Source organism: Pseudomonas sp. NFPP12 (assembly GCF_900103205.1).
Classification (GTDB): Bacteria; Pseudomonadota; Gammaproteobacteria; order Pseudomonadales; family Pseudomonadaceae; genus Aquipseudomonas; species Aquipseudomonas protegens.
Window position 1 is genome coordinate 227,429 of the sequence record NZ_FMWW01000006.1, and the last position, 57,671, is coordinate 285,099.

Consider the following 57,671-nt stretch of genomic DNA (forward strand, 5'->3'; position numbering starts at 1 on the left):
CAGCCTCGGCGGCGGACAGAGCGTGAAATCCCAGGGGATCATCCACGGCGGCGCCAAATACGCCCTGCACGGCGCCCTCACTGGCGCCTCCGAGGCCATTGCCGACATGCCACGACGCTGGCGCGAAGCCCTGGCGGGCAACGGCGAGCTGGACCTGTCCGGCGTGCGCCTGCTGTCCGAGGCCCACTACCTCTGGTCCCCCGGCACCCTGGCCGGCAACCTCACCAGCTTCTTCGCCAGCAAGGCGGTACGCGGGCGGGTCGATCAGGTCAAGGGTGAGCAACTGCCCCCGGCCCTGCAGGACAAGCGCTTCAAGGGCAAGGTCTACCGCCTCGCCGAACTGGTAGTGGATGTGCCGAGCCTGATCGAGCGCCTCGCGCACCTGGCAGGAGACAGCCTGCTGGCCGGGCAGAAGATCGAGCCCCTGCTGGAGAACGGCCAACTGCTGGGCCTGCGGGTCGACGGCCGGGAAATCCGCGCGCAACGCATTGTCCTCAGCGCCGGAGCCGGCAATGCCGAGCTGCTGCAAGCGGCCGGCCTGAGCCAGCCCGCCATGCAACGGCGACCATTGCACATGGTGCTGGTCAAGGGCCCGAGCCTGAAACCGCTGTACGCCCACTGCCTGGGCGGCGGGCCAAAACCACGGATCACCGTCACCACTCACCCGGCCGCCGACGGCCAGTGGGTCTGGTACCTGGGGGGCGATATCGCCGAAGCCGAGGGCGTGGCCCGGGAACCGGCAGCGCAGATTGCCGCAGCCCAGAAGGAACTGGCGCAACTGCTGCCCTGGATCGACCTGAGCCAGGCGCAATGGGCCACCCTGCGGGTCGACCGCGCCGAACCGGCACAGTCGGGCCTGGCCCGCCCGGACAACGCCTTCCTCGCCGAGCAGGATCGCCTGCTGGTGGGCTGGCCGACCAAGCTGGCCCTGGCACCGGACTTCGCCGACCGGGTCCTGGCTGCCCTGGAGCGCGACGGCATTCACCCCGCCGCCGCCCAGGCCCTGCCCGAACTGCCCAAGCCGCCCCTGGCGCAACCAGCCTGGGAGCAACTGCTGCCATGAGCCAGCCAACCCTGCACGATCTGCATCGCCCCTTGGGCAGCACCGGCCTGCTGGTGTCGCCCCTGGGTCTGGGCACGGTGAAACTGGGCCGCGACCAGGGCGTGAAATACCCTAACGGCTTCCAGATCCCCGACGACCAGGAGGCCCGCATGCTGCTCAAGCTGACCCGCGACCTGGGCATCAACCTGATCGACACCGCTCCGGCCTACGGCCGCAGCGAAGAGCGCCTGGGCCCGCTACTACGCGGCCAGCGCCAGGAATGGGTGATTGTCAGCAAGGTCGGCGAAGAGTTCGCCGATGGCCTGTCGCGGCACGATTTCAGCGCGGCCCATACCCGGATGTCCGTGGAGCGCAGCCTGCAACGCCTGGAAACCGACTTCATCGACCTGGTGCTGGTGCATTCCGACGGCAACGACCTGGCGATCCTCGAGCAGTGCGAGGTCTACCAGGCCCTGGCGCAGCTCAAGCAGGAGGGCAAGATCCGTGGCTTCGGCTTCTCCGGCAAGACCGTAGACGGCGGCCTGAAGGCCCTGGAGCAAGGCGATTGCGCCATGGTTACCTACAATCTGAACGAACAGGCCGAGCGGGCAGTCATTGACTACGCTACCGCTCACCACAAGGGCATCCTGGTGAAAAAGGCGCTTGCCAGCGGCCACGTTTGCCTGAGCCCGGGCATCGATCCGGTGCGGGCCAGCTTCGAGCTGCTGTTTGACCGGCCCGGTGTCGCCAGTGCTATTGTCGGGACCATCAATCCCTTGCACCTGGCCCATAACGTGTCGACTGTGGCGCAGGTCCTTGGCAAGAACTGATGCCGCCGACGCGGCCGACCCCGACGCAAGAAGGAGCCGAGATGTCGCGACCGCTCATTAGAAAGAACCCCAGCAACTTCAAGACCCTGCCCCTGTTCGTCGAAGCGACTCCCGAAGGCTTGAGCTACCAGAGCGTCGGAATGCCGCTGAACTTCGCCCAGACCCTGCAGCGCCGGCGCGCGGTGACGGTGGCCGACAATCAGCGCTTCGCCCTGGAGCTGGCCAATCTCGGGGTCTCGGTGCGCCTGACCCTGCACTGGCAGAACCGCGACTACTGGGTGCTGGTGCGCCAGCGCCGCCAGGATCGCGGCGATGTAGTGCTCAAGCTGATTTCCGGCTATGTCCCGGCTCACGAGCTCAACCTGCCGCTGCATACCGCGATCCAGGAAATTGCCGAGGAATGCCTGCTGGAAACCCCCGAAGGCTGGCTCGGTGGGCGCTTCAACGACACCTGGCTGCCCGCGCCCTATGCCGACGCCCTGCACTATCGCGAGGCCCTGCCCTTTCGCCTGACCCCGCTGTCCGGGGCGGCGCTGCCGGTACGCTGTGGCAACCTGCAGTTGCTGGAACGTCCCCGGGCCTATGTGCACCTGCCCACCGCCTCGCTGCAGTTGATCTACGACCTGCGCCTGGACGTGCCGAGGGAAGCCAAGTCCCTGAGCCTGTTCCACGTCGACGAGCGCCTGGAGGGCGACCAACTGGTGGCACGGCTGGACCGCAAGCGCCCGGACCTGTACCTGATGCCCCTGGACAACGGCGAGCCCTGCGCCGAGCTCTACACCCTGAAGAAAGACCAGTTGCATCCGGCCAGCACCCGCGGCCTGTACCTGGCGGAAAGCTTCGCCCAGCAGGAAGGCTGGGTGGTGAGTGACGAGCGGATTCGCTGGAAGGACTGGCTCAGGCAGCGGGGCCTGGAGCCACCGCAAAAGGCGTCGAAGCTATCACGGCTAACCGGCCGGGCCCGGCAGATCCTGCGCAAGATCGTCCCCGGCAAGGCCCGGCGCCAGGGCTGAGGCCAAAAAAAGGCGCCTGCAACAGGCGCCTTTTTTGCGGACCGCAAGGCCGTTACTCGGCCTTGTCGGTCTTGCGGATCTTCTCGACGATAGCCGTGGTCGAGCTGTTTTCCACCAGCCCCAGCACCTTAACGGTGCCGCCATAGGCACCGACTATATCGGCACCTACAACCTGGTCGATGGAATAGTCACCGCCCTTCACCAGCACGTCCGGCCGAACCTGGGACAGGAGGTTTTCCGGGGTGCCTTCGGGGAAACTGATTACCCAGTCCACCGCCCCCAGCCCCGCCAGCACCGCCATGCGCCGGTCGACACTGTTGATCGGACGGCCAGGGCCCTTGAGGCGACTGACCGAAGCGTCATCGTTGATCGCCACGATCAACCGGTCGCCCTGGGCTCGCGCCTGCTCCAGGTAGGTCACGTGCCCGGCATGCAGGATGTCAAAGCAGCCGTTGGTGAAGACGATCTTCTCGTTGTGGGCTCGGGCATCATCGATGGCCAGCAGCAACTGGTCGAGGCTCAGCACCCCGCGCTCGGAGCCTTCCTCGCGCTGGATCGCCCGGCGCAGTTCGGGAGCACTGATGGCGGCGGTACCCAGCTTGCCAACCACGATGCCGGCCGCCAGATTGGCCAGGCCCACTGCATGAGGCAGCTCTTCGCCAGCAGCAATGGCGGCCGCCAGGGTGGAGATCACCGTATCCCCGGCACCGGTAACGTCGAACACTTCCCGGGCCCGGGCTGGCAAGTGCATGGCCGGGTGGTCGGGGCGCAACAGGGTCATGCCATGTTCGCCACGGGTCACCAGCAACGCCCCCAGCTCCAGGTCATGCATCAACTGCGCGCCCTTGCTCACCAGGTCGTGCTCATCGGCGCAACCGCCGACGATGGTCTCGAACTCGCTGAGGTTCGGCGTGATCAGGCTGGCGCCGCGGTAGATGGAGAAATCCTTGCCCTTGGGGTCCGCCAGTACCGGAATGCCCCGGGCCCGCGCAGCGGCGATCAGCACTTGGTGATTGCGCAGCGCGCCCTTGCCGTAGTCGGACAACACCAGCACCTTGATCCCGTCGAGCAGGGCATCAACCTCGGCCGCCAGGGCCAGGGCGTCGGTGGCGAAAGGTTCTTCGAAATCGATACGCAACAACTGCTGGTGACGGCTCATGACCCGCAGCTTGACGATGGTCGGCTGGTGCTTGATGCGCTGGAACAACGCACGCACGCCCGCGCCTTGCAGGCTGTTGGCCAGGCTGTCGGCGGCTTCATCGTCGCCGGTCACGCCCACCAGGGAGGCCGGCGCGCCGAGGGCAGCGATGTTCAGGGCAACGTTGGCGGCACCGCCGGGGCGATCCTCGATTTGCTCGACCTTGACCACCGGCACTGGCGCCTCAGGGGAAATCCGTGAGGTACCACCATGCCAGTAACGGTCGAGCATGACATCGCCGACCACCAAGACGGGGGCTTGATCGAATCGCGGCATGGACAACTTCATGGAGCATCCCACATACAAAATGAACAGGGGCGCGATATTAACACAGGGTTGGCGCCGCCTAGTTCTATGCCTTGAATGGGGCCGACGAAGAATTCTTGCCGCTTATTTACGGGGCAGCAGTTGCAGCAGGCGGCGGATCGCCTCCGGCAGTGCCACGGTCGCCGTGTCGATCTCGCAATCGGCCTGCAACGGCGCTTCATAAGGGCTGTCGAGCCCGGTGAAGTCCTTGATCCGCCCCTCCAGCGCAGCCTGGTACAACCCTTTGGGGTCACGCCGGGCACAGGTGTCAAAAGGTGTACTGACGTACACCTCGATGAATTCCCCCGGGCCGAACAGCGCGCGGGCGGCATCGCGCTCGGCGCGAAACGGCGAGATTGCCGACACTATGACCAGCAGGCCGGCGTCCACCATCAGCCGTGCCACCTCGGCCATGCGGCGGATATTCTCCTTGCGCGCCTCGGCCCCCATACCCAGGTCACTGCACAGGCCACTGCGAACGTTGTCGCCGTCGAGGACGAAGGTGTGCATACCCAACTCGTTGAGCCGCAGCTCCAACAGATTGGCCAGGGTCGACTTGCCGGCCCCCGACAATCCGGTCAGCCAAAGACAGCAGGGTTGCTGCTGCTTGAGGGCGGCCCGGGCCTCGGTGGACAACGACAGGCTGTAGGGACGGATTTGCGGGCATTCCAGCGGTACACAGGCAAGCTTATTCATAACCGAGCATCTCGTAGTCGCGTTGATAGACCCGGCGCACCAGGCGCCGGGTGCGTACCGAACAGATATCCCTGACGGGGGTGCTATGGCGCTGCTGGGTGCTGTTGACATGGGGCAATCGGGTCTGGACCTGCAACTGCTCGCACAGCAGTTGGAAATCCCGCTGCAGGTGCTCCTGATAGCCGACGAAATCCAGGGCCAGGCGGCCCAGGGAGTCGGTGAGAAAATCGCTCTGGGCAGCAAAGTGCATCTGCTTGTGGATGGTTTCCGGATGCAGCCAGCGGCCGACAAAGTCATCGAAGTCGCGGTAATGCCCTACCAGCGCCTGGGCTGCCTGGTCCCGTCGGCCGAGGCGATTGCCCCGCAGGAAAGCGTAGGCCGAGTAGGCGCGCTCCAGGGGATCGCGCACGAAGGCAAACTTGAAGCTGCTGGAAAAGGCCTGGGGAAACTGCTGCTCGTACCAGTACAACGGCAGGTGCCCGGGCATCCAACCGTCGAACAATGCCGAACAGATGCTGCTGCCCGCGCACTTGGGGACATGAATGAACAGGCAGGAGTGCCGGGAGAAGGCATCAGGAAAGCGCACATTGGCCGACATGGACTTGTTCACCACTTGGCGATCCACCACCGACAGGCGCCCAAGCAGGAAATTGCGCTGGGTCTTGGGTAATAACTTCCACACAAAGCGTTGCAACATTCTGCTACCCACGCGAGAGGGATGGCCCCCTCGATCTGTTCAAAGATTCAGGCGGGAACCATAACAAGCGGGAAACGCAGAATTATTTAGGCTTGGTCAAGACTGTAAGGAAGCGGCTACAAATGATGCCAAGGTGCCTTGCACACCAAGGCCCCGAGGAGCGAGCCAGCTCGCTCCCCGGAACAGGTCAGGCGATTCCGCTGGGCGCGGGCTCTTCCAGGCCCATGGCATGCAGCCGCGAGTAGTAGCCGTTCTGTGCGAGCAGCTGGGTATGGCTGCCGCGCTCGACAATCCGCCCCTGGTCCATGACCAGGATCAGGTCGGCTTTCTCGATGGTCGACAGGCGGTGGGCAATCACCAGGGTGGTGCGGCCCTTCATGACCTTGTCCAGTGCGGCCTGGATGTGCCGCTCGGATTCGGTGTCCAGGGCCGAAGTGGCCTCGTCTAGAATCAGCAGCGGGGCGTTCTTCAGCAAGGCCCGGGCAATCGCCAGGCGCTGGCGCTGGCCACCTGAAAGCAGTACGCCGTTCTCCCCTACCTGGGTATCCAGGCCTTCGGGCAACTGGGCAATGAAGTCCATGGCATAGGCATCGGCGGCGGCCTTCTCGATGTCCTCACGCGGCGCACCGGCCAGGTCACCGTAGGCAATGTTGTTGGCCACGGTGTCACTGAACAGCGTGACGTGCTGGGTAACCTGAGCAATATGCCGACGCAGGTTCAGCAGGCGGAAGTCTTCGACCTCGGTGCCATCCAGAAGAATCTGGCCCTTGTCGTGGTGATAGAACCGCGGAATCAGGTTGGCCAGGGTCGACTTGCCACTGCCGGAACGCCCCACCAGCGCCACCATTTTCCCGGGCTCGATACTGAAGCTGATGTCATCGAGCACCTGCCGTTCGGTTCCCGGGTAGGTGAAACTCAGGTTGCGCACCTCCAGGTGCCCATTGATGCTGGCGCGCTCGACGGTGCCGCGATCGACCTCAGGCTCGACGTCCAGCTGCTCGAAGATGCTCTCCGCACCCGCCACGCCTTTCTGGATCGTTGAGCTGACTTCGGACAGCTGGCGGATCGGCTTGGGCAGCAGACCGGCCATGGTGATATAGGCCACCATTTCACCGGCAGAAGCATCACCGCGCAGATACAGAACCAGGAACATCAGCACCGCCATGGCGCTGTAGATCACCAGTTGCAACAGTGGGGTGTAGATGGCGCCGGTACGGGTCATGCGCAGTTGCTTGTCGGTGTTGCCCTGGCTGGCAGCAAGAAAACGCTGCTGCTCATAGGTCTCGCCGCCAAAGCTGCGAACCACGCGATAGCCCTGGATGGTTTCCGAGGCAACGTGGGTCACATCACCCATGGCCACTTGGATCTTCTTGCTCTGCTTGCGGAATTTCTTGCTGGCGGTGCGGACCATGACCGCGATCAGCGGCAGGATGGCGATCATCACCAGGGTCAGGCGCCAGTTCATCCACAACAGCGAGCCGAACAGGAAAATCACGGTCATGCCTTCGCGGATCACCACCTTGATCGCGTCCGTCGCCGCCCCCGTGACCATGGTCACGTTGAAGGTGATACGCGAGATCAGGTGCCCGGAGTTGTGCTTGTCGAAGTAACGGTTGGGCAGGGTCAACAGGTTGTTGAACAGTTGCACCCGCAAATCGTGCACCAGCCCCAGGGATACCTTGGCCAGGAAGTAGTTGCCCAGGTAGGAGCCCAGGCCTTGCCAGGCAGCGATCAGCACGATCAGCAGCGGCACAGCTTGAAGCAACTGCATGTCGCGCAGATAAGGCACACCGGGAAACAGCACCGCCTGAGGGTTGGACAGGCCGTCGACGAAATACTTGAGGATGTAGCCGAGCATGGGCTGAGTCGAAGCGAAGATCAGAAACCCGACGATGCTGATGAGAAACAGACCAATATAGGGCCGCACATAGCCGAGCAGACGGAAGTAGATTTTCAAGCTCGAGGGGCTTGCGTCAGGACTGGAGTCGGTCATATCACGCGAATGTCGTCAAAAAGGAGGCTGACTTTAGCACAGCTTGTTCGCGGTACTGGCACTCCCATAGGCCCGAGTTTGTTCAGCTGACCAACGACACCGCCAGCCATTAGTCGTTATGATTGCCAGCTTAACTTCCGGGATGAACGTTCAAGCATGCAACCCAATGCCCTTCACAATACGGCCAATCGAGTATTCGATTTCATTTGCCTGTGGATTCTGCCGATCGGTTATCTACTGCTTCTCTGTGCGATGTTCTTCCTTCCGGGGCGCAGTGGATTGCACAAGCTGTACTACGGACTGTTCAGCATCCCGACGCTGATCGCGCTGTGTACTCGCCCCAGCGAACTGAAAAGCCTTCTGCGCGAACCTGTCTTCATCGCCATGCTGTTGTTCTGCACCTGGGCCATTGTCAGCCTAGCCTGGAGCCCTCCGGTGGACAGCGTGCTGGGGGAAATCAAGACCCCTCTGCACACCCTGATGCTGTTCGCCGGCTGCATGCTACTGGTTCGCTACCGCGGGGAGGTGCTACAGCCTCTGGTCTTCTGCGCTGCGATCGTTGCTCTCATCGCCTCGATCTTCAACCTGTACGTCTTCGCTCGATACCACACCCCCGAACTGCGAATGGTCGGCGCGGGCGCCTTTGACAACCCGCTGCTGAGCTCCCATGTCTTTGGGTTCTTCTGTGTCTACTGGCTGTGCCTGAGCATGAACTGCCGTCGTTACCAGATGCTCTGGCTGAGCGTTCCGGCACTGGTCGTCATGGTCGCCGCGCTGATCGCCACGGGCTCCAGAACGCCTCTGGTGGCATTGACCCTGGCGGCACTGTGGCTGAGCTTCATTAGTTGGAACCGTCGTTCGCTGATGCTGCTGGGCGGCATGCTGGCAGGCGGTATAGCCGTCGTTGCGCTGTTCTCGCAGATGCTTCTGGAACGGGGCAGCTCGTCGCGTTTCGATCTCTGGCGCCTAGCCCTGGAACAGATTGCCAACCACCCATGGATCGGCCACGGCTATAACGCCAGTCTATCCCTGGACCCCGGCATCGGCTTCCTGCTGCAAGAGCCCCATAACTTCGCCCTGGGCGTGCTCTACTATGTGGGCATCGTCGGCCTGCTGCCGTGGCTGTTCATGCAGGCCTGGGCCCTGTTCAAAAGCTGGCAACTGCGGGCCGAACCACTACTGATCCTGGCCTCGACCTGGCTGATGTTCGGCATTGGCGCAGGCCTGACCGAAGGCGGCGGGATTCTATCTCGCCCCAAAGAGCACTGGTTCCTGCTGTGGATTCCCCTGGCCCTGATCGCTGCACTGTGTATCAACCAACGTGCACGACGCTCACCCAGCCACCCGGTGGAGTCGCTCACCCAGACCGACGCCGACAATCTGATGGCCAATGCCCGGGTTATCGAGGCCGACGGCCTGGGTCCCAAGGTCCTGTGTCTTGACGACGGCAGCTTCCTCAAGCTGTTTCGCCCTCGCCGCTGGTACACCTCCGGCGGGTTCAATCCCTACTCCACGCGGTTTGCCACCAATAGCGAGCAACTGCGCGATCTGGGCATCACCACCCCGCAAATTCTCGGACTGTATCGTCTTGCCGACGGCAGCAACGCAGTGCGCTACCAACCGCTGCCCGGCCAGACTCTGCGCCAGAGTCTGCAATCGGCAAGCTCTGGCGACGAGCGTGCCAAGTTGATCAAGCGCTTTGGCGCCTTCATGGCCAACCTGCATGAGCAAGGGGTCTATTTCCGCTCACTGCACCTGGCCAATGTGCTGGTACTGGAAGATGGCGAGTTCGGGCTGATCGATCTTGCAGACCTGCGGATCTATCCCTCCTCACTGAGAAAGTCGCTGCGCCAGCGCAATGTGCGCCATATGCAGCGCTATGCCGAGGATTGTGGCTGGCTGTTCCTGGAGCATCTGGACGCGCTGCAGGCCGGTTACGCCCTGGACACCTCGATGCCCCTGGCCACCGGACTGCTGAAGCCGCTACCGGCGAATGACCTGCACCAGGTGGCTCGCTGATCCCTGCGCACGCACCTGTTCCATGACAGCTACACAAGGCTGCCTGGAACAGGTTCGGAAGGGATTAAACAGCGAGCGGTCAGGCTGAGCGCTGCCGGGCGTAGGCCAGGAAGCCGTCGATATCATCGCAGCAGAGCTTGTCGGCCAACCCGTGCAACTCAGCCTCCGGCCAGTCCCACCAGGCACTCTGCAAGAGTTGCTGGCGCTGCTCCTCAGGAAAGCGCCAGCGCAGGAAACGCGCCGGGTTGCCACCGACGACCGCATAAGGCTCGACGTCCTTGGTGACCAGCGCTCCCGCCGCGACAATCGCACCATGGCCAATGGTCACACCGGATAACAGCGTGCTGTTGGAACACAGCCACACATCACTGCCCACCCGGACATCGCCATTGGTCCCAGCGTAGCCACTGATGTGCGCGGCCTGAGGCAGCATGGCCGGGAAGGGATAAGTGGTGACCCAATCCGCTCGGTGGTGGCCACCGAGGAATATCTGCACCCCTTCGGCAATCGAGCAGTACGCCCCGATGCTCAGGGTCGAGCCCTCCTGCCAGTCATGCACCTCGGGCAAGCCATAGCTGCCACGCCCGATGCTGTAACCTGGATATCTCTGCTGAAAACGCACCACGCCGCGCTCGATTTTCGGCAGCTTGCGGATCGCACGCTTGGCGCGCTTCTCCAGAAAACGTTGAATCCAGCCCATGCTCCGGCGTCTCTTCAGTCTTTTTCCAGTGGAGAAAAATAAAGGCGGCCCAATCCACGCCAGGTTTTCTTGTTCCAGGCCTTGAACGGGATCTGTGCCAGCAACTCGCGCGCCAGCTTGCGATCCCGATTGGAAACCTTGAGGAACATCGAACTGAGGAACTTGTAGCGCACCTCGTCATACAGCGGGTGGTCGCTGAACAGGGCGTAGGAACGCAGGATGTTGTCGATCATGAACCGGTGGTTCTTGTAGGAGTTGGTGGCGTGCTTGCGATACCGCGCCATCAACACGTTCAAGCCATCGATGAAATAGCCGGCCCGGGTGATCTTCAACTCGATCAGCAGGTCTTCAAGGCGGATATTCGGATCGAAACCGCCGACCTTTTCCAGGGCCTCACGACGAATCATCAGGGTCGGAGCTGGCGGATAGGGCTTGCGCTCAAGGAACATGTCGTCGAAGTCCAGGCGTCGGAACGGCACGTCACGGCGCTGGCGCTTCTCGGGAAACAGGTTGCCGTCGCTGTCGATCAGCTCGATATTGCCCGCGCAGATCCCCACCTCAGGCTTGCCATCCATGTAGGCCACCTGAGTCGCAATGCGCTCGGGCAGCATGATGTCGTCGGAGCCGAAGGGCACGATCAGGCTGCCCCTGGACCGTGCAATGGCACCATTGAGAGTGTTGGTCAGGCCCTGATTCTGCTGGACCCGGAAGTCGAAGCCATGCTGCTCCTGCAGGCGCCGGATACGCTCGACGCTGTCATCGCTGGAACCGTCATCCACCACCAGCAGCTCGATGTTCGAATAGGTCTGATTAAGCACACTGAGAATGCTTTGCTCAATGTAGGGCGCGTGGTTGTAGGAGGCGATGATCACCGTCACCACAGGTTGCTGGTCTGTCATTACTGCCTCTTGCCCGCTTGACTCAAGCCGGAGTCGATCAATTGCCGGTACTCCTCGCGGAACACCTCGATATCGTGTTCTTTCTGCAGATAGGCATAGGCTTGCTGGCCCTTGGCGGCCAGATCCTCGTCGGACAGCCCCAGATAGGCATCCAGTGCGGCTACCAGCGCCGGTACATTGGCCGGCTCCACGGCCAGTCCGCCAGCCCCCTCGATCAGGGGCAGCATGGCCGGCACGTTCGAGGCGATCACCGGCAACTGCCCGCTCATGCCTTCAAGCAAGGCCAGGCCCAGCCCCTCGGCCAGCGACGGCATGGTCCAGATATCGAAGGCCCGCACGTATTGCAGGGCGTTCTCCTTGAACCCCAGCAGGTGAGCACGGCCCTGCAGCCCCAGGCGCTCGATTTCAGCGCGCAGATTGGCTTCCTCACGACCGGCACCAATGATTGCCAACTGAGTTTGCGGGTACTTGTCCTTGAGTTGAGCAAAAGCCTGCAACAAATAGGTATGACCCTTGACCGGCACCAGGCGGCCCAAGGCACCAATCAGACGCACATCGGGGGCCAGCCCCAGCAACTCTCGGGAGCGCTCGCGGGAATGCTGCAAGGCCTCTGCCTGTTCGATATCGATGGCGTTGGTGATAGCCCAGGTGTTCTGGTCGGTGAAACCGCATTGGCAATCGAGCAGGTACTCCTTGACGGCCGGGGACACACCGACAAAGCGCCAATGCCGATCGATCAGACGCTGGGTCTGGCGGCGCCGGTAAAGCCGGTCGTACTCACCGAAACCGTGGGAAATTCCGATGCACAACGGCACCTTCAACCAGCGATTGAGGGCCAGCATCATGTTTACCGGCTTGAAGCGGTTGCAGATCACCACATCGAACTGTTCCTTGCGGCAGAACTGATACAGCCGCCACATGGCCCGCAGGCGCATGCCCTTGAGGGATTGGTCGGAAAACTCGAAGTACACCGAATGCGCGGCGCGACTCACCGGATCGTTCGGCCCGGGGCGGCCCCGCAGGAACGCTGCGGTGACTTCGTAACGCTCGGCCGGCAAGGCCTTGACGATCTGCTCGGCGAGGTCGGCGAAGTCGTGGGATTTGACGTTGTAGTCCGGCTGCAACTGCAGGACCTTGAAGCGCTGGTTCATAACTATCCCCGGTGAAAACCTGTGGCATCGATGATCCAGGACGGCTCATTGGCCAGGGCTTGGAGCGACTGCGCATCCTGCTCCGGCAACTGCGACCACTCATTGCGCTTCCAGCACACAAAGTGGAAATACGGGAAACTGCGGTCGCCGTCGCGGTCATTGGTCAGACGCCCATCCTTCCAGTACCAGCGCGTCGGAAAATCACGGCTGCCGTCATGCCACTTGATGACTCCACCCGGCGTGCTGAAGGCCTCGGTGAACTCACTGCGGCGGCGCCATGGATTGAACTTGCCCACCAGCTTGAACAGCGGCTCCGGAAAATTCTTGCGCCAGAGGAAAATCCGACTGAAGGCTCCCTCATCCAGTGCATGGTGCTGCAGGTCGGTAAAGCGCTTCTGCCAATCCTTGATCTGCCTGAACAATTCACGCTTACGGGCGGTATTGCGTATCAGGCACAAGTGCCCGGCGACACGCCGTTCATGGGTGGAGAACAGGTCATACCCCGCCAGGCGGTCCGGAGTGAAATAAGCCCGCAGATCACCGTAGACCAGGTCGATATCGCCGAAGGCCCAGAAGTCGTAGCCCTCCAGACGATCAATATGGATGTACCCCATTGCCGGCCTGATATCACAGAGCTTGTAGGCCGCATTGGGCGCAAAGTCGATCTCCAGGCGCCGGGATACCAAAGCGCAGTACTCCGCAAAGCTCATGCTTTCAAGCTTGACGTTCGGCGGCAGATTGTCCGGGGTCCCGCAGTCGCTGAAAAAGAGCCAGTCGATATCCGGATTCCGGCGGCAGCTTTCGAGAAAAAACGGCATCCAGAATGGCCAACGCCCGAAGTAGGGCATGAGAAACAAGATTCGCGGGCGAGGATTGATCACAAAGGACTCACTGTCGGATTGGGGCTACAAAACGCCCCCATGGTTATGTCGGTTTATCGCTGTTGCAATAGCCAGAACAGCTCATGGCGTCTGACCGCCTTGCGAAAGAACTCATTCTCCCCCAGTGCCGAAGGCACCCTGCTGGCCATAAGCCATTGTATCGACCTGCGCAGGCGTCGCTTGAACGGCATTTTCGGTTGCAGGTCATGCATCATGCCCAAGGCCATGGCCTTGTCATACTGCTCGCCCTGGGACAGTGACAAGCACCAGGGACGCAACACCGCCGTCGACTCGAACACCGGCGGCAACGCAATGCCTGCGCCCGAGTCCCCCATGGGCCAGCGGTCGTTGTCATGCAGGTGATTGGCGTAGCCGAGGATGGTGGCCGGCTGCCAGGCCAGCCCTTCCAGGGCTTGCATGACCGCCTCGCGAGCACAGATGTGGTCGGGATGAGGGTCGAGCGTCGGGTGCGGCAGCACTATCACTTCAGGGCGCGCCTTGAGCAGCAGCTCGCGCAGGTCGGCCAGGAGATTGTTCCAGGTCGGCAACCCGTCCTGGTCGGCGGGCAGCGGGAATGGATTGAACTGGCGGAACAAGCGGATATCGCTCAGTTGCGCCTCGCGAGAGGCCACCGGCTGTTCAGGGGCTGCCTGCATGGCAGGCAGCTGCAGGCAGAAATAGCCCAGCTGCACGCAATGGGATTCAGGCACCCCGGCCCAGCGCGGCACAGTAATACTGTCCCAGGCCCGCAAGCGCCCCTTGATCCGCGCCGCGTCTGCCGGGTTCATGCCCATGGCCTGGTAATGCTCAGCCTCGATTTCGCCTGCGGTGAGGGTCACGATCCAGGCCTCGTCGGCCTGGCTGTACAGACCGAAGGCTGCCAACTCGGCATCGTCGGCATGGGGAGCGATCACCATCACCCGCTGGCGCCGGTAGTCGGGATCCCGCCAGAACATCAGTTGCGGCTGGATGCGCAGCCGACAGAAGCGCCCGCGCAACCTCAGCTCGCCACTGACCAGGGAACTGGCCAGGCCGCTGAGGTTGAGGTAGCGCAGTCCGTTGACCCCGCGCTCGAACACCTGACGATCGGCAAGCGGACCGCCAGACACCTCAACAGCCGGGTCGAGAAAACGTCCCAGCCACGAGCTCTTGACGTGCACGCCCAGAACCAGGGTTTCATCCCCGGCCAGCGCCAGCGGCGCCTCCAGCAACAGGCGCCCCGCTTCAAGGCGCACAGCGGCCTGCTGGGCATCGCTGCCGAAGTCGTAGCAGTAATCATCCTTGGGCGAATAGAACAGATGATCGGCAAACCAGGCTTCATGGGCCAGCCAGGCTAATACCGCCAGCAATACCGGCGCCCACCAGGCCACCAGGATGCCGACCACCAATAGCAGCACCAGCCCGATCAACAGAGCAATTCGTTTATTGCGCCGGTGGCGCTTGAGCAGTTGTTGCTTGCGACTCATGGGCTGACTCACACCTGGAAAACCGGCACAGGGTTGCACCAACGGTCCTTGTATTCACGGTCGGCACGACCAAAGGAGAAGCGCAGCGGCTTGTTCAGGGCACGGGCCTGTTCCCAGGCACTCTGGGTGTTGAGAAAACTCAACACACTGCCGGGGCTGAACTCACGGGTCTCGGGGTCTACCCCACCGTTCACGTACTCGACGCTGATCCACTCCGGCGCTTCGACCCGGTAAATCAGTTGCACGGCAATCGGCGCGTCGTTGAGGAAGATCACCGAACCGATCAGCAGCTCGCGCAGGCGCTCCAGCACCTCGGCCATACGCTCGGCACCAGTGGCGGCAAAGCCCCAGCGGCGCTGGAACAGGTCGCAGTAGATCGCCGCCAGCTCGGGGCTGCTGAAATCACTGACCGGGCGTACAACTCCGCCCGCCTCTTCCAGCAGGCGCAGCTCACGACGCTGGTTGTAACGAAACTTCTTCGACAGCTCTTCCGGCGTCCTGGCCATGGCCAGCTGTTCAGCCTGGGGCTTGAGGCCGGTCAGGCGCCCCTCGTTCAATGCGGACAGGTAACGCCCACGATGGCGCAACACCGCCTGTGCATCGGCAGCGGCGGGCAGGATCAGCTCGGCATTGCCGATATCGAACAGGCCCTTCTTGCCGGCCCGCTTGAGCACGTCCTTGGACAGCGCCAGGTCGCGCCCCCAGGTGGCAATGGCCGCCTGCAATTGGCCGTTGCGCTCCCAGGCCAGGTAGCGCACCGGGATCTGCGCCAGGTCCGCCAACTGCTCCACCACCAGGGGATGGGTTGCCACACTGCCACCGAACCGCTGCCAGGCATCGGCGTAGGTCGATGCGTCAATGACTGACCAGCCACGTTCGCGCCAGCCTTGAAATCGATTGAGCATCAGCCCCTCGCGGTCAGATCGGTGACTTGCGGCAAACGCCAGAATACGTCGCGTACAGCACGGTCGGAGAAGCGCTCGCGCAGGCGGTCGAGCATCAGCTCGGCACAGACCCGGCGCTGGTGATCGTCCATCGCGGCCAGATGCTGAAGCCCCTGGGCCATATGTTCAACGTCGCCCAGGGGGAACAGGATGCCCACCCCCTCGACCACTTCCCGGGCACCGCCACAGGCGGTGGCCAGCAGCGGCACGCCGGCGGCCATGGCCTCCAGCAGGACCATGCCAAAAGGCTCGTGGTCGGAGCTCAAGGCAAACACATCGAAGGCGCGGAAATAGCGTCGGGCCTGAGGCACCTGTCCGAGGAACAGCACGCGATCGGCAATCCCCAGCTCGCGGGCCAGGGACTTCAGGTCTTTTTCCAGACGCCCGGTTCCGAGAATCGCCAGTTGGCTGTGCAGCGGCAATTGCGGCAAGGCCGCGGCAAAGCCGCGCAGCAAGGTGGCCTGGTCCTTGTCCGGATGCAGGCGCCCGACGTTGCCGACAATCCAGGCATCGGCGGACAGGCCCAGCTCGCTGCGCGCCTGGGCAGCGTTCAATTGCTCGGCCTGCAGTGCCTCAAGGTCGATACGGTTGTACAGGGTCTGAATGCGCTGCGCCGGCCATTTCGGCAGGCAGGCACGCATGTCGTCACGCACCGCATCGGACACCCCGAGCAGGCTCAGGCGCTTACGGAACAGTTGGGCAAAGAGCTTGCGGCTGCCGCGCTTGTAATCGGAAAACGCATGATGGACACCGATCACCGGCAAGCCGGTGCCCAGCAAGGCGATATAGATCGGCTTGAAGCGGTGAGCGATGCAGAAGCTGAAATTGCGTGACGCGGCGATCTTGCGCAGGTCGCGGATGGCGCCCAGCTTCAGGCCGCGGATGGCCTTGGAGCTGTATTCCATGAACAGCACTTCATCAGACGCGCAGCCCGCGGCGACATCGGCATCGGCGGCCCCGGTGAGAAACACCGTGGTCACTCGATAGCCGCTGCCCGCGAACAGGTTGGCGTATTGCCGGGCACAGTCCAGGAACGGCCCGTCATAGCCGTGGCAGAACTGCAGCACATGGCGTTCAGCCGAGCGTGTCATAAGGGTCCACGCCGTCTTTGACCACCAGAATGTCTTCCATGATCAGGTACTGCAGGTCGGACCCGTAGAACATGTTCAGGGCATCGGTGGGCGAACAGATCATCGGTTCGCCACGGCGGTTCAACGAGGTATTCAGCGACACGCCGTTGCCGGTCAGTACTTCCAGGGCCTTCATCATGTCGTAGTAGCGCGGGTTGTATTCGCGCTTGAGCACCTGGGCCCGGGACGTGCCGTCCTCGTGGACCACTTCCGGTACCCGGGTCTTCCACTCTTCAGCCACTTCGAAGGTGAAGGTCATGAACGGCGCCGGGTGATCGACCTTGATCATCTGCGGGCCGACGGTGTCGAGCATCGACGGGCAGAAAGGCCTCCAGCGCTCGCGGAACTTGATCTGTTCGTTGATCCGGTCGGCCACGCCAGTGGCGCTCGGGCAACCAATGATCGAACGGCCGCCCAGGGCACGCGGACCGAACTCCATGCGGCCCTGGAACCAGGCCACCGGGTTGCCATCCACCATGATCTTGGCGATACGCTCCGGGGTGTTGTCGATCTGCCGCCAGGCTGGTTTGTTCGGGTGGCGGGCACAGGCCGCGATCACGTCTTCGTTGCTGTAGGACGGGCCGAGATAGACATGCTCCATCTTCTCTACCGGCACCCCACGGGCATGGGAAACGTAAGCTGCGGCACCAACGGCGGTACCGGCGTCGCCGGAAGCCGGCTGCACGAACAGCTCCTTGACCTCGGGACGGGCAATGATCTTCTGGTTCAGCTTGACGTTCAGCGCACAGCCGCCGGCGAAGGCCAGCTTGCCGGTTTCCTTGAGGATGTCGCCCAGGTAATGGTCGATCATCTGCAGGGCCAGCTTCTCGAACAGTGCCTGCATGCTCGCCGCGTAGTGGATGTACGGCTCGTCGGCGATGTCGCCTTCGCGCTTGGGACCCAGCCACTCGATGAGTTTTGGCGAGAAGTAGAAACCCTTGCCCTTCTCTTTGTAGCGACGCAGGCCGATGACGTTGGCGTAATCGGTGTTGATCACCAGCTCGCCATTTTCAAAACTGGCCAGGCGCGAGAAATCGTATTTGCTGGCATCGCCGTACGGCGCCATGCCCATGACCTTGAACTCGCCGTCGAGCATCTCGAAGCCGAGGAACTCGGTGATCGCGCCATAGAGGCCGCCCAGGGAGTCCGGGTCGAAGAATTCCTTGATCTTGTGGATCTTGCCGTTTTCGCCGTAGCCGAAGAAGGTGGTGGCGTACTCACCCTTGCCGTCGATCCCGAGGATCGCGGTCTTCTCCGTAAAGCCCGAGCAGTGGTAGGCACTGGAGGCGTGGGCCAGGTGATGCTCCACCGGCTCGATCTTGACCTTTTTCGGGTCGAAGCCCAGTTGTTCCAGGCACCAGACGATCTTCTTGCGGTAGCGCTTGTAACGACGGTTGCCCATCAGGATCGCGTCCAGGGCGCGGTCCGGGGCGTACCAGTAGCGCTTGGCGTAGTGCCAGCGAGCCTTGCCGAACAGGCTGATCGGGGCAAACGGAATCGCGACTACGTCAACGTCGGAAGGCTTGATCCCGGCCTGCTCCAGGCAGAATTTCGCCGACTCGTAGGGCATGCGGTTCTTTGCATGTTTGTCGCGCACGAAACGCTCTTCTTCAGCGGCGGCAATCAGCTTGCCGTCGATATACAGGGCCGCTGAAGGATCATGGCTAAGGGCGCCGGACAGGCCAAGAATCGTCAATGCCACAGGGGTCTAGCCTCGTTTAGTCTGCATGCGGGCGCGATGCGCCTTGAAAATGAAGTGTGCTCGCAAGGGGCGAGAAACAACGAAAGGGCGGGATTATAACGTAAAAGCAGGTGCAAGCCTCTAGCGGCGAGCGCCAAGCCTGGGTTGGCACCCACCGTGCGCCGTGGCCGCGGCGCAGGCAGCGGCCATGGGTCGCAGGTCAGGCCTCGGCGCCCTGGGCCGTCTTGGGCAGGCGCTGGTCAATCACTTGATACAAATTGCTGTCTTGCGGCCAATTGCGCATGAATCGTGCGCGATCACGGGCATAAGCCGGGGCAAAGCTGCTCAGGCTGGAGTGCTGGCACATGGAGTCGAGGTCTATCAGCGCCCAACGCCCCTCTTGCCAGAACAGGTTGTGGCCCTTGAAGTCACCATGGCTGATGCGCTCCTTGATCAGCTCGGCAAACAGCTGGTCCAGCGCCAGCAATTCCGGCTCCGGGGCTTGCCCGCTGTCCACGAAGGGTGCAAAGCGCTCGATGATGTCCGGCCCTGGCAGATGCTCGGTCACCAGGTAGGCGCTGCGCCGCAGCCACAGGAAACGCCGCTCCAGCAAGGCCAGAGGCTTGGGCGTGGCGATGCCCAGGAACGCCAGGCGATTGCCTTCGCGCCAGGAATGCCAGGCCCGGCTCGGGCGCCAGAAGCGCTTGAGCCAGTGAGCAAAGCCCTTGATGTTGTAGCGCTTGATCACCAGCGGCCGGCCCGCAACCTCGACCCGCCCCACACTGGCCGCGCCACCGGTCTTGTACAGATGGCCCTGATCCAGCAGGGCGTCGGCCTGCTCCAGCACCGGCAGCATCGCCGCCTCTTCCTCACGGCGGATCGCGCGCAAGGCGAACGGGCCGCGCTGCACGCTGAACAGCGTGCATTCGCGGCCGACCTTGTTGAGAAAGTCCCGCAGGCGCCAGCCCCGGACCTTGTTCACCTGCTTCTGCAGGGCTTCCAGGGGCAAGGCATGCTCGGCGTTGCTCAACAGGTAGTGCACCAGCAACTCTTCGGTGAACGGCTCCAGGCTCTTGGGCAACTGGGCGAAGAATACCCCGAGGTTCTCCAGGACCTTCTGCCGGGACAGGGGCTTGCCCGCCTCTTCGACACAAATCCCCGCCCCATCGATCAAATACAGCCGGCCATCATGGCGCAGCAGATTGTCCAGGTGCAGGTCCGATTGCCATAGGCCCTTGGCGTGCAACTGGCCGATAGCCCCGAGGGCCTCGGCCAGTACCTCAGCCTGCTCGTCGGCCAGCACCGGCAAAGCTTCCACCTGCTTCCAGGCGTCGCCCAGGCTTTGTGCGCCCTGCAGTAACTCGAACAGCAGCCAGCCGCCCTCGCCTTCCTGCAAACCGTCCGCCAGCAGCAAGGGCGTCGTCAGCCCTTGTTCTGCCAGCAGGCGCACACCCTGCAATTCTCGCTGGAAATGCCGAGCGGCCTTGGAGCCCACCAGCAGCTTGGCCAGCACCGGACGCCCGCGCCACACCCCGGCCCCCACGTAACGCTGCCCCGGCAGCACCCGCAGCAGGCTCAGCAACTGCAATTGTGCCGGGCCCGCGGCGTCCGCCAATTCAAGGCTCAAGGGCAGCGTCGGGCTGCGCCCGCTGTTCTTCAGTTCGGACAGGCGCATCAGCGTGCCCCCTTGTGGCTGCGCCGAGCACTGAGCCGCGCCACCCAGTCATCCACCAGGGAGCTGTCCTGAGGCTGGCCCACATAGGCCGCCAGCAGGCTGCGTACCTCATCGCCGCTCCACACCGAAGCCCGGCGCAGCAATGGTTCCAGATCCTTGACCCGATCACGCTGGCCAAACAGCAGGGGCCGGGTCTTTTCCAGGTCGATCAACTGCGCCTGATACCCATCGCCCGCGGCCCGCAGGAAAATATGCTTGGGATAGAAACAGCCATGCACCTGGCGCAAGCCGTGCAGCTGCCGGGCCAGTTGCCCGCAAGCCTGGAGCACCGCCTGCCGCTGATGCTCGCTGAGCCGGTCCCACTGCAACAGCAGCGCATCCAGGTCATCCCAGCCATCCAGGGCCCGGGTCACCAGGATCGCCCGGGACTCGCCATCGACCTTGCGCATACCGAAGAACACCGCTTGCAAGGCCGGAATGCCCAACTGCTGGTAGCGGCGGATATTGCGAAATTCACGGGCGAAACTCGGCTCGCCAAAGGGCCGGTGCAGGGTCCGGGTCAGGTAGTTGGTCTGGCGCTTGAGGTAGAACCCCTGCCCTTCCACATCCAGGCGAAACACACTGCTGCTGCCGCCACGACCGGTATTGGGTTCATCCACCGCTTCCAATTGGGTGGCCCACAGCTGGTCGAAAGTGCCGAGGCCATTGCGCTCCAGCAGCGCACGCTCCTCGGACGCCAGAAAATCAGTCATTCACGCCCCTCGAAAAATCTCACCACGTGGCGAATACGCTCCTTGTCGGCGGCACTCAAGTGATCACGCTGACGGTATTGCAGGTAGAAACGCAGGCGCTGGGTGGCCGACAGATGGTATTTGGCTACCTTATCCAGACAGGCCAGGTCCTTGGTGATCCGGTACTTGAGCCAGAAGCCACGCCAGAAATCACCGTTCGGACAGTCGATCAGGTACAACCGGTCCTGGTCGTCGACCAGCAGGTTGCGCCACTTCAGATCGTTGTGGGTAAAGCGGTGGTCATGCATGACCCGGGTACAGGCCGCCAACTGGCGGCTGACGCCATCCACCCAACGACGGTCCTTCAGACGCAGGTCGTTGCGTTCGGCCAGCACCGAGAGATCCTCGGTACGCGGCAGCTCCCGGGTGATCATCGCCCCCCGGGAATAGGCCAGGCAGCGACGCTCCAGGCCCCAGGCCACCACATCGGCGGTGGGAATGCCCCATTTGGCGAAGCGCTTGAGGTTCTGCCACTCGAACTTGACCCGGGGCTTGCCCAGGTAGCGCCGCAGATTCTTGCCGGCGCCGGTATAGCGCTTGACGTAATAGTTGACGCCACCACGCTCGACGCGGATGACCTCGGACAACGGATCCCGGGTCAGGTGCTCGCCCTGCAGGGCAAACACCGCTTCCAGACTGCCGAAATCCTCCGCCAACGCCTGATAGGCCGGGTCCAGGTTCCAGCTCGCCATCAGAGTGCATCTCCGTACCGTTGCTTGCGGGCGTAGAGCTTTTCCGCCTTGCCTTCGAGCCAGGCCAGCAGTGCGCCCTCCTCGGCCAGAATCTGCCGCAACGGCTGCTGGAAGTAGCCCTTGAGAAAGCGCAGCTTGTCGCGGCGCGTCAGGCCGATATCCAGGGCCGAGAAATACAGCGCCGCCAGATCCTTGTTGCGCCAGCGCTGAGTGATCTTCGGCCGGGTCTGGGCCCGGTGCAGGTCGATCACCGAGAGCTTGAGCCCTTCGGGAGTGACAGGCCGATCGGTGTGCAGCAGGAAGTGGCAGATATAGCAGTCGCGGTGGTTGACCCCGGCGCGATGCATCATGCCGGTCATGCGCGCTACTTCGGCGATCAGCGCGCGCTTGAGCGCAGGCGCCGGCGGCTGCTTGACCCAGTCGATGCTGAAATCTTCGAGGCTGACGGTCGGCGCCAGTTCCTCGGTGACGATGAACGAATGCTGGTCTGCCGGATTGGCCCCACGCTCGCCGTAGGCCACGGCGGTCATGGTGGGCACGCCCACCTGATGCAGGCGCTCCAGGGCCCGCCATTCCTGGCCGGCGCCGAGCACCGGCAGTTTGGCGGTAACCAGGTTCTTGACGATCTCGCCCCAGCCGATCCCACGATGGATCTTCACGAAATAGCCGCGGCCGTCGACTTCCGTACGCAAGGTACGGCGCGCCTCCAGCTCACGGTAGACCTGGCCCTTCAGGCCCTCGACGGCGTCGAACGCATCGCGTCCGGCCCAGAGGCTCTTGAAGGGTTCGGCAAGCATCAACTTCATCGGTGTTGCTCCGCCAGAATCACATCCGCAGCGTGCTGCGGCATGCTGTAAAGGTCGGCCGTCTCGGCGAACGCCAGGCCATTTCGGCTCCAGGTCGCGCGTGCAGCATCGTCGGTCAACATGGTGGTGAGGTATTGATTGAGCTGCGCCTGTTCCAGCGGCTCATCCAGCACCAGGCCGCTCTGGGCCTCGGCAATGTAATGGGCATAACCGCAGACCGCGCTGACCAGCACCGGCAGGCCGGCCACCAGGGCCTCCAGCAATACGGTGCCGGTGTTTTCGTTGTAGGCCGGGTGAATCAGCAGGTCGGCGCCCAGCAGGAACCGCGGGATATCGCTGCGGCCCTTCATGAACTGCACCTGGTCGCTCAACCCCAGCGCAGCACTTTGCACCTGGAATACCTTGGGGTCGTCCTGGCCGATTACAAACAGCCGGGTGCGTTTTTTCAGCGCCGAGGGCAATGCCGCCAGGGCCTTGAGGCTGCGGTCCACACCCTTGGTCTTGAACCCGGAACCGATCTGCACCAGCAGCAGGTCGTCATCCTTGAGCTTGAATTCGCGACGAAAATCCGCCCGGATCTCGGCGGCGTTGGCCGGTGCCCGGCGGTCCTGGGCGATCCCCGGCGGCAGCAGGTGGAAGCGCTCCAGCGGGGTGTCGTAGTGCTTGATGAACAGCGGCTGCTGGACCTCGGAGATCATCAGGATCTCGGTCCTGGCGTCCTTGGCGAACACCGCGCGCTCGTACTCGGCAAAGTGCCGGTAACGGCCCCAGCGCCGGTACAGGGAGTGCCGCAGGTTCTGTGCCTTGTCCTCGAAACAGCCGTCGGCGGCGTAGTACACATCCAGCCCCGGCATCTTGTTGAAACCCACCAGCCGGTCCACCGGGCGCTTGGCCAGGTCGGCCTCCATCCAGGCGCTGAGCTTTTCATTGCGACGATGGTTGAACAGCGCCTTGACCGGCGCCACCAGCACTTCGAAACCGGGAGGGACATCGCCTTCCCAGATCAGGGTGTAGACACGGATCTGATGCCCGCGCCGCTGGCACTCCAGGGCGATGCGCATGAAATCGCGCTGCAGGCCGCCGAAGGGGAAATACTTATAAAGGACAAAAGCCAATTGCATCAGCGCGGCTCCTCAGCCAGTAACAGGGTGCTCAGTCGGCTGGCGACACGCTCGGGATTCAGGCGAGTGAAGCACAGCGGCCACTCGCGCTTGAGGTCATAACGCTGCTGGTCCACAGCGGTGGGCTGATAGGTGCATTTCTTCTGCAGGCACGGCGCGCACGGGAAGTTGCTGCCCAGGTGGATCTGCACCCGGCCATAGGCGCCGGTCAGCCCCGGGTTGGTCGGCCCGAACAGTGAGATGGTCGGTACATCCAGTGCCGCGGCGAGGTGGCCCAGCCCGGTGTCCACGGCCACGCAGGCCTGGGCATCGGCCAGGACCTTGGCGACCCCGGCCAGGTTCAGCTTCGGCAGCACCGTGGCGTTTTTCAGGCCGCTGGCGATGCGCTCGGCTCGAGCCTTTTCCGCGGGGTTGCCCCAGGGCAGCTTGACCTCGACGCCAAGCATGCCCATGCGTTCGGTCAACTCGCGCCAGTAGGCCTCGGGCCAGTGCTTGGTGTCCCAGGTGGTGCCATGCAGGAACAGCACGAAGGGCTTCTTGCGCGGCAACTCCACGAGTTTTTCGACGTTCAGGCCATAGTCGCCCAGGCCCTGGGGCAGGTCGTAGCCCAGGGCCACGGCGAACAGTTGGCGCACGCGCTCCACCGCGTGCTGCCCACGGGCCACCGCCAGGCGCCGGGAATAGAAGCGTGAAGCCAGAGGCTCGCGGGCCGAGTTCTTGTCCAGCCCAGCCACCGGGGCACGCACGTAACGGGTCAGCCAGGCACTCTTGAGCAGGCCCTGGGCATCGATCACCAGGTCGTACTTGGTCGAGCGCACGCTCTGCTTGAAGCGCCGCCACTCGCCACTCTTGATGGTCTGCCAGATGTTCTTGCGCCAGCGACGGATCGCCACCGGTATCACCTTGCCTACCGCCGGATGCCAGGTGGGAATTTCGGCAAAGCCCTCTTCCACCACCCAGTCGAACTTGATCCCGGGGATGGCTCGCGCGGCATCGGTAAGGGCCGGCAATGCATGGATCACATCACCCAGGGAGGATGTCTTGATCAACAGTACCCGCAACTTATTGAACCTCGACCGGGGAGCCCTGCAAGCGCTGCAGGGCTTCGTTCACCGGCTGCGGCAACAACTGGCGCAGACAGTTGTAATGGCCGAAGCGGCAGGTGCGGTCAAAGCACGGGCTGCATTCGATCCCCAGCCGTACTACCTCGACCCGATCGGCCAGGGGCGGGGTGAAGCCCGGCGAAGTGGAGCCGTACACCGCCACCAGCGGGCGATTGAGCGCCGCAGCCACGTGCATCAACCCGGAATCGTTGGACACCACCGAATCGGCGCAGGACAGCAGATCGATGGCCTCGGCCAGGGACGTTTCGCCACTGAGGTTGCTCGACTCCTCGCGCAGGCCAGGAATCAGCCGCCCGCGAATCTCTTCGCCCACAGCATGGTCATTCTTCGAGCCGAACAGCCAGACCTGCCAGCCTTCGCGGATCTTCGCCTCGGCGACCTGGGCGTAGTGCTCGGACGGCCAGCGCTTGGCTTCGCCGAACTCCGCCCCCGGGCACAGTGCCAGCACCGGGCGGTCCAGGCTCAGGCCGAACTTGGCCAGGGCCGCTTCCCGGCTTTGCGGATCGATCTGCAGGCTCGGGCGCGGATAAGGCTTGGGCAGCTCGGCCCCCGGCTCATAGGCCAGGGCCATGAAACGCTCGATCATCAGCGGGTAGCGCTCCTTGTCGAGCTTGCGCACGTCATTGAGCAGGCCGTAGCGGAACTCGCCGCGCCAGCCGGTGCGCTTGGGAATGCCAGCAAAAAACGGCACCAGCGCCGACTTCAGCGAGTTTGGCAGCAGGATCGCCTGATCGTACTGGCCAGCCAGGGACTTGCCGATCCGCCGGCGGGTCGCCAGTTCCAGGGCGCCATGGCCCAGGGGAAAGCTCAGGGCCCGACGCACCTGGGGCATGCGTTCGAGGATCGGCCGGCTCCACTCGGGGGCCAGCACGTCGATCTCGCATTGTGGATGACGCTGTTTCAGGCACTCGAAGAGTGTCTGCGCCATCACCATGTCACCGACCCAACTGGGCCCAACGATCAGAATATTCATGTGGTTTCCATAAACGAACCGGGGAGGCATACGCCTCCCCGCCTCGAGAATCCAGCACCGCGGCCTTCACCGCCGGTTCAGTTTGGGCGAGCCGGCAAGGCCCGCCGAATACATGGTTGGCCTTCTCAGGCCGCTTAGCTTAGCCCCAGCTCACGCCAAATTCGTAACACTTCCCGTCGTTCGGTCACAAATTGATCACCGGTAATGATTCCGGCCTCATTCTGCAATGCCTGCCGGTGAGCCGCGGAACGGTAGGCCTTGTAGACCTCGCGCAGCAGGCTGGCATCGCTCGCGGGCATCAGCCCGACTTGCTCCAGACCTTCCAGGATGCGGATGTTATCGGTATAGCGCAGCAGTGACGGGTGCTCTTCGGACCACGCCAGGGCCGCGTATTGCACCATAAATTCGATATCGACGATACCTCCGGCGTCCTGCTTGAGGTCGAACGGCGCCGTGGCTTCGAAGGCATTGGCTGCGGTTCCGGCGGCGGTCAGGCGGCTGCCCAGGTTGTCGCGCATCTTGGCCCGCATCTCGCTGACTTCCTGGCGCAGCTTGGGCAGGTCGCGTTTTTTCCCCAGCACCGCGGCCCTGACCTTTTCAAAGGCCTGGCCCACATCCTGGCTGCCCACCAGCACCCGCGCCCGCACCAGCGCCTGGTGCTCCCAGGTCCAGGCCTCGTTTTCCTGATAGCGGGCAAAGGCCCCCAGGGAACTCACCAGCAACCCAGACGCGCCGGAAGGCCGCAGGCGCATATCCACTTCATAGAGCTGGCCGGAGTTAGTCTGGGTGGTCAGCAGGTGAATGATACGCTGCCCCAGCCGGGTGAAGAACTGCGCACCGTCTATGGGTTTGGGCCCGTCGGTTTCCGCCTGGGGGTCGCCATCATGGATGAACACCAGGTCCAGGTCGGAACCGTGGCCCAGCTCGATGCCGCCGACCTTGCCGTAACCGACAATGATGAAGCCCGGGTCGCACAAGGTGCCGTCGGTACGCAGCGGCGCACCGTGCTTGGACACCGTCTGGCGCCAGGCCAGGGCCAGCACCTGCTCCAGGATCGCTTCGGCGAGCCAGGTCAGGTAATCGCTGACTTTCATTAAAGGCAGGCTGCCGGCGATCTCCGAGGCGGCCACTCGCAGGCGGTGGGCCAGCTTGAAGTGGCGCAGGGCTTCCATCTGCTGCTCCAGGTCATCCTCGGGAATGCGCGTCAGGCGCTCGCGCAACTCGGCAGCCAGTTCCGGCGCCAGGGGCGGCTTGAACAGGCGCCCCTCGTTGAGCAGTTCATCCAGCAGCAGGGGGAAGCGGGTGATCTGCTCGGCGATCCACGGGCTGGCGGCGCACAAGGTCAGCAGACGACGTAGAGCCCCCGGGTTCTCGGTGAGCAGCACCAGATAGGCCGAACGCCGCGCCACGGCTTCCACCAGCGGCAGCACTCGCTCCAGCACCAGGTCCGGATTGGCGTGCTCCACCGCCTGGGCCAGCAACCGCGGAATAAAGGCATCCAGACGTTCGCGCCCCAGGCGCTGCATGGCACGTAGCTGCGGGCTGCCCCGCAGACCGGCCAGGGCACGCAGGGCCTTGGGCGCATCGACGAAGCCGCCCTCCTGCAACTGGCGGCAGGCGGCCTCCTCGTCCTGGGCTTCCTCCCACAGCGGCAGCCATTCGCCACCCACCACCACTTCGCTTTCGGCGCCTTCATCCTCATCCGGGTCGGCGATGACCTGGCGGAAGTGCCAATCTACCCGGCCGCGCCAGTGCATCAACTGTTCGTGAAAGGCGTTCCAGTCGGCAAAGCCCAGCATGAAGGCGATCCGCGCCTGATCCTGGGGATTGTCCGGAAGCATCTGCGTCTGGCGATCGGCGATGGCCTGGATCGCGTGCTCGGTATAGCGCAGGAACTCATAGCCTTCGCGCAGCTCGCTGATCACGGCAGGCGGCAGGTAGCCCTGCCCTTCCAGAGTGCCCAGCACCTTTAATAGAGGACGCTGCTGCAGGCTCAGGTCGCGTCCGCCATGGATCAGCTGGAAAGCCTGGGCGATGAACTCGACCTCGCGGATCCCCCCCGAGCCCAGCTTGATATTGTCGGCCATGCCCTTGCGCCGGACTTCCTGCTGGATCAGCTGCTTCATGGTGCGCAGCGCCTCGATGGCGGAAAAGTCCAGGTAACGGCGATAGACGAAAGGCCGCAGCATGTCCAGCAACTGCGCACCGGCGGCCTGATCCCCTGCCACCACCCGGGCCTTGATCATGGCGTAGCGTTCCCAGTCGCGCCCCTGATCCTGGTAGTACTGCTCCAGCGCATTGAAGCTCAACACCAGGGCACCGGCAGAACCATAGGGCCGCAGGCGCATGTCGACGCGGAACACGAACCCGTCGACGGTCATCGGGTCCAGGGCCTTGATCAGGCGCTGCCCGAGGCGAATGAAGAATTCCTGATTATCCAGGGGCCGCTTGACGCCGACGGTCTCGCCGCCTTCGGGGTAGGCGAAGATCAGGTCGATGTCCGACGACAGGTTGAGTTCCACCGCCCCCAGCTTGCCCATGCCGAGGATCACCATCTGCTGCGGCTCGCCGCTGCGCCCGCCGGTGGGCACGCCGAACTGCTGGGTGTGACGCAGATACAACCATTGATAGGCCTGGTCGATGCAGGCGTCGGCCAGATCGGAAAGGTCGCGGCAGGTCTGCACCAGATCCGCCTGGCGGGTCAGGTCGCGCCAGATGATCCGCACCTGCTGACGGGTGCGCTGGCGCCGCAGCACGCGCCCCAATTGATCCTCGCTCTCGGCCGCCTGCACCGCGGCGGCGATTTGCGCGCACAACTCCCCAGGCGCGAATGGGCGGTCCAGCTCGCCGCTGCGCACCAGCTCCAGCAACATCAAAGGGTCACGCAGGCTCTGTTCAATGACAAAGTCGCTGGCGGCGCCCACCCGGGCGAACTCTGCCCAGCGTTCGGCGCTCCAGTCGGCCAACCCGGGATCGCCTTCCAGGGCCGCGACGGCGCCACGCAACGACTGCTCTGCGCGGCTGACCAATGGCAAGAGAATCGCGGGGACGGGGGCAAGCGCGGGCAGGCTCATGGGCTATCCTTGATCGGCGTGGAAAATGCGGGCGGGGACGGATGTCGCGGGCAGGTCGCCTGATGGACTGTCGAACAAAAGTTAGAAATAGCTGAAAATAGGTTTTTTTTAGCAGCCAGCATTAATTTATTACCTATTCCCGTTAGTCATCGACCAACAGTAACGATTATTCTCACAACGCAGCAGGAGGCCACAAGCCGCTCTTCTGTAGTTTTACTACTCGTATATACATTCGAAAGGCTGAAATGGCCGACGATTTGTAGTAAAACTACACGCCGCTGGATCAACCTCCGGCAATCCAAGAATTTATAATCGTCTGCCCAAAAGGCCAGTCGCAAACTCAGGCAACCGATTCTGGAAGCCTTTCCGCCCTGGAGCAAGCCATGCAAGACCTCGATCCCGTCGAAACCCAGGAATGGCTGGACGCCCTGGAATCGGTTCTCGACAAAGAAGGCGAAGACCGTGCTCACTATCTGATGACCCGTATGGGCGAACTCGCGACCCGCAGCGGCTCGCAACTGCCCTACGCCATCACCACGCCGTACCGCAACACGATTCCCGTCACCCACGAAGCACGCATGCCTGGCGACCTGTTCATGGAACGCCGCATTCGCTCGCTGGTACGTTGGAACGCGTTGGCCATGGTCATGCGTACGAACCTGAAAGATTCTGACCTGGGCGGTCACATCTCCAGCTTCGCCTCCAGCGCCACCTTGTATGACATCGGCTTCAACTACTTCTTCCAGGCCCCGACCGACGAACACGGCGGCGACCTGATCTACTTCCAGGGTCACGCATCGCCAGGCGTCTACGCTCGTGCGTTCATGGAAGGCCGCATCACCGAAGACCAGATGAACAACTTCCGCCAGGAAGTCGATGGCAACGGCCTGTCGTCCTACCCGCACCCTTGGCTGATGCCTGACTTCTGGCAGTTCCCGACCGTTTCCATGGGTCTGGGCCCGATCCAGGCGATCTACCAGGCGCGCTTCATGAAGTACCTGGAAGCCCGTGGCTTCATCCCTGCCGGCAAACAGAAAGTCTGGTGCTTCATGGGCGACGGCGAGTGCGACGAGCCGGAATCCCTGGGCGCGATCTCCCTGGCCGGCCGCGAGAAGCTGGACAACCTGATCTTCGTCATCAACTGCAACCTGCAGCGCCTCGACGGCCCGGTTCGCGGCAACGGCAAGATCATCCAGGAACTCGAAGGCGTGTTCCGTGGCGCCCAGTGGAACGTCAACAAGGTGGTCTGGGGCCGTTTCTGGGACCCACTGCTGGCCAAGGACGTCGACGGCATCCTGCAGCGCCGCATGGACGAAGTCATCGACGGCGAGTACCAGAACTACAAGGCCAAGGACGGCGCGTTCGTCCGCGAGCACTTCTTCAACACCCCTGAACTCAAGGCGATGGTTGCCGATCTGTCCGACGACGAGATCTGGAAACTCAACCGTGGCGGCCATGACCCGTACAAGGTCTATGCGGCCTACCACGAGGCGGTCAACCACAAAGAGCAGCCGACCGTCATCCTGGCCAAGACCATCAAGGGTTATGGCACCGGCGCCGGCGAAGCGAAGAACACCGCGCACAACACCAAGAAAGTCGACGTCGACAGCCTGAAGCTGTTCCGCGACCGTTTCGACATTCCGGTGAAAGACGACGACATCGAGAACCTGCCGTTCTTCAAACCAGAAGAAGGCAGCGCCGAAGCCCGCTACCTGAGCGAGCGTCGTGCCGCACTGGGCGGTTTCGTGCCGCAGCGTCGCGCCAAGAGCTTCAGCGTCCCGACTCCGCCACTGGATACCCTCAAGGCCATCCTCGACGGCTCGGGCGACCGTGAAATCTCCACCACCATGGCCTTCGTGCGGATCCTCGCGCAGCTGGTCAAGGACAAGGAAATCGGCCAGCGCATCGTGCCGATCATCCCGGACGAAGCCCGTACCTTCGGTATGGAAGGCATGTTCCGCCAGTTGGGCATCTACTCCTCCGTCGGCCAGCTCTACGAGCCAGTCGATAAAGACCAGGTGATGTTCTACCGCGAAGACAAGAAGGGCCAGATCCTCGAAGAAGGCATCAACGAAGCGGGCGCCATGAGTTCCTTCATCGCTGCCGGTACTTCGTACTCCAGCCACAACCAGCCAATGCTGCCGTTCTACATCTTCTATTCGATGTTCGGCTTCCAGCGTATCGGCGACCTGGCCTGGGCTGCCGGCGACAGCCGTACCCGCGGCTTCCTGATCGGCGGTACTGCCGGGCGCACCACCCTCAACGGGGAAGGCCTGCAGCACGAAGACGGTCACAGCCACATGCTGGCCGGGACCATCCCGAACTGCCGCACCTTTGATCCGACCTACGGCTACGAGCTGGCGGTGATCATCCAGGACGGCATGAAGAAGATGACCGAAGAGCAACAGGACGTCTTCTACTACATCACCGTGATGAACGAGTCCTACCAGCAGCCAGCCATGCCGGCCGGTGTCGAGGAAGGCATCATCAAGGGCATGTACCTGCTGGAAGAAGACACCCGCGAGGCCGCGCACCACGTGCAACTGATGGGCTCCGGCACCATCCTGCGCGAAGTTCGCGAAGCCGCGAAGATCCTGCGTGACGAGTTCAACGTCGCTGCCGACGTCTGGAGCGTGACCAGCTTCAACGAACTGCGCCGCGACGGCCTGGCCGTGGAACGCAGCAACCGCCTGCACCCTGGCCAGAAGCCGAAGCTGAGCTACGTAGAAGAGTGCCTGAACGGCCGCAAGGGTCCGGTCATCGCCTCCACCGACTACATGAAGCTGTTCGCCGAACAGATCCGCCAGTGGGTCCCATCCAAGGAGTTCAAAGTCCTGGGCACCGACGGTTTCGGCCGCAGCGACAGCCGCAAGAAACTGCGTCACTTCTTCGAAGTAGACCGTCATTTCGTGGTGTTGGCAGCCCTGGAAGCCTTGGCTGACCGTGGTGACATCGAACCTAAGGTCGTGGCTGAAGCCATCACCAAGTTCGGTATCAACCCGGAAAAACGCAACCCACTGGACTGCTGAGGAGACTTTCTGTGAGCGAACTCATTCGCGTACCTGACATCGGCAGCGGTGAAGGTGAAGTAATCGAACTGTTTGTGAAGGTCGGCGACCGTATCGAAGCCGACCAGAGCATCCTGACCCTGGAATCGGACAAGGCCAGCATGGAAGTGCCGGCCCCGAAAGCCGGCGTCATCAAGAGCCTCAAGGTGAAGCTGGGCGACCGTCTGAAAGAAGGCGACGAACTGCTCGAGCTGGAAGTCGAGGGCGCCGCTGCTGCGGCCCCGGCGGCTGCTCCTGCGGCAAAAGCTGAAGCCAAACCGGCGGCTGCTCCTGCCGCAGCGCCAGCCCCAGCCGCAGCCCCTGCTGCCGCTTCGGTTCAGCAAGTGCACGTGCCGGACATCGGTTCGTCGGGCAAGGCCCAGATCATCGAGATCCAGGTCAAGGTCGGCGACAAGGTCGAGGCTGATCAATCGCTGATCACCCTGGAATCCGACAAGGCAAGCATGGAAATCCCGTCGCCTGCCGCTGGCGTGGTCAAGGCCATCAGCGTCAAGCTCAACGACGAAGTCGGCACCGGCGACCTGATCCTGGACCTGGAAGTGGCGGGTGCTGCGGCTCCTGCTGCCGCTCCGGCCCAGGCTGCTGCTCCGGCCGCTGCCGCTGCGCCTGCTCCTGCAGCAGCCCCGGCTGCTCCAGTGGCTGACAGTGTTCAGGACATCCACGTTCCGGACATCGGTTCGGCCGGCAAGGCCAAGATCATCGAAGTGCTGGTCAAGGCTGGCGACAGCGTTGAAGCCGACCAGTCGCTGATTACCCTGGAATCCGACAAGGCGAGCATGGAAATTCCATCGCCTGCCGCTGGCGTGGTGGAAAGCGTTTCCATCAAGCTGGACGACGAAGTCGGCACCGGCGATCTGATCCTCAAGCTGAAAGTCAAAGGCGCAGCGCCTGCTGCTGCCCCGGCTCCGGCTGCGGCGCCAAGCGCTCCGGCTCCAGCCGCCGCTGCTGCCCCGGCTGCCGCTGCACCTGCTGCCGCCCCGGCCGCCGCACCTGCCAAGCCAGGCGCGAAAGTTCACGCCGGCCCGGCTGTGCGTCAACTGGCCCGTGAATTCGGCGTCGAGCTGAGCGCTGTCGGCGCCAGCGGCCCGCACGGTCGCATCCTGAAAGAAGACGTGCAGGTCTACGTCAAGGCCATGATGCAGAAGGCCAAGGAAGCGCCAGCTGCTGGCGGTGCAACCGGTGGCGCGGGCATCCCGCCGATTCCGGTCGTGGACTTCAGCCGCTTCGGCGAAATCGAAGAAGTGCCGATGACCCGCCTGATGCAGGCCGGCGCCGCCAACCTGCACCGCAGCTGGCTGAACGTGCCACACGTGACTCAATTCGACTCGGCCGACATCACCGAGCTGGAAGCTTTCCGCGTTGCACAGAAGGCCGTGGCCGAGAAGGCCGGCGTCAAGCTGACCATCCTGCCGCTGCTGCTCAAGTCCTGTGCCCACCTGCTCAAGGAACTGCCGGACTTCAACAGCTCCCTGGCGCCAAGCGGCAAGGCGATCATCCGCAAGAAGTACGTGAACATCGGCTTCGCCGTGGACACTCCGGATGGCCTGCTGGTACCGGTGATCAAGAACGTCGACCAGAAGAGCCTGCTGCAACTGGCGGCCGAGGCGGCTTCCCTGGCGGAAAAAGCCCGCACCAAGAAGCTCTCCGCGGACGAGATGCAAGGCGCCTGCTTCACCATCTCCAGCCTCGGGCACATTGGCGGCACCGGTTTCACGCCGATCGTCAACGCGCCGGAAGTGGCGATCCTCGGTGTTTCCAAGGCCACCATCCAGCCAGTCTGGGACGGCAAGGCCTTCCAGCCGAAACTGATGCTGCCACTGTCCCTGTCCTACGATCACCGTGTGATCAACGGCGCGGCCGCCGCACGCTTCACCAAGCGCCTGAGCGACCTGCTGGCGGACATTCGCACCATTCTGCTGTAACCCGCGTACCGGCCCTCCTGTCATGGGCGGGCCGGTAGCGCACGCTTTCCGAGCGCCACGCTCGTACCTCAACCCCGTCAATTTGGCGGGGCTTTTTTTGCCAGAAAAACGTCGCCAATTGCCCGTCAGTGCACGACGCCAAACAGCAAAAAAGTTACTTTGCAGAAATCCTTCTGCCTGCCGATACAGGTTTATAGCACTTAGCCTTCATCTTACTTGTCAGTCGATGCGCCATGATGCAACCTTGCCGCAGGCAACAGTAAAGAGGGCGTGAGCCCGGCGCGATCAGCAATTTCGAAGCGAGTTTCCCCATGAAAAGCCAACCCGATGCCGCCAGCCGTATGGCGGCCGAGGTAGTGACGCAGTTGCCTGTGCCCTCGCGGCTCGGCATGTTGCGTTTCGAACGGCTGAATGAAGCGAGCTGGGCGCTGCTGTTTCTCGATCCCAATTGCGAACGCCAGTTCGGCCTGCCCGCCGTCGAACTCTGCGCCCTGGTCGGCTCGCCCTATGCCAGCCTGATGGAGCCCGAAGCCCGCTATCAGTTGCACGACACCATCCAGCAGCAACTGAGCAACAGCTCCCATTACCTGATCCGCTATACCCTGCACACCGCCCAGGGGCCCTTGAGCATCCTCGAGCTGGGCGAAGCCTACAAACAGCACAACCGGCACCTGCTGCGCGGCTACCTGTTGGTGGTCGAAGGGCTGTTCAGCGATGCTTCGGCGCTGCCGGCACTGGATCTGGAAACCCAGAACACCCGCCTGCAGATCGCCCTGGAACTCAACCAGCGGGCCCAGCAGGAGCAATTGCAGCACCTGGAACGGGTGCGTGCGCAGCAGGATTTGATCCTGCTCCTGACCCGCCAGCGCTACAGCACCGGCAATTCGTTGAAGGAAGCTGCCGAACTGATTACCCGCAGCGCCTGCGACATCTACCAGATCGACTGCGCCAGCATCTGGAACCTGGAAGACCAGCAACTGGTGCCGATTGCCGCCTATCACCGCGGCCCCCAGGAATACCGCATGCCGGAGTCCATCGACGCCAGCAGCTTTCCCGACTACCTGGAAGCCCTGCACAGCTGCCGCGCCATCGACGCGCAGAACGCCATGCGCGACCCGCGAACCCGGGAGATGGCCGAGAGCCTGCGCCCGCGGGACGTCAACGCCATGCTCGACGCCAGCATCCGCATCGACGGCCAGGTGGTCGGCGTGCTGTGCCTGGAACAGACCGGCATGACCCGGGCCTGGCAGTCCGACGAGATCGCCTTCGCCGGCGAACTGGCAGACCAGTTCGCCCAGGTCATCAACAATCACAACCGGCGGGCCGCCACCAGCGCCCTGCACCTGTTCCAGCGCGCCGTGGAGCAGAGCGCCAACGCCTTCCTGCTGGTCAATTGCGACGGCGTGGTGGAGTACGTCAACCCCAGCTTCACGGCGATCACCCAATACAGCACCGAAGAGGTCCATGGCCACCGCCTGTCCGAACTGCCGGCCCTGGAAAACCTCAGCGAGCTGCTGTTCGACGCTCCGTCCAGCCTGGCCAAGAGCAACAGCTGGCAGGGCGAGTTCAAGAGCCGGCGCAAGAACCTGGAGCCTTACTGGGGCCAACTGTCGATCTCCAAGGTGTATGGCGACAACCGCGAGCTGACCCACTACATCGGTATCTACGAAGACATCACCCAGACCAAGCTCGCCCAGCAGCGCATCGAGCGCCTGGCCTACACCGACAACCTGACCAACCTGGGCAACCGCCCCGCCTTCATCCGCAACCTCGATGAACGCTTTGCCCGAGACAGCGATACCCCGATCAGCCTGCTGCTGGTGGACATCGACAATTTCAAGCGGATCAACGACAGCCTCGGCCACCAGACCGGCGACAAACTGCTGATCAGCCTGGCCCGGCGCCTGCGCAACAGCCTGAGCCCCAGCGGCAGCCTGGCGCGCTTCGCCAGCAACGAATTCGCCGTGCTGCTGGACAACACCGACCTGGAAACCGGGCAACAGATCGCCAGCCAGTTGCTGATGACCCTGGACAAGCCGATGTTCGTCGACAACCAGTTGATCAGCGTCACCGGCTCCGTGGGCCTGGCCAGCGCGCCGCTGCACGGCCGTGACCCGCAGACCCTGATGCGCAACGCCGGCCTGGCCCTGCACAAGGCCAAGGCCAACGGCAAGCACCAGGTGCAGGTGTTCACCGAGGCGCTGAACGCCGAGGCCAGCTACAAACTGTTCGTCGAGAACAACCTGCGCCGCGCCCTGACCCAGAACGAGCTGGACGTGTTCTACCAGCCCAAGCTGTGCCTGCGCAGCGGCCGCCTGCTGGGCATGGAGGCGCTGCTGCGCTGGAACCATCCGGAAAAGGGCATGATCCGCCCCGACCAGTTCATCAGCGTGGCGGAAGAAACCGGCCTGATCATCCCCATCGGCAAGTGGATCGCCCGCCAGGCCTGCCGCATGAGCAAGCAACTGACCGCCGCCGGCATGGGCAACCTGCACGTGGCCATCAACCTGTCGCCCAAGCAGTTTTCCGACCCGGACCTGGTGGCCTCCATCGCCAGCATCCTCAAGGAAGAACAGCTGCCCTCCTCGCTGCTGGAGCTTGAGCTAACAGAGGGCCTGCTGCTGGAAGCCACCGACGACACCCACCAGCAGCTCGAACAACTGAAAAAACTCGGCCTGACCCTGGCCATGGACGACTTCGGCACCGGCTATTCGTCCCTGAGTTACCTGAAGAAATTCCCCATCGATATCATCAAGATCGATCGCAGCTTCATCCACGAGATCCCCGACAACCAGGACGACATGGAAATCACCTCCGCGGTGATCGCCATGGCCCACAACCTGAAGATCAAGGTGGTCGCCGAAGGCATCGAGACCGCCGAGCAACTGGCCTTCCTGCGCCGCCACCGCTGCGACGTGGGCCAGGGCTACCTGTTCGACCGGCCGATTCCCGGCTCCGAGCTGATTGCCAAGCTCAAGCGTTATCCTCGTGGCCCAATTGCCTGACAGCGCTGTAACACTCGGGCAAACTGCGTGTCTATCGACTGACTGACTCCCCAACCTGACTGGAGGACTGCAACATGGTCTTGCGCTCGGAAATCCTGGTGAACAAAAACGTGCTTCCAACCAAAGAACAAGCTCTGCCTGGCCGTGAAACCCCCATGGCCCTACCAGCCGAACACTACGTCAACGGCAACCCGCTGCTGGGCCCGTTTCCGGGCAATGTGGATTTCGCCATCTTCGGCCTGGGCTGTTTCTGGGGTGCCGAACGGCGCTTCTGGCAGCGCGAAGGCGTGTTCAGCACGTGCGTGGGTTATGCCGGCGGCTTCACCCCGAACCCGACCTACGAAGAAGTCTGCTCGGGCCTGACCGGGCATACCGAAGTGGTGCTGGTGGTGTACGAGCCGGAAAAGGTCAGCTACAAGGAATTGCTGGCGATGTTCTGGGAACTGCACAACCCGACCCAGGGCATGCGCCAGGGCAATGACATCGGCACCCAGTACCGCTCGGTGATCTACGCCACCAATCCGACCCAGCTGGAGCAGGCGCTGCACAGCAGGGACGTGTTCCAGGCGGAGCTGACCAAGGCCGGCCTGGGCACCATCACCACGGAAATCGAAGAAGCGCCGACCGTGTACTTCGCCGAGGCTTACCACCAGCAGTACCTGGCGAAGAACCCTGAAGGCTATTGCGGGATCGGCGGCACCGGCGTGACCTGCCCGATCTGAGTCCTTGCGCCGGCCAGCCGGCTCCTGCAACCTTCCGCAGGAGCTGGCTGGCCAGCGACCCTTTACTCTGCGATCAACCAGTCCATCTGCCAGCCGCCCTGGGTCTGGCCGAGCTTCTTCGACAACCAGGGCAGCAACTCGCGCAATTCCTCTTCCAGGCCCCAAGGCGGGTTGGCGATCGCCAGGCCCGAGCCGTTGAGGCTGTTGGGCGTGTCCAGCGGATGCACCAGCAACTCCACCCGCAGCAGCTTCGGCGCACCGGTACCGGCCAGGTCCTGATAGAAACGTCGCAGGGCGCGCTGGTCCTTGACCGGGTACCAGATGGCCGCCACGGTCTGGCGCATGCGGCCAATGGCTTCCTTCAGCGATGCCGCACAGCGCTGCATCTCGTCCAGTTGCTCGAAAGGCGGGTCGATGAGCATCACCGCGCGTTTTTCTGCCACCGGCAGCAGGGCCCGCGCCACGTGCCAGCCCTCGCCCAGGTGCACCGCTACCCGCCGGTCACCCTTCATGTTGTCCTTGAGCAGCAGGCCGTCTTCCGGGTGTTTCTCGTTGAGCAGCACCCGATCCTGGGAACGGGTCAGGCGCCGAGCCAGTTCCGGCGAGCCCGGGTAGTAACGCAACTCGCCATCGGGGTTCATCTTGCGCAGCACCTGCATGTAATCGGCGGTCAGCGCCGGCAGGTCCTCATCGCCCCACAGGCGGGCGATGCCTTCCAGGTACTCGCCGGTGCGCGTGGCCTGGTCGCCCTTGAGGTCATACAGGCCGATACCGGCGTGGCTGTCGAGGTAGGCGAACGGCTGCTCCTTGCGCGACATCAGGGCGATGAGGCGGGTCAGGGTCAGGTGTTTGAAGACGTCGGCGTGATTGCCGGCGTGGAAGGCGTGACGATAGTTCATGGTTGCTCCTGCGCAGGGGGGCAAGTTTACCCTGTGCGCAGGCTGTCGTCAGTTCAGAGCGGAGCCGTACCCGGCGCAGGCGACGACGGGCACGGCCAGGGTTTCAGACAAACTCGTGGCTGACTTGCGACCACAGGCTGACCCGCCGCCCGGACGTTTCGAACACCTCGATCTCGCGCTTGATCCCGCCACTGTCCTTCCAGCCCGGCAGGTCGAGCACGATCAGCTCCTCCATCATCGCCATGTACAGCGCATCCACCGGCGCCCAGAGCTTGCCGATGGCGGCATTGTCCTTGCCCGCCAGGCACAGGTTGATCGGGTGGGACATGCTCACCTGGCTGAACACCGCATGGCCGGCCTCCAGTATCTGCGCCGCGACCTGGTTGCATTGGAGAAAACGCTCGTTGACGACGGCCGGCTCGGAATGGCTGTAGGGGCAGGCCAGGAAAATCTTGCGCATCGTTACCTCGATTTCAGGGATAGGTGATGCGGGCCGTCAGGCCCGCGCAGGTTGCAGGGCAAAGGCTGCCGCCTGTTCCTGCTCTTGCAGCTCATAGCGCTGGGCGGCCGGCACCGAGATGCGGATGGCGATCGCCACCGCCAGCAGGCCGCCGAACAGTTTGCCGAGCAGAATCGGCAGGATCAGGCTTGGCTGGAAGTTCGCAGTGAACGCCAGGTGGTCGCCGATCAGTGCCTGGGCGCAGACCCCCAGGGCCACGCACAGCACCTTGTCGCGGGCGGTCATGTGCTTGAACAGGTGGAAGGTGGCGATGATGTTGGCAAACACCATGATGAACCCCGCGGCACCGGTGCTGGACAGGTTCAGATGGCGTCCCAGCAGTTCCATGGGCTTCTTGCAGTAGCGCTGGAACAGGTAGCAGATGGGGAAGGTACCGGCGAGCATGATGCCGATGTAGCCGGCGATCTCGATCGCCCGGAACAGCTCCTTTTCGTCGGCGAACATCGGGTCGAAGCCCCAGCCGCCGAAGTTGATGCTGAAGAACTTGGTGAAGTGCTCGACGATGCTCAGGGCCAGGATCAGCTTGATCGCCGCGTCCATGATCTTGCCGAACACCAGGAAGCCCCTGACCATCATCTGCGGCCGGTAGCGCAACCCCGCCGCCAGCAGGAAGCAGAACACGAACAGCGGCGCCAGCAGCTTGAGCATGTCGACGAAGCCCAGGGACAGGTAGTACAGCGCCTCGGAGTTGGTGGAAACGATGTCCCGCACCGGCAAGTGGGTAGCGGTGATGATCAGCAGCGACATCAGCACCGCGAACGGAATGCTGATCAGCCCGGCCATGGCACCCAGGGCCAGGTACTTGTGGTCCTTGCGCTCGAGCATGGTCAGGCCCACCGGGATCAGGTAGACGATGGTCGCCCCGGAGGTGTAGCCCACCAGCATTGCGGTGATCCACAGGTCACGGTTGGCGGTCAGGGCGTTGGCCAACTGGTAGCCGCCCATGTCCACGGCAATGATCGACAGCGCCGCAATGGAGACATCCGAACCCAGGGCGTTGAAGAACGGCCCCAGGGCGTGGGAAATGCCCTGGGACAGGTAGGGAATCGCCACCATGATCCCGGCCTGGGCCAGGAACACCGGGCCGATGGAGTGGATGCCGTTGACGAACTCCTTACCCAGCCCGCTCTCGGGCTTGATGATGGATGACAGGGCGCCGATCACGGCGCCGAGCATGATCAGGTAAATGACGTAGTTTCCAAATTCAGCCATGTGGGTTCATCTCTCTGAGCGTCATTTATAGGTTTCCCCCGCCGGGGAAGTTCTTGTCGAGGCCAGCTCTGGTCACTCATCGCCAAGGAGAACGATGAACCAGGTGATGAAACACAGGGCACATCCCGTGCCACAATGTGTATTAGTTGTGGTTTTTACTTTAAAACAACCATATTTCGGTCAATGCACCTTCGCAACATTGGCCCGACCTGCCGTGGCTCCTTTGCCAACCCCATGACTGCAGGCCATTGTGAAACGTGCAAGTAAATGCTTAACTTTTCCATCGAATTTGACCGAATCAGCACATTCCTGAACCAGGAGTGTGCGTAAGTAACAAAAAATGCCCATTTGTGTGGCGAAGTACCACTAAACGGAAAACACCATGCGCCCCAACGAACGACGACAGCACATTCTCGAACTCCTGCGGCAACGGGAGCGGATTTCTGTGGAAGAGCTGGCGCGCATCACTGCCACATCCCAGGAAACCATCCGCCGCGACCTCAGCGACCTGGCGGAAAGCGGCCTGGTCACCAAGTTCCACGGTGGCGCGGCCCTGCCCCCTACCGGCGAGCACGAAAACACCTTCCAGACCCGCATGAACGAACACGCCCAGGAGAAGCGCGCCATCGGCCGCTACGCCGCCGGCCTGTTCTGCGCGGGCGACAGCATCTTCATCGATACCGGCACCACCACCCTGTTCTTCGCCCGGGAACTGGCGCAGCACACCCGCCTGACGGTGATCACCAACTCCCTGCCGATTGCCGGCTGCATTGGCGAGTCGGGCAATCGGGTGTTCATGATCGGTGGTGAATATCGCCCCGACTCGACACAGAACGTCGGCACCCTGGCCCTGGAACAGATCACCCGTTTCAACGCCGAGCACGCGGTGATCACCATTGGCGCACTGAATGAAGACGGCGCCATGGACTTCTCCATCGAAGAAGCCGAAGTGGCCCGCGCCATGATTGCCCAGGCCCGCCAGCTGACGGTGATCGCCGATTCCTCGAAGCTGGAACGCCGCGGCCTGTTCAAGGTGTTCCCGCTGGAGCGCATAGACCGCCTGGTGATCGACCGCCAGCCCGGCCCGGAGCTGCTGGCGGCCCTGGAGAAAGCGGGCGTGGAGGTGCATCTGGTGCCACAACCCTGAACCAGGGCCGTTGCCACAGCTGATGGCCACCCCCCAAAAAACCACAACCAAATGACCGATATATGACCGAATAGAAAACAAAAACAACAATCATGGCCCGCATTATGCTTTGATTCCTGCACAGATCCTTGGGTGTTACCGCAGGAAACAGGCATTTATATGACCGAACTTTATCCGAACAATGTGACTTTCGATGTGGCCATCGTCGGTGGCGGGGTCGTCGGTTGCGCCATGGCCCGGCGCTTCGCCCTCGAAGGCGCACGGGTGGTGCTGCTGGAAAAGGGCAGCGACATTCTCTCCGGCGCCAGCAAGGCCAACAGCGCCATCCTGCACACCGGCTTCGACGCCCCCAGTGGCAGCCTGGAACTGCAGTGCATGCAGGCCGGCTACCAGGAATACCTGGAAATCCACTCGGCCATGAACCTGCCACTGCTCAAGAGTGGCGCGCTGGTGGTGGCCTGGAACGCCGAGGACCAGGCCAGGCTGCCGGGGATCCTCGCCCAGGCCCAGGCCAATGGGGTAGACAACGTTCGCCTGCTGGAACGCAGCGAAATCCTCGCCCTGGAGCCGCACCTGGCCAATCACGCCGTGGGCGCGGTACTGGTCCCCGACGAGCACCTGATCGACCCCTGGTCCGCACCCCTGGGTTACCTGCAGCAGGCCATGGCCCATGGCGCCCGCGTACAGTTGCAATGCGAGGTGCAGCAAGGCCAGTTCGATGGCGACGCCTGGACCCTGCACACCAACCGGGGCACCCTGCGCAGCGCCCAGGTGATCAACTGCGCCGGGCTGTTCGGCGACACCCTGGAACACAACCTGCTGGGCCACAGCGAATTTCGCATCATGCCGCGCAAGGGCCAGTTCGTGGTCTTCGACAAGGCCGCGGCCACACTGCTGGAGCGCATCGTCCTGCCGGTACCCAACGAGCGCACCAAGGGCATAGTCCTGACCCGCACGGTGTACGGCAACCTGCTGGTGGGCCCCACCGCCGAAGAGCAGGAGGACCGCGTGCATGCAGGGCTCGACGGCCCGACCCTGCAAAGCCTGATCGATGCCGCCGTGGAGCGGATTCCCGCCCTCGCCGGGATGCCGGTCACCGCCACCTACGCCGGGCTGCGCCCCGCCAGCGAAAAGAAGGAGTACCGGATCCAGGCCGACCACGCCCGGCACTGGATCACCGTCGGCGGCATCCGCTCCACCGGGCTCACCGCCGCCCTGGGTATTGCCCGGCATGTCTACGGCCTGTACAGCCAGCGCCGCCAGCACCAGCCGGTGCGCGAACCGGTCTGGCCACAGATGCCCAATCTGGCGGAGCACTTGCCCCGCGACTGGCAGCGCCCCGGCTATGGCGAAATCGTCTGCCATTGCGAACTGGTGACCCGGCGCGAAATAGAAAGCGCCCTGCACAGCCCCCTGCCCCCTGGCGACCTGGGCGGGCTCAAGCGCCGCACCCGCGCCTGCATGGGCCGCTGCCAGGGTTTCTATTGCTCGGCCCAGGTCGCCGAACTCAGCGCCAGCCAACTGGCCGTCCCTCTTGCCACAGGTCGTTGCCATGAACAGCACTGAACTTCTTCAGGCCGAAGCGGCCATTATCGGCAGCGGCCCGGCGGGCCTGGCCGCGGCTATCGAACTGCGGCGCCAGGGTATCGGCCCGGTGATTGTCATCGAACGTGAAAGCGAAGCCGGCGGCATTCCCCGGCACTGTGCCCACCCGCCCTTCGGCATGCGCGAGTACCAGCGCCTTCTCAGCGGCCCGGCCTATGCCCGGCGCAATGTCGAAGCCGCGCTGAAAGCCGGCGTGATCCTGCTGCCGCGACACACGGTGGTCAGCCTGGAGCCCGGCGGCCTGTTGCGCCTGGCCACTCCAGACGGGCCACGGCAGATCCAGGCACAGAAGGTGCTGATCGCCACCGGCGCCCGGGAAACCCCGCGCTCGGCACGCCTGCTGTCCGGCGACCGCCCGGTGGGGGTGATCAACACCGGGGCCTTGCAGAACTTCCTCTATGTGCAGCACCTCAAGCCTTTCGAGCGGCCGCTGATCATCGGCACCGAACTGGTCAGCCTGTCTGCCGTGCTCAGTTGCCGACGCGCCGGTATCCGTCCGGTGGCGGTGCTGGAAGCCAATGAACGAGCCACCGCCCGCTGGCCGCTGTCGGTGTTCCCAAGGTTGCTGGGCATCCCCATGCACTTTGGCGCCGAGCTGCTGGCGATCAATGGGTGTGGCCGGGTGGAGTCGGCCCGGGTGCGCCTGGCCGACGGCCAGGTTCGCGACATTTCCTGCGACGGCGTGCTGCTCACCGGCCAGTTCACCCCGGAGTCGAGCCTGGTGCGCCTGAGCCACCTGCAACTGGACAATGGCAGCGGGGGGCCGAAGATCGACCAGTACGGCCGCTGTTCGGACCCGGCCTACTTTGCCGCCGGCAACCTGCTGCGGCCGATCGAGACGGCCGGCTGGTCCTACCGCGAAGGGCGGCGCATCGGCAGCCTGATGGCCCTGGCCCTGAGCGGCCAGCTACCCGATGCCAATGACGCCCTGACCCTGAAGTACGCCGCCCCGATCAAGCTCGGCGTGCCGGGCCGCCTGGTGCGCGGCGAGCTGGCGGGCCTGGCGCACATCCAGTTGCGGGTCAGCCAGGCGGTCAGTGGCACCCTGCGGGTCCGCGCCCAGGGCTTGGAGCTCTGGAGCCGACCGGTCTCGGCACTGCCGGAACGGCGCCTGCTGATCCCCATCAAGGACCTGCACCTGCCGGAACATTTCGACCAACTGGACATCTGCATCGACCAGGCCGTCCCACAACAAGAGAAATGACCATGCGAATAGCCGCACTTGACCAGGGCACCACCAGCACCCGCGTACTGGTCGTGGACATGCAAGGCCGTGCCGATATCCAACTGGCACTGCGCCACCAGCAGCATCACCCGCGCCCGGGCTGGGTCGAACACGACCCGCTGGAGCTGCTGGCCAACCTGCAACGCTGCCTGGAAGCCACCGGCCGGGTCGACGCCATCGGCCTGGCCAACCAGGGTGAAAGCTGCCTGGCCTGGGACGCCGTCAGCGGCGCGCCGCTGTCGCCGGTGATCGTCTGGCAGGACAACCGCAGCGCCGCGCGCATCGAAGAACTGCGCGCCAGCGGCGCCGAAGCCCTGACCCTGGAACGGGCCGGGCTGCCCCTGGATGCCTACTTCTCCGCCAGCAAGCTGGCCTGGATCGTCGACAACCTGCCGGCGGCACAGGCCGCCCTGAGTGCCGGCCGCCTGCGCCTGGGCACCACCGATGCCTACTTTCTCGATCGCCTGACCGGGGTCTACGCCACTGACATCACCACCGCCTCGCGCACCTCGCTGATGAATCTCGCCACCGGCCAGTGGGACCCGCAGTTGTGCCAGCTGTTCGGCGTGCCCATGCAGGCCCTGCCGGAAATCCGCGCCACGGTCGGCGACTTCGGACGCATCGGCCAGACCCCCATCAGCGCCTCGGTGGTCGACCAGCAAGCCTCGCTGTACGGTCACGGCTGCCGGGAGCCGGGGGACGCCAAGATCACCTTCGGCACCGGCGCCTTCGCCCTGACAGTCACAGGCGAACAGATCATTCGCGCCCCGGAGAAAGGCCTGCTGGCCACCGTCGCCTGGCAGGCCGACGGCAAACCGGTGTATGCCATGGACGGTGGCGTGTACGACGCCAGCGCCGCAGTGGAATGGGCCGGGCGCCTGGGCCTGTTCAGCGATTTCTCGGAACTGGCAGCCTTCGATCAGCCACCGGCGATTTCCCGCGAGCTGGCGTTTGTCCCGGCCTTGTCCGGGCTTGCCTGCCCGCACTGGGACCGCAGTGCCGGGGCGGTGTGGATCGGCATGAACGCCGCCACCACTCGCCAGGACCTGTGCCAGGCGGTACTGGAAGGCGTGGCCCTGCGAAGCGCCGAAGTGATCACGGCGATGGACGATCACCTCAACGTCACCGACCAGTTGTCGATTGACGGCGGCCTGGCCCGCAGCCCGTATTTCGCCCAGTTCCTGGCCGATATCCTGCAACGCACCATCGTCACCCAGCGCTTCGACGAACTCACCGCCCTGGGCTGCGCCGCCCTCGCCGCCCGCGGCCTGGGGCTGGAGTTGCCAGAGCTGGACAACACCCGCACCGACTACCGGCCGCGTATCGATCGGGCCACGGCAGACGCCTGGCGCTGCACCTTCAGCGCCGCGGTCAAGCGCTCCCAGGGCTGGTCCCAGCCGCACTGAAACAGCCCGCCGGCCATGGATGGCCGGCCCTTTCCTGCCGCACCTCGGGGCCCTTGCCCATCCGCCGCGCCTATTGGACACTGACGCGCCCGCTCGCGGCCAAGCGGCGGGCACATCAAGCGGTTGCTGGCGACTCAGACACACGGGACCACTGACTGCTGCGCGGGCACACGACCTGCCTGGCTGTGCTCATTAATGGATTAGCCAGGGTCTGTTACCGCTTGGTAACAGACCCTTAGTCGAGGATTTATGAAAGACGCAACGATTGCGCTGCACCATGGATTCAAGTCGGACCCGACCACCAAGGCCGTGGCCGTGCCCATCTACCAGAACGTCGCCTTCGAGTTCGACAACGCCCAGCACGGCGCTGATCTGTTCAACCTCGATGTGCCCGGCAACATCTACACCCGCATCATGAACCCCACCAACGATGTGCTGGAACAGCGCATGGCCGCCCTGGAAGGCGGGATCGCCGGGCTGGCGGTGGCCGCCGGCAGTGCCGCCATCCACTACGCGATCCAGACCCTGACCCAGGCTGGGGACAATATCGTCTCCACGCCCCAGCTGTACGGTGGCACCTACACCCTGTTCGCCCACCTGCTGCCAAGCTTCGGGGTCGAAGTACGCTTCGCCCGGGACGACTCGGCCGAGGCCATTGCCGAGCTGATCGACGACAAGACCAAGCTGGTGTACTGCGAGAGCATCGGCAACCCCGCGGGCAACATCGTCGATATCGAGGGCCTGGCCCAGGCCGCCCACGCCCGTAACGTGCCACTGATGGTGGACAACACCGTGGCCACGCCGATCCTGTGCAAGCCGATCCAGTTCGGCGCCGACATCGTGGTGCACTCGGTGACCAAGTACGTCGGTGGCCATGGCAACTCCCTGGGCGGGGTGATCGTCGACAGCGGCAACTTCCCCTGGGCCGACCACCCGCAGAAGTTCGCCAGCCTCAACACCCCGGAGCCGGCCTACCACGGCGTGGTCTACACCGAGAAGTTCGGCCCCGCCGCCTTTATCGCCCGGGCCCGCACCGTGCCGCTGCGCAACACCGGCGCAGCATTGGCGCCGATGAACGCCTTCCTGTTGCTGCAAGGCCTGGAAACCCTGGCCCTGCGCATGGAGCGCCACACCGACAACGCCCTCAAGGTGGCGCAGTTTCTCAAGGCCCACCCGCTGGTGGCCTGGGTCAGCTACGCCGGCCTGCCCGACCACCCGCACCATGAACTGGCGCGCAAGTACATGCAGGGCAAGCCATCGGCGATCCTCTCCTTCGGCCTCAAGGGCGGCTATGCCGCGGGCGTGCGCTTCTACGATGCGCTGCAGATCTTCAAGCGCCTGGTGAACATCGGCGACGCCAAGTCCCTGGCTTGCCACCCGGCGTCCACCACCCACAGGCAGATGAACGAAGAAGAGCAGGCCAAGGCCGGTGTCAAGCCGGAGATGATCCGTCTCTCTGTGGGCATCGAGGCCATCGAAGACCTGCTCGAAGACCTGGACCAGGCACTGCAACAAGCCTGACCCCCGGCCCTGGCGTTCTGCGCCAGGGCCATTGCCTAGCGCGTTGGCACCCACGCCACTCCCCTCTCCAGCCTCCAGGACCCTTAATCACCCGCAAAGGAACCCGACATGATTGTGCGTTACGTCAAGATCACCATGACCCTGGCAGTGGCGGCCTTCGCCCTGCTGGTGGCCTACAACAACATCAGCGACTACGGTTCCAACTTCGCCTTTGTCCAGCACGTGCTGAGCATGGACAGCGTCTTCCCCGGCAACAGCGCCACCGACCGCGCCCTGACCTTGCCGCTGCTGTGGAATGCCGGTTACTGGCTGATCATCGCCGGTGAAGCCCTGACCGGCATGCTGCTGGCATTCGGCGCCCTGCGCCTGTGGCTGGCCCGGCACGGCGTGGCCAGCTACTTCAACCGCACCAAACGCTGGGCCATCGCCGGTTTCTGCCTGGGCTTCTGCGTCTGGTTCTTCGGCTTCATGGTGGTTGGCGGCGAGTGGTTCATGATGTGGCAGTCCAAGGCCTGGAACGGCCAGGACGCGGCGTTCAAGTTCTACATGGCGATCCTTGGCGTACTGATATTCCTCAACCAGCCCGACACCGAGCTGCACTGACCCTGTAGCCGCTGCCGAGCCATGACGAGGCTGCGCAAAAGCCCGCAGGGCCTTGCGGTCCCTCCGAGCGCCCCTCGTTAGCAGCCTGCGGCAGCGGCTACGGGACGCGAAAAAAAACGGCCCGCTGCGGTGACGCAGCGGGCCGTTCTTCAGCGCCCTGGGGAATCAGGGCAGGATTTGCGCACTCAGTGGTTGAGCTTGAAATCCTTCTCGGCCGCTTCGAAGCGCTGGACCATGCCGGCGCTCGGCGTGCCCATCTTGCTCACCAGCAGGATCGCCAGGCTGGCGAAGATGAAGCCCGGGATGATTTCGTACAGGCCCAGCAGAGCGAAATGCTTCCACAGGATCACGGTGACGGCACCGACGATGATGCCGGCCAGCGCGCCGTCACGGGTCATGCCTTTCCAGATCACCGAAATCAGTACCACGGGGCCGAAGGCCGCGCCGAACCCGGCCCAGGCATAGCTCACCAGGCCCAGCACGCGGTTTTCCGGGTTGGCGGCCATGGCAATGGCGATCAGCGCCACCACCAGCACCATGGCGCGGCCGACCCACACCAGTTCCAACTGGGAAGCGTGCTTGCGCAAGAAGGCTTTGTAGAAGTCTTCAGTCAGGGCACTGGAGCACACCAGCAGCTGGCAGCTCAGGGTACTCATGACTGCCGCCAGGATGGCCGACAGCAGCACACCCGCGATCCATGGGTTGAACAGCAGCTTGGCCAGTTCGATGAACACCCGCTCAGGGTTTTCGGTCACAGGGCCGGCCACCTCAGGGTGCGCCGAGAAATAGGCGATACCGAAGAAGCCCACCGCCACGGTGCCGCCCAGGCACAGGATCATCCAGGTCATGGAGATGCGACGGGCCTTGGCAATCGACTTCACCGAATCGGCGGCCATGAAGCGCGCCAGGATATGCGGCTGGCCGAAGTAGCCCAGGCCCCAGCCCATCAGCGAGATCACGCCGATGAAGGTGGTGTTCTTGAGCATGTCGAAGTTGGTCGGGTCCTTGGCTTCGATGGCCAGGAAGGTGGTGTCCACGCCACCGGTCGCCAGCAGAACGATGATCGGCGTCAGGATCAGAGCGAAGATCATCAGCGTGGCCTGGACGGTATCGGTCCAGCTCACTGCCAGGAAACCACCAACGAAGGTGTAGGCAATGGTTGCCGCCGCACCGGCCCACAGCGCTGTCTCGTAGGGCATGCCGAAAGTGCTTTCGAACAGGCGGGCACCGGCGACGATGCCGGAGGCGCAATAGATGGTGAAGAACACCAGGATCACCACCGCAGAGATGATCCGCAGCAGGCCGCTCTTGTCTTCAAAGCGGCTGGAGAAGTAGTCCGGCAGGGTCAGTGCGTCGCCGTTGTGTTCGGTCTGCACCCGCAGGCGGCCGGCCACGAACAGCCAGTTGAGGTAGGCACCGACGATCAGGCCGATGGCGATCCAGCTTTCCGAAAGACCGGACATGTAGATGGCGCCCGGCAGGCCCATCAGCAGCCAGCCACTCATGTCGGAAGCACCGGCGGAAAGCGCGGTGACCACGCTGCCGAGGCTGCGGCCGCCAAGAATGTAGTCGGAAAGGTTGTTGGTGGAGCGATAGGCCATGAAGCCGATCAGCACCATTGCCGCGATGTAGATCACGAAGGTGATCAAGGTTGGATTGCTTGCACTCATTGAGTTACGCCCTGGCTTTGTTTTTATGGTGCGGCGGCCACTGCCACCCGCCGCCAAACGATGACGCTTGGGAGACGATCAGGCGGGCCGCGCATTTATGACTGATGTTTCCCCAGGAAAGCCATCAGCCGATGAACCAGTCCTGCAGGACGGTTGCACCTTGGCCGCGAATCCTATGCAACAAGACGAACAAGGTGCAACCAATTTGCGCCGAATCAGTTGCACCTTGTCTAAAAACTGGTCGCTGACGACGCTTTTGCTCCTTTTTGGAGCAAAAAATGGCGTTTTCAGAAGTAAAGGCACCAGTAGGAGGCAAGCTACTCCGTGCAGGAATTTTATTCCTGACAAGCTGCTTCTTTTTCCAGCTAAAAATGGGTTGCACCCGGTTGCACCTATTGCAGTGCGCGGATAATCTTGCCGCCAGCTGATGCCACACGTGCGTGGCAAACATGAGGATAAAAATATGGCTACCACCACCCTCGGGGTCAAACTCGACGACCCTACCCGCGAGCGCCTCAAGGCCGCCGCGGCCTCGATCGATCGTACGCCGCACTGGCTGATCAAGCAGGCGATTTTCAATTACCTGGAAAAACTCGAGGGTGGTGCAACCCTGACCGAGCTGAGCAGTGCCACCGCCAAAGACGGCGAGGATGCCGGCGAGGTACAGACCGATCACGCTCACCAATGCTTCCTGGAGTTCGCCGAAAGCATTCTCCCGCAGTCGGTGCTGCGCGCCTCGATCACCGCCGCCTACCGCCGCCCGGAACCGGAAGTGGTGCCGATGCTGCTGGAGCAGGCGCGCTTGCCGGCCGCCACCGCCGAAGCCGCGAACAAGCTGGCCGCCTCGATCGCCGAGAAGCTGCGCAACCAGAAGAGCGCCGGCGGCCGTGCCGGTATCGTCCAGGGCCTGCTGCAGGAGTTCTCCCTGTCGTCCCAGGAAGGCGTGGCGCTGATGTGCCTGGCCGAAGCCCTGCTGCGCATCCCCGACAAGGGCACCCGTGACGCGCTGATCCGCGACAAGATCAGCACCGGCAACTGGCAGCCGCACCTGGGCAACAGCCCATCGCTGTTCGTCAACGCCGCCACCTGGGGCCTGCTGCTCACCGGCAAGCTGGTGTCGACCCACAACGAGGCCGGCCTGACCTCCTCCCTGAGCCGCATCATCGGCAAGAGCGGCGAGCCGATGATCCGCAAGGGCGTGGACATGGCCATGCGCTTGATGGGCGAACAGTTCGTCACCGGTGAAACCATCGCCGAAGCCCTGGCCAACGCCAGCAAGTTCGAAGCCAAGGGCTTCCGCTATTCCTACGACATGCTCGGCGAAGCCGCACTGACCGAGCACGACGCACAGAAGTACCTCGCGTCCTACGAGCAGGCCATCCACTCCATCGGCAAGGCCTCCCACGGTCGCGGCATCTATGAAGGCCCGGGCATCTCCATCAAGCTCTCGGCCCTGCACCCGCGCTACAGCCGCGCCCAGTACGAGCGCGTGATGGAAGAGCTGTACCCGCGCCTGCTGTCCCTGACCCTGCTGGCCAAGCAATACGACATCGGCCTGAACATCGACGCCGAAGAGGCCGACCGCCTGGAGCTGTCGCTGGACCTGCTGGAACGCCTGTGCTTCGAACCGCAGCTGACCGGCTGGAACGGCATCGGCTTCGTGATCCAGGCCTACCAGAAGCGCTGCCCGTACGTGATCGACTATGTGATCGATCTGGCCCGTCGCAGCCGTCACCGCCTGATGATCCGCCTGGTGAAAGGCGCCTACTGGGACAGCGAGATCAAGCGCGCCCAGGTCGAAGGCCTGGAAGGCTATCCGGTCTACACCCGCAAGGTGTACACCGACGTTTCCTACATCGCCTGCGCACGCAAGCTGCTGTCGGTGCCGGAAGTCATCTACCCGCAGTTCGCCACCCACAACGCCCACACCCTGTCGGCGATCTACCACATTGCCGGTCAGAACTATTACCCCGGCCAGTACGAGTTCCAGTGCCTGCACGGCATGGGCGAACCGCTGTACGAGCAAGTGGTGGGCAAGGTTTCCGAAGGCAAGCTGAACCGTCCGTGCCGCGTGTACGCACCCGTCGGCACCCACGAAACCCTGCTGGCCTACCTGGTACGCCGGCTGCTGGAAAACGGCGCCAACACCTCGTTCGTCAACCGTATAGCCGACCAGTCGATCTCGATCCAGGAACTGGTGGCCGATCCGGTGACCCAGATCGAACAGATGGCCACCCTGGAAGGCGGCTTCGGCCTGCCGCACCCGCGCATTCCATTGCCGCGTGACCTGTATGGCGCCGAGCGGGCCAACTCCGCCGGCATCGACATGGCCAACGAACACCGCCTGGCGTCGCTGTCCTGCGCACTGCTGGCCACCGCCCACAACAACTGGAAAGCCGCACCGATACTCGGTTGCGCCGCCAGCAGCGAAACCCCGGCGCCGGTACTCAACCCTTCGGACCATCGCGATGTGGTGGGCCACGTCCAGGAAGCCACGGTCGAAGACGTCGACAACGCCATCCAGTGCGCCCTCAACGCCGCACCGATCTGGCAGGCCACGCCGCCGGCCGAACGCGCTGCGATCCTGGAACGCGCCGCCGACCTGATGGAAGGCGAGATCCAGCCGCTGATGGGCCTGCTGGCCCGGGAAGCCGGCAAGACCTTCGCCAACGCCATCGCCGAAGTGCGTGAAGCCGTGGACTTCCTGCGCTACTACGCGGTGCAGGCCCGCAACGACTTCAGCAACGACGCCCACCGCCCACTGGGCCCGGTGGTGTGCATCAGCCCGTGGAACTTCCCGCTGGCAATCTTCAGTGGCCAGGTCGCCGCAGCCTTGGCTGCCGGCAACCCGGTCCTGGCCAAACCGGCCGAACAGACTCCGCTGGTAGCCGCCCAGGCCGTGCGCCTGCTGCTCGAAGCCGGGATTCCCGAAGGCGTGCTGCAACTGCTGCCGGGCCAGGGCGAAAGCGTCGGTGCCCGCCTGGTGGGTGACGAACGCGTCAAGGGCGTGATGTTCACCGGCTCCACTGAAGTTGCGCGTCTGCTGCAACGCAACATCGCCGGGCGCCTGGACAACCAGGGCCGGCCGATCCCGCTGATCGCCGAAACCGGCGGCCAGAACGCGATGATCGTCGACTCCTCGGCCCTGACCGAACAGGTGGTCATCGACGTGGTGTCCTCGGCCTTCGACAGTGCCGGCCAGCGTTGCTCGGCCCTGCGCGTGCTGTGCCTGCAGGAAGATTCCGCCGAGCGTGTGATCGAAATGCTCAAGGGCGCCATGGCCGAAAACCGCCTGGGCAACCCTGAGCGCCTGTCGGTGGACATCGGCCCGGTGATCGACGCCGAAGCCAAGGCCGGCATCGAGAAGCACATCCAGGCCATGCGCGACAAAGGTCGCAACGTGTACCAGATGGCCATCGCCGACGGCGAAGAATGCAAGCGCGGCACCTTTGTCATGCCGACCCTGATCGAGCTGGAAAGCTTCGACGAGCTGCAGCGCGAGATCTTCGGTCCGGTGCTGCACGTGGTGCGCTACAAGCGCAAGGAAATCGACCAGCTGATCGCCCAGATCAACGCTTCCGGCTACGGCCTGACCCTGGGCGTGCACACCCGGATCGACGAGACCATCGCCAAGGTGGTGGACAACGTCCACGCCGGTAACGTCTACGTCAACCGCAACATCGTCGGTGCCGTGGTCGGCGTGCAACCGTTCGGCGGCGAAGGCCTGTCGGGCACCGGCCCGAAAGCCGGCGGCCCGCTGTACCTGTACCGCCTGCTGTCGACCCGCCCGGTGGATGCCATCGAGCAGTCCTTTGCCCGTGGCGACGCCGAGAACGCCCCGGACCTGCGCCTGCGCGAAGTCCTCAGCAAGCCGTTGAACGCCCTGCAAGCCTGGGCCGAGAGCAGCAAGCTGGCGGAACTGGCGATCCTGTGCAAACAGTTCGCCGGCCAGTCCCAGAGCGGCATCACCCGGCAGTTGACCGGCCCTACCGGCGAGCGCAACAGCTACGCCATCCTGCCCCGCGAGCACGTCCTGTGCCTGGCGGAGGTCGAGGGTGACCTGCTGACCCAACTGGCAGCCGTGCTGGCCGTCGGTGGCTCGGCGGTGTGGCCGGAAAGCGAGATCAGCAAGGCGCTGTTCGCCCGCTTGCCGAAGGAAGTCCAGGCACGCATCCAGCGCGTGGCCGACTGGAGCAAGGACGAAGTGGTATTCGACGCCGTCCTGCACCACGGTGATTCCGACCAGCTGCGCAGCGTCTGCCAGCAGGTGGCCCAGCGTGCCGGTGCCATCGTCGGCGTCCAGGGCCTGTCCCAGGGCGAGACCGCGATTGCCCTGGAGCGCCTGGTGATCGAGCGCGCCTTGAGCGTCAACACCGCTGCGGCCGGCGGCAACGCCAGCCTGATGACCATCGGCTGAAGCCGATAGTCAGCACCCTGGAAAAGAGCGCCCTCAGCGGCGCTCTTTTTTTTGCCCGACGCCATTTCCTGTAGCCGCTGCCGCAGGCTGCGACCGGCCGGAACGGCCGTAGCGATTTCATTGCCGCCGAAGTTCCTGCGGGACTTATCGCAGCCTTCGCAGCGGCGACAGGGGCTGTGCCTGTTTGGCATCTTTATCACCCACATCAATCTTGCTATCCAGCCTTCATTCACGCGCCTAGACTCGGCCCATTCCCTATCCCACAGGTATGCCGCCATGTCCGAGACGCTGCTCAGTTCCCGCAATCTGGCCTTCGAACTGTATGAGGTACTCGACGCCGAGGGCCTGACCCAGCGCGAGCGGTTTGCCGAGCACAACCGGGAAACCTTCGACGCCGCCCTGGGCACCGCCCGCAGCATCGCCGAGAAGTTCTTCGCCCCGCACAACCGCAAGGGCGATGAGCACGAGCCACGCTACGAAGACGGCCAGGCGGTGCTGATCCCCGAAGTGAAACCGGCGGTGGATGCGTTCCTCGAAGCCGGCTTCCTGAATGCCGCCCGCAGTTTCGAGGCCGGCGGCATGCAACTGCCAACCCTGCTGTCCCAGGCCTGCTTCGCCCACTTCCAGGCGGCCAACGCGGCCTCGACCTCCTACCCGTTCCTGACCATGGGCGCCGCCAACCTGATCGAGAGCTTCGGCACCGAAGAACAGAAACAACGCTTCCTGCAGCCGATGATTGACGGTCGCTTCTTCGGCACCATGGCCCTGACCGAGCCCCATGCCGGCTCGTCGCTATCGGATATCCGCACCCGTGCCGAACCGGCCGCCGACGGCAGCTACCGGCTCAAGGGCAACAAGATCTTCATTTCCGGCGGCGACCACCCGCTGTCGGAAAACATCGTGCACATGGTCCTGGCCAAGCTGCCGGACGCGCCGCCCGGAGTGAAGGGCATTTCGCTGTTTATCGTGCCCAAGTTCCTGGTCAACGACGACGGCAGCCTGGGGCCGCGCAATGATGTGCTGCTGGCCGGGCTGTTCCACAAGATGGGCTGGCGCGGCACCACCTCCACCGCGCTGAACTTCGGCGATAACGGCCAGTGCGTGGGGTATCTGGTGGGCAAGCCCCATCACGGCCTGAGCTACATGTTCCAGATGATGAACGAGGCACGGATCGGCGTCGGCATGGGTGCGGTGATGCTCGGCTACGCCGGCTACCTGTACTCCCTGGAATACGCCCGCGAACGCCCGCAAGGTCGCCTGCCGGACAGCAAGGACCCGAGCACCGCGCCGGTGGCGATCATCCAGCACGCCGATGTGCGGCGCATGCTGCTGACCCAGAAGGCCTACGTCGAAGGCGCCTTCGACCTGGGGCTGTACGCGGCGCGGCTGTTCGACGACACCACCACCCTGGCCGATGCGGCCGAGCGCCAGCAGGCCCACGAACTGCTGGACCTGCTGACCCCGATCGTCAAGTCCTGGCCTTCAGAGTTCTGCCTGAAGGCCAACGAACTGGCGATCCAGATTCTCGGCGGCCACGGCTATACCCGGGAGTACCCGGTGGAGCAGTACTACCGCGACAACCGCCTGAACCCGATTCACGAAGGCACCCACGGCATCCAGTCCCTGGACCTGCTGGGGCGCAAGCTGGCGCAGAACGGCGGCGCCGGGCTCAAGCGCCTGGTACGCCTGATTGCCGAGACCGGCGAGCGGGCCGGCGCCCATCAATCACTGGACGCCCTGCGCCTGCCCCTGGAACAACTGGTAACGCGCCTGCAAAACGTGACGCTGGGGTTGCTGGGTGACCTGGCCAGCGGCAAGGTCACCAGCACCCTGGCCAACTCGGCGCTGTATCTGAAAGCCTTCGGCCATGCGGTGATCGGCTGGCGCTGGCTGGAACAGGCCATCCGGGCCGAGGAAGGACTGGCGCAGGCAGTGGCGGCGGATCGGGATTTCTACCTGGGCAAGTTGCAGGCCGCGCGCTACTTCCTGACCTGGGAAGTGCCAGGCTGCCAGCACGAGCTGGCACTGCTGGAAGCGCGGGACGATACCTGCCTGAGCATGCAGGACGCCTGGTTCTGAGGCCACCCAGGAGCCGGCTGCCGACGAAAGCGCCCGGCCTGACACACCGCGGCGCATGGTTCGCTGGCAAGCCAGCTCCTACACCAGGCACCGTTGCTCCCCGTAGGAGCCGGCTTGCCGGCGAAGGCGCCCGGCCTGACACACCGCGGCGGGCGGTCAGTGCAGCTTGAAGCCGCCCACCTGTCGGGCCAGGTCCTCGGAGAGGCGCTGCAGGGTCCGGCAGTCTTCACGGCAGGCCTGGACTTCGGCCGCGGTGGCCCGGGCCAGATCGGAGATGCCCTGGACATTGCGGTTGATTTCTTCGGTCACCGCCGATTGCTCCTCGGTGGCGGTGGCCACTTGCTGGTTCATGTCGCTGATGTGCTCAACCTGCCCGGTGATCGCTGTCAGCGAAGCCCCGGTCTGCTGGCTGGACTGCACCCCGGTACCGGTGGCCGACTGCCCGGCATGCATGGAGGCCACGGCATTCTCCGCGCCCTGCTTGAGGCTCTGGATCATCTGCTGGATCTCGTCGGTGGAAGCCTGGGTGCGCTGGGCCAGGGTCCGCACTTCGTCCGCCACCACGGCAAAGCCACGGCCCATTTCCCCGGCACGGGCTGCCTCGATAGCCGCATTGAGGGCCAGCAGGTTGGTCTGCTCGGAGACCCCGCGGATCACCGCCAGTACCTGATCGATGGAGGCCACCTGATGCGCCAGCTCACTGACAGCGCTGGCGGCCAGGGCAATTTCCCCGGACATGCTTTCGATGTGCCGGATCGAGCCGTCCACTACCCCCTGGGCCAGCTGGGCCTCATCCCGGGCCGCCTGGGACGCATCGGCCGCCTGCCCGGCGTTGCGTGCGATGTCCTGGACGGTCAGCCCCATCTGGTGCACGGCCGTGGCCACCATGTCGGTCATTTCCTGCTGCCGCCCCGAGCGCTCGGCAGTGTTCTCCACCACCGCCGCCACCTGCCCCACGGATGAGCGCAGACGCTCGGTGGTGGCCAGCACTTCGCCGATCATGCCGTGCTGGCTGTCGAGAAAACGATTGAAACCCCGGGCCAGGTCCCCCAGCTCGTCGGCCCGGCTGGCATCCAGGCGCAGGGTCAGGTCGCCACCACCGCTGCCGATGGCTACCAGCCCGGCGGTCACCTGGCGCACCGGCCGCACCAGGCCGCGAGCCAGCCAGATCACCAGCAACAGGCAGACCAGGGCGATAGCCAGGCCGATACCGGTGGTCAGCCACAAGGTTTGCCGGGCATCGGCGTAGATCTGCGCTTCGGGCACCTCGGCCACCAGCGACCACCCCATGCCCCGCAGTGGCAGGCTCAGGGCCACAAAGTCTTCGCCGTCGCGCACGAACCGGCTGCTGGCCAGCCCCTCGTGCCCCATGACCGCCTGGGCGGCCGATTCGCCGATCTGCTCGGACAGGTGCCGCTTGCCACTGAACTGCGCCTCAGGGTGAACCTGGATCAAGCCGTCGGCGCGCACCAGATAGACCTTGCCGTGCTCGCCGAAGCTGAAATCATGGATCAGTTGCGACAGCGCCTGCATCTTCAGCCCGAGCCCGGCCACCCCCACCAGCTTGCCGTCCTTCTTGACCCGCATGTCGATGAACATCGCCAACTCGCCGGTGGCCACATCGGTGTCGATGTTGAGCAGCCGCGGCTTGTCGCTGTCGATGAAGCTGTAGAACCAGGCGTCCTTGGGATTGGAACGGCTGAGGGTGCGATCCAGCCCCTTCTCGTTGTAGTAGTGGTTGGTCGCGG

Annotated in this window: 42 protein-coding genes (2 of these 42 running past the window's edge); 16 read left to right on the forward strand and 26 right to left on the reverse strand. The window is 63.7% G+C overall.

Translation table 11 applies throughout. The annotated features are described in order from the left end of the window. The 3 genes in view from BLS75_RS25910 to BLS75_RS25920 are tightly spaced (at most 41 nt apart) and all read left to right on the forward strand, a layout consistent with a single transcriptional unit that may run on beyond the window. Positions 1 to 1,063: the 3' portion of an NAD(P)/FAD-dependent oxidoreductase gene (locus BLS75_RS25910; RefSeq protein WP_072452040.1), read on the forward strand. Its footprint begins 113 nt before the window's first position; the window shows 1,063 of its 1,176 coding nt (coding positions 114–1,176); its start codon lies beyond the left edge, outside the window; it ends in the stop codon at positions 1,061 to 1,063. Beyond that, on the forward strand, positions 1,060 to 1,872 hold the full coding sequence (locus tag BLS75_RS25915; protein ID WP_015633920.1) for an aldo/keto reductase: 813 nt from the start codon (positions 1,060 to 1,062) through the stop codon (positions 1,870 to 1,872). The genes BLS75_RS25910 and BLS75_RS25915 overlap by 4 nt, the downstream gene beginning before the upstream one ends. A 41-nt stretch (positions 1,873 to 1,913) precedes the next feature. After that, positions 1,914 to 2,885, forward strand: a complete 972-nt coding sequence (locus BLS75_RS25920; RefSeq protein ID WP_072452041.1) for a metal ABC transporter ATPase — start codon at positions 1,914 to 1,916, stop codon at positions 2,883 to 2,885. A gap of 52 nt (positions 2,886 to 2,937) precedes the next feature. Here the strand turns inward: BLS75_RS25920 and hldE are convergent, their stop codons facing one another. The 4 genes from hldE to msbA all read right to left on the reverse strand — a co-directional run bounded on the left by hldE (position 2,938) and on the right by msbA (position 7,775). Next, positions 2,938 to 4,371, reverse strand: a complete 1,434-nt coding sequence (gene hldE, locus BLS75_RS25925) for a bifunctional D-glycero-beta-D-manno-heptose-7-phosphate kinase/D-glycero-beta-D-manno-heptose 1-phosphate adenylyltransferase HldE (protein WP_072452042.1) — start codon at positions 4,369 to 4,371, stop codon at positions 2,938 to 2,940. Between the two features lie 102 nt (positions 4,372 to 4,473). Next, the gene (cysC, locus tag BLS75_RS25930; protein ID WP_072452043.1) at positions 4,474 to 5,085 is read right to left on the reverse strand and encodes an adenylyl-sulfate kinase; all 612 of its coding nucleotides are present in this window, start codon (positions 5,083 to 5,085) and stop codon (positions 4,474 to 4,476) included. Continuing rightward, on the reverse strand, positions 5,078 to 5,782 hold the full coding sequence (locus tag BLS75_RS25935; RefSeq protein WP_072452044.1) for a sulfotransferase family 2 domain-containing protein: 705 nt from the start codon (positions 5,780 to 5,782) through the stop codon (positions 5,078 to 5,080). Before BLS75_RS25935 ends, cysC begins: the two co-directional genes overlap by 8 nt. Positions 5,783 to 5,969: 187 nt before the next feature. Then, complete coding sequence (gene msbA, locus BLS75_RS25940) at positions 5,970 to 7,775, reverse strand: lipid A export permease/ATP-binding protein MsbA (protein ID WP_072452045.1); 1,806 nt, start codon at positions 7,773 to 7,775, stop codon at positions 5,970 to 5,972. Between the two features lie 156 nt (positions 7,776 to 7,931). Between msbA and BLS75_RS25945 the strand changes: the two genes are divergently transcribed. Further along, entirely contained in the window at positions 7,932 to 9,794 is a 1,863-nt protein-coding gene (locus tag BLS75_RS25945; RefSeq protein ID WP_072452046.1) for an O-antigen ligase family protein, read from the forward strand. Positions 9,795 to 9,873: 79 nt separating this feature from the next. Here the strand turns inward: BLS75_RS25945 and BLS75_RS25950 are convergent, their stop codons facing one another. The 16 genes from BLS75_RS25950 to glnE all read right to left on the reverse strand — a co-directional run bounded on the left by BLS75_RS25950 (position 9,874) and on the right by glnE (position 28,902). Beyond that, a complete protein-coding gene (locus tag BLS75_RS25950; RefSeq protein WP_072452047.1) occupies positions 9,874 to 10,494 on the reverse strand; it encodes a CatB-related O-acetyltransferase in 621 nt (206 codons plus the stop codon). A 14-nt stretch (positions 10,495 to 10,508) separates the two neighbouring features. Continuing rightward, positions 10,509 to 11,393: a glycosyltransferase gene (locus tag BLS75_RS25955; RefSeq protein WP_072452048.1), complete on the reverse strand. Its 885-nt coding sequence runs from the start codon at positions 11,391 to 11,393 to the stop codon at positions 10,509 to 10,511. Continuing rightward, positions 11,393 to 12,544, reverse strand: a complete 1,152-nt coding sequence (locus tag BLS75_RS25960) for a glycosyltransferase (protein WP_072452049.1) — start codon at positions 12,542 to 12,544, stop codon at positions 11,393 to 11,395. The genes BLS75_RS25955 and BLS75_RS25960 overlap by 1 nt, the downstream gene beginning before the upstream one ends. 2 nt (positions 12,545 to 12,546) lie before the next feature. Continuing rightward, positions 12,547 to 13,425, reverse strand: a complete 879-nt coding sequence (locus BLS75_RS25965) for a DUF6625 family protein (protein ID WP_072452050.1) — start codon at positions 13,423 to 13,425, stop codon at positions 12,547 to 12,549. A 53-nt stretch (positions 13,426 to 13,478) separates the two neighbouring features. Next, positions 13,479 to 14,891 (reverse strand): PIG-L deacetylase family protein, encoded by a 1,413-nt coding sequence (locus tag BLS75_RS25970; RefSeq protein WP_072452051.1) that lies wholly within the window; start codon positions 14,889 to 14,891, stop codon positions 13,479 to 13,481. An 8-nt stretch (positions 14,892 to 14,899) separates the two neighbouring features. Next, positions 14,900 to 15,796, reverse strand: a complete 897-nt coding sequence (locus BLS75_RS25975) for an antimicrobial resistance protein Mig-14 (protein ID WP_011058893.1) — start codon at positions 15,794 to 15,796, stop codon at positions 14,900 to 14,902. Beyond that, a complete protein-coding gene (locus BLS75_RS25980; RefSeq protein WP_072452052.1) occupies positions 15,796 to 16,926 on the reverse strand; it encodes a glycosyltransferase in 1,131 nt (376 codons plus the stop codon). The genes BLS75_RS25975 and BLS75_RS25980 overlap by 1 nt, the downstream gene beginning before the upstream one ends. Next, entirely contained in the window at positions 16,910 to 18,667 is a 1,758-nt protein-coding gene (locus BLS75_RS25985; RefSeq protein WP_072452053.1) for a carbamoyltransferase family protein, read from the reverse strand. Before BLS75_RS25985 ends, BLS75_RS25980 begins: the two co-directional genes overlap by 17 nt. Positions 18,668 to 18,866: 199 nt before the next feature. After that, positions 18,867 to 20,321, reverse strand: coding sequence for a lipopolysaccharide kinase InaA family protein (locus BLS75_RS25990; protein WP_072452054.1), 1,455 nt, complete (start codon positions 20,319 to 20,321; stop codon positions 18,867 to 18,869). Next, complete coding sequence (locus BLS75_RS25995; protein ID WP_072452055.1) at positions 20,321 to 21,073, reverse strand: lipopolysaccharide kinase InaA family protein; 753 nt, start codon at positions 21,071 to 21,073, stop codon at positions 20,321 to 20,323. Before BLS75_RS25995 ends, BLS75_RS25990 begins: the two co-directional genes overlap by 1 nt. After that, entirely contained in the window at positions 21,070 to 21,804 is a 735-nt protein-coding gene (locus BLS75_RS26000; protein WP_072452056.1) for a lipopolysaccharide kinase InaA family protein, read from the reverse strand. Before BLS75_RS26000 ends, BLS75_RS25995 begins: the two co-directional genes overlap by 4 nt. Then, the gene (gene rfaP / locus BLS75_RS26005) at positions 21,804 to 22,610 is read right to left on the reverse strand and encodes a lipopolysaccharide core heptose(I) kinase RfaP (protein WP_065364866.1); all 807 of its coding nucleotides are present in this window, start codon (positions 22,608 to 22,610) and stop codon (positions 21,804 to 21,806) included. The genes BLS75_RS26000 and rfaP overlap by 1 nt, the downstream gene beginning before the upstream one ends. Beyond that, positions 22,607 to 23,731, reverse strand: a complete 1,125-nt coding sequence (locus BLS75_RS26010) for a glycosyltransferase family 4 protein (RefSeq protein ID WP_072443892.1) — start codon at positions 23,729 to 23,731, stop codon at positions 22,607 to 22,609. Before BLS75_RS26010 ends, rfaP begins: the two co-directional genes overlap by 4 nt. Further along, on the reverse strand, positions 23,731 to 24,792 hold the full coding sequence (gene waaC / locus BLS75_RS26015) for a lipopolysaccharide heptosyltransferase I (RefSeq protein ID WP_011058885.1): 1,062 nt from the start codon (positions 24,790 to 24,792) through the stop codon (positions 23,731 to 23,733). Before waaC ends, BLS75_RS26010 begins: the two co-directional genes overlap by 1 nt. Before the next feature lies 1 nt (position 24,793). After that, on the reverse strand, positions 24,794 to 25,828 hold the full coding sequence (gene waaF / locus BLS75_RS26020) for a lipopolysaccharide heptosyltransferase II (protein ID WP_072452057.1): 1,035 nt from the start codon (positions 25,826 to 25,828) through the stop codon (positions 24,794 to 24,796). Positions 25,829 to 25,962: 134 nt separating this feature from the next. Beyond that, entirely contained in the window at positions 25,963 to 28,902 is a 2,940-nt protein-coding gene (gene glnE, locus BLS75_RS26025) for a bifunctional [glutamate--ammonia ligase]-adenylyl-L-tyrosine phosphorylase/[glutamate--ammonia-ligase] adenylyltransferase (protein WP_019093029.1), read from the reverse strand. A gap of 383 nt (positions 28,903 to 29,285) precedes the next feature. Between glnE and aceE the strand changes: the two genes are divergently transcribed. The 4 genes from aceE (at position 29,286) to msrA (ending at position 37,619) form a co-directional block, all read left to right on the forward strand. Continuing rightward, positions 29,286 to 31,931 (forward strand): pyruvate dehydrogenase (acetyl-transferring), homodimeric type, encoded by a 2,646-nt coding sequence (gene aceE / locus BLS75_RS26030; protein ID WP_011058882.1) that lies wholly within the window; start codon positions 29,286 to 29,288, stop codon positions 31,929 to 31,931. Between the two features lie 11 nt (positions 31,932 to 31,942). Beyond that, entirely contained in the window at positions 31,943 to 33,892 is a 1,950-nt protein-coding gene (aceF, locus tag BLS75_RS26035) for a dihydrolipoyllysine-residue acetyltransferase (protein ID WP_072452058.1), read from the forward strand. A gap of 311 nt (positions 33,893 to 34,203) precedes the next feature. After that, positions 34,204 to 36,897 (forward strand): sensor domain-containing phosphodiesterase, encoded by a 2,694-nt coding sequence (locus BLS75_RS26040; RefSeq protein WP_011058880.1) that lies wholly within the window; start codon positions 34,204 to 34,206, stop codon positions 36,895 to 36,897. A gap of 74 nt (positions 36,898 to 36,971) precedes the next feature. Next, a complete protein-coding gene (gene msrA, locus BLS75_RS26045) occupies positions 36,972 to 37,619 on the forward strand; it encodes a peptide-methionine (S)-S-oxide reductase MsrA (RefSeq protein WP_011058879.1) in 648 nt (215 codons plus the stop codon). Positions 37,620 to 37,681: 62 nt separating this feature from the next. Here the strand turns inward: msrA and rlmJ are convergent, their stop codons facing one another. The 3 genes from rlmJ to eutH form a co-directional block, all read right to left on the reverse strand. Continuing rightward, positions 37,682 to 38,518 (reverse strand): 23S rRNA (adenine(2030)-N(6))-methyltransferase RlmJ, encoded by an 837-nt coding sequence (rlmJ, locus tag BLS75_RS26050; RefSeq protein WP_041115394.1) that lies wholly within the window; start codon positions 38,516 to 38,518, stop codon positions 37,682 to 37,684. Positions 38,519 to 38,621: 103 nt separating this feature from the next. Next, complete coding sequence (locus BLS75_RS26055; RefSeq protein WP_072452059.1) at positions 38,622 to 38,978, reverse strand: DUF1937 family protein; 357 nt, start codon at positions 38,976 to 38,978, stop codon at positions 38,622 to 38,624. 36 nt (positions 38,979 to 39,014) lie between these two features. Then, positions 39,015 to 40,250, reverse strand: a complete 1,236-nt coding sequence (gene eutH / locus BLS75_RS26060; RefSeq protein WP_011058876.1) for an ethanolamine utilization protein EutH — start codon at positions 40,248 to 40,250, stop codon at positions 39,015 to 39,017. 382 nt (positions 40,251 to 40,632) lie between these two features. On the opposite strand from eutH, the gene BLS75_RS26065 reads away from it, so the two are divergent. The 6 genes from BLS75_RS26065 (at position 40,633) to BLS75_RS26090 (ending at position 47,757) form a co-directional block, all read left to right on the forward strand. Next, the gene (locus tag BLS75_RS26065; RefSeq protein WP_011058875.1) at positions 40,633 to 41,397 is read left to right on the forward strand and encodes a DeoR/GlpR family DNA-binding transcription regulator; all 765 of its coding nucleotides are present in this window, start codon (positions 40,633 to 40,635) and stop codon (positions 41,395 to 41,397) included. Between the two features lie 159 nt (positions 41,398 to 41,556). Next, positions 41,557 to 42,963 carry an NAD(P)/FAD-dependent oxidoreductase gene (locus BLS75_RS26070; protein WP_015633904.1) on the forward strand — a complete coding sequence of 469 codons (1,407 nt, stop codon included), beginning with the start codon at positions 41,557 to 41,559 and terminating at the stop codon, positions 42,961 to 42,963. Beyond that, entirely contained in the window at positions 42,950 to 44,206 is a 1,257-nt protein-coding gene (locus BLS75_RS26075) for an NAD(P)/FAD-dependent oxidoreductase (protein WP_072452060.1), read from the forward strand. The genes BLS75_RS26070 and BLS75_RS26075 overlap by 14 nt, the downstream gene beginning before the upstream one ends. Positions 44,207 to 44,208: 2 nt before the next feature. Further along, complete coding sequence (locus BLS75_RS26080) at positions 44,209 to 45,633, forward strand: glycerol kinase (protein WP_011058872.1); 1,425 nt, start codon at positions 44,209 to 44,211, stop codon at positions 45,631 to 45,633. A 249-nt stretch (positions 45,634 to 45,882) separates the two neighbouring features. Then, positions 45,883 to 47,154, forward strand: coding sequence for an O-acetylhomoserine aminocarboxypropyltransferase/cysteine synthase family protein (locus tag BLS75_RS26085; protein WP_015633901.1), 1,272 nt, complete (start codon positions 45,883 to 45,885; stop codon positions 47,152 to 47,154). A gap of 108 nt (positions 47,155 to 47,262) precedes the next feature. Next, positions 47,263 to 47,757: a DUF2165 family protein gene (locus BLS75_RS26090; RefSeq protein WP_072452061.1), complete on the forward strand. Its 495-nt coding sequence runs from the start codon at positions 47,263 to 47,265 to the stop codon at positions 47,755 to 47,757. 185 nt (positions 47,758 to 47,942) lie between these two features. Here BLS75_RS26090 and putP read toward each other — a convergent pair whose 3' ends face one another. Next, the gene (gene putP / locus BLS75_RS26095) at positions 47,943 to 49,427 is read right to left on the reverse strand and encodes a sodium/proline symporter PutP (RefSeq protein ID WP_011058869.1); all 1,485 of its coding nucleotides are present in this window, start codon (positions 49,425 to 49,427) and stop codon (positions 47,943 to 47,945) included. A 124-nt stretch (positions 49,428 to 49,551) separates the two neighbouring features. After that, positions 49,552 to 49,809: a hypothetical protein gene (locus BLS75_RS32235; protein ID WP_143031440.1), complete on the reverse strand. Its 258-nt coding sequence runs from the start codon at positions 49,807 to 49,809 to the stop codon at positions 49,552 to 49,554. Positions 49,810 to 49,890: 81 nt separating this feature from the next. On the opposite strand from BLS75_RS32235, the gene putA reads away from it, so the two are divergent. Beyond that, positions 49,891 to 53,844, forward strand: coding sequence for a trifunctional transcriptional regulator/proline dehydrogenase/L-glutamate gamma-semialdehyde dehydrogenase (gene putA, locus BLS75_RS26100; RefSeq protein WP_072452062.1), 3,954 nt, complete (start codon positions 49,891 to 49,893; stop codon positions 53,842 to 53,844). Positions 53,845 to 54,120: 276 nt separating this feature from the next. Further along, the gene (locus BLS75_RS26105) at positions 54,121 to 55,923 is read left to right on the forward strand and encodes an acyl-CoA dehydrogenase (protein WP_072452063.1); all 1,803 of its coding nucleotides are present in this window, start codon (positions 54,121 to 54,123) and stop codon (positions 55,921 to 55,923) included. Positions 55,924 to 56,079: 156 nt separating this feature from the next. On the opposite strand, the gene BLS75_RS26110 is transcribed toward BLS75_RS26105, so the two are convergent. After that, positions 56,080 to 57,671, reverse strand: the 3' portion of a protein-coding gene (locus tag BLS75_RS26110) for a methyl-accepting chemotaxis protein (protein WP_015633897.1). 346 nt of this gene lie beyond the right edge of the window; only the last 1,592 of its 1,938 coding nucleotides appear in the window; its start codon lies off the right edge, out of view; its stop codon occupies positions 56,080 to 56,082.

Excerpts from the sequence above, each read along its gene's own strand:
- BLS75_RS25915 (WP_015633920.1), top strand. The coding sequence starts at position 1,060 with ATGAGCCAGCCAACCCTGCACGATCTGCATCGCCCCTTGGGCAGCACC.
- BLS75_RS25920 (WP_072452041.1), top strand. The coding sequence starts at position 1,914 with ATGTCGCGACCGCTCATTAGAAAGAACCCCAGCAACTTCAAGACCCTG.
- hldE (WP_072452042.1), bottom strand. The coding sequence starts at position 4,371 with ATGAAGTTGTCCATGCCGCGATTCGATCAAGCCCCCGTCTTGGTGGTC.
- cysC (WP_072452043.1), bottom strand. The coding sequence starts at position 5,085 with ATGAATAAGCTTGCCTGTGTACCGCTGGAATGCCCGCAAATCCGTCCC.
- BLS75_RS25935 (WP_072452044.1), bottom strand. The coding sequence starts at position 5,782 with ATGTTGCAACGCTTTGTGTGGAAGTTATTACCCAAGACCCAGCGCAAT.
- msbA (WP_072452045.1), bottom strand. The coding sequence starts at position 7,775 with ATGACCGACTCCAGTCCTGACGCAAGCCCCTCGAGCTTGAAAATCTAC.
- BLS75_RS25945 (WP_072452046.1), top strand. The coding sequence starts at position 7,932 with ATGCAACCCAATGCCCTTCACAATACGGCCAATCGAGTATTCGATTTC.
- BLS75_RS25950 (WP_072452047.1), bottom strand. The coding sequence starts at position 10,494 with ATGGGCTGGATTCAACGTTTTCTGGAGAAGCGCGCCAAGCGTGCGATC.
- BLS75_RS25955 (WP_072452048.1), bottom strand. The coding sequence starts at position 11,393 with ATGACAGACCAGCAACCTGTGGTGACGGTGATCATCGCCTCCTACAAC.
- BLS75_RS25960 (WP_072452049.1), bottom strand. The coding sequence starts at position 12,544 with ATGAACCAGCGCTTCAAGGTCCTGCAGTTGCAGCCGGACTACAACGTC.
- BLS75_RS25970 (WP_072452051.1), bottom strand. The coding sequence starts at position 14,891 with ATGAGTCGCAAGCAACAACTGCTCAAGCGCCACCGGCGCAATAAACGA.
- BLS75_RS25975 (WP_011058893.1), bottom strand. The coding sequence starts at position 15,796 with ATGCTCAATCGATTTCAAGGCTGGCGCGAACGTGGCTGGTCAGTCATT.
- BLS75_RS25980 (WP_072452052.1), bottom strand. The coding sequence starts at position 16,926 with ATGACACGCTCGGCTGAACGCCATGTGCTGCAGTTCTGCCACGGCTAT.
- BLS75_RS25990 (WP_072452054.1), bottom strand. The coding sequence starts at position 20,321 with ATGCGCCTGTCCGAACTGAAGAACAGCGGGCGCAGCCCGACGCTGCCC.
- BLS75_RS25995 (WP_072452055.1), bottom strand. The coding sequence starts at position 21,073 with ATGACTGATTTTCTGGCGTCCGAGGAGCGTGCGCTGCTGGAGCGCAAT.
- BLS75_RS26000 (WP_072452056.1), bottom strand. The coding sequence starts at position 21,804 with ATGGCGAGCTGGAACCTGGACCCGGCCTATCAGGCGTTGGCGGAGGAT.
- rfaP (WP_065364866.1), bottom strand. The coding sequence starts at position 22,610 with ATGAAGTTGATGCTTGCCGAACCCTTCAAGAGCCTCTGGGCCGGACGC.
- BLS75_RS26010 (WP_072443892.1), bottom strand. The coding sequence starts at position 23,731 with ATGCAATTGGCTTTTGTCCTTTATAAGTATTTCCCCTTCGGCGGCCTG.
- waaF (WP_072452057.1), bottom strand. The coding sequence starts at position 25,828 with ATGAATATTCTGATCGTTGGGCCCAGTTGGGTCGGTGACATGGTGATG.
- glnE (WP_019093029.1), bottom strand. The coding sequence starts at position 28,902 with ATGAGCCTGCCCGCGCTTGCCCCCGTCCCCGCGATTCTCTTGCCATTG.
- aceE (WP_011058882.1), top strand. The coding sequence starts at position 29,286 with ATGCAAGACCTCGATCCCGTCGAAACCCAGGAATGGCTGGACGCCCTG.
- BLS75_RS26040 (WP_011058880.1), top strand. The coding sequence starts at position 34,204 with ATGAAAAGCCAACCCGATGCCGCCAGCCGTATGGCGGCCGAGGTAGTG.
- msrA (WP_011058879.1), top strand. The coding sequence starts at position 36,972 with ATGGTCTTGCGCTCGGAAATCCTGGTGAACAAAAACGTGCTTCCAACC.
- rlmJ (WP_041115394.1), bottom strand. The coding sequence starts at position 38,518 with ATGAACTATCGTCACGCCTTCCACGCCGGCAATCACGCCGACGTCTTC.
- BLS75_RS26055 (WP_072452059.1), bottom strand. The coding sequence starts at position 38,978 with ATGCGCAAGATTTTCCTGGCCTGCCCCTACAGCCATTCCGAGCCGGCC.
- eutH (WP_011058876.1), bottom strand. The coding sequence starts at position 40,250 with ATGGCTGAATTTGGAAACTACGTCATTTACCTGATCATGCTCGGCGCC.
- BLS75_RS26065 (WP_011058875.1), top strand. The coding sequence starts at position 40,633 with ATGCGCCCCAACGAACGACGACAGCACATTCTCGAACTCCTGCGGCAA.
- BLS75_RS26070 (WP_015633904.1), top strand. The coding sequence starts at position 41,557 with ATGACCGAACTTTATCCGAACAATGTGACTTTCGATGTGGCCATCGTC.
- BLS75_RS26075 (WP_072452060.1), top strand. The coding sequence starts at position 42,950 with ATGAACAGCACTGAACTTCTTCAGGCCGAAGCGGCCATTATCGGCAGC.
- BLS75_RS26080 (WP_011058872.1), top strand. The coding sequence starts at position 44,209 with ATGCGAATAGCCGCACTTGACCAGGGCACCACCAGCACCCGCGTACTG.
- BLS75_RS26085 (WP_015633901.1), top strand. The coding sequence starts at position 45,883 with ATGAAAGACGCAACGATTGCGCTGCACCATGGATTCAAGTCGGACCCG.
- BLS75_RS26090 (WP_072452061.1), top strand. The coding sequence starts at position 47,263 with ATGATTGTGCGTTACGTCAAGATCACCATGACCCTGGCAGTGGCGGCC.
- putP (WP_011058869.1), bottom strand. The coding sequence starts at position 49,427 with ATGAGTGCAAGCAATCCAACCTTGATCACCTTCGTGATCTACATCGCG.
- putA (WP_072452062.1), top strand. The coding sequence starts at position 49,891 with ATGGCTACCACCACCCTCGGGGTCAAACTCGACGACCCTACCCGCGAG.
- BLS75_RS26105 (WP_072452063.1), top strand. The coding sequence starts at position 54,121 with ATGTCCGAGACGCTGCTCAGTTCCCGCAATCTGGCCTTCGAACTGTAT.